This is a genomic window from Nocardia carnea (assembly GCF_029869215.1).
Classification (GTDB): Bacteria; Actinomycetota; Actinomycetes; order Mycobacteriales; family Mycobacteriaceae; genus Nocardia; species Nocardia carnea_B.
Genome location: NZ_JARWPM010000135.1, coordinates 1 through 45605 on the forward strand (window position 1 = coordinate 1; position 45605 = coordinate 45605).

37 protein-coding genes, 2 tRNA genes and 1 pseudogene are annotated in these 45605 nt (G+C 67.6%); 32 read left to right on the plus strand and 8 right to left on the minus strand.

The annotated features are described in order from the left end of the window. The 3 genes from QH276_RS08730 to QH276_RS08740 all read left to right on the plus strand — a co-directional run. Positions 1 to 1831, plus strand: a 1831-nt coding sequence (locus QH276_RS08730; protein WP_280406687.1) for an NAD-glutamate dehydrogenase domain-containing protein, incomplete at its 5' end; no start/stop codon positions are given. A gap of 20 nt (positions 1832 to 1851) precedes the next feature. Then, positions 1852 to 2298: an acyl-CoA thioesterase gene (locus tag QH276_RS08735; RefSeq protein ID WP_280396985.1), complete on the plus strand. Its 447-nt coding sequence runs from the start codon at positions 1852 to 1854 to the stop codon at positions 2296 to 2298. A gap of 61 nt (positions 2299 to 2359) precedes the next feature. After that, complete coding sequence (locus tag QH276_RS08740) at positions 2360 to 3028, plus strand: hypothetical protein (RefSeq protein WP_280396983.1); 669 nt, start codon at positions 2360 to 2362, stop codon at positions 3026 to 3028. Positions 3029 to 3042: 14 nt separating this feature from the next. On the opposite strand, the gene QH276_RS08745 is transcribed toward QH276_RS08740, so the two are convergent. Continuing rightward, positions 3043 to 3774 carry an HNH endonuclease gene (locus tag QH276_RS08745; RefSeq protein WP_280396982.1) on the minus strand — a complete coding sequence of 244 codons (732 nt, stop codon included), beginning with the start codon at positions 3772 to 3774 and terminating at the stop codon, positions 3043 to 3045. Between the two features lie 282 nt (positions 3775 to 4056). Between QH276_RS08745 and QH276_RS08750 the strand changes: the two genes are divergently transcribed. Genes QH276_RS08750 through QH276_RS08760 form a run of 3 tightly spaced genes read left to right on the plus strand, consistent with a single transcriptional unit; the run spans position 4057 to position 5291 of the window. Continuing rightward, positions 4057 to 4488: a globin gene (locus QH276_RS08750; protein WP_280396981.1), complete on the plus strand. Its 432-nt coding sequence runs from the start codon at positions 4057 to 4059 to the stop codon at positions 4486 to 4488. Between the two features lie 58 nt (positions 4489 to 4546). Then, on the plus strand, positions 4547 to 4840 hold the full coding sequence (ctaJ, locus tag QH276_RS08755; protein ID WP_280396980.1) for an aa3-type cytochrome oxidase subunit CtaJ: 294 nt from the start codon (positions 4547 to 4549) through the stop codon (positions 4838 to 4840). Positions 4841 to 4850: 10 nt separating this feature from the next. Next, positions 4851 to 5291, plus strand: a complete 441-nt coding sequence (locus QH276_RS08760) for a DUF5130 domain-containing protein (protein ID WP_280406688.1) — start codon at positions 4851 to 4853, stop codon at positions 5289 to 5291. A 169-nt stretch (positions 5292 to 5460) separates the two neighbouring features. Here QH276_RS08760 and pepN read toward each other — a convergent pair whose 3' ends face one another. Beyond that, complete coding sequence (gene pepN / locus QH276_RS08765) at positions 5461 to 8031, minus strand: aminopeptidase N (RefSeq protein ID WP_280401528.1); 2571 nt, start codon at positions 8029 to 8031, stop codon at positions 5461 to 5463. Positions 8032 to 8172: 141 nt separating this feature from the next. On the opposite strand from pepN, the gene QH276_RS08770 reads away from it, so the two are divergent. Further along, positions 8173 to 8997: a phosphoribosylaminoimidazolesuccinocarboxamide synthase gene (locus tag QH276_RS08770; RefSeq protein ID WP_280401527.1), complete on the plus strand. Its 825-nt coding sequence runs from the start codon at positions 8173 to 8175 to the stop codon at positions 8995 to 8997. Positions 8998 to 9021: 24 nt separating this feature from the next. Here QH276_RS08770 and QH276_RS08775 read toward each other — a convergent pair whose 3' ends face one another. Next, positions 9022 to 10242, minus strand: coding sequence for an NAD(P)/FAD-dependent oxidoreductase (locus tag QH276_RS08775; RefSeq protein WP_280401526.1), 1221 nt, complete (start codon positions 10240 to 10242; stop codon positions 9022 to 9024). 164 nt (positions 10243 to 10406) lie between these two features. On the opposite strand from QH276_RS08775, the gene QH276_RS08780 reads away from it, so the two are divergent. Further along, entirely contained in the window at positions 10407 to 11054 is a 648-nt protein-coding gene (locus QH276_RS08780; protein ID WP_280401525.1) for a DsbA family protein, read from the plus strand. Between the two features lie 44 nt (positions 11055 to 11098). Here QH276_RS08780 and QH276_RS08785 read toward each other — a convergent pair whose 3' ends face one another. Then, a complete protein-coding gene (locus QH276_RS08785) occupies positions 11099 to 12133 on the minus strand; it encodes a M48 family metallopeptidase (RefSeq protein WP_280398875.1) in 1035 nt (344 codons plus the stop codon). A 119-nt stretch (positions 12134 to 12252) separates the two neighbouring features. On the opposite strand from QH276_RS08785, the gene QH276_RS08790 reads away from it, so the two are divergent. Together QH276_RS08790 and QH276_RS08795 are read left to right on the plus strand one after the other, a co-directional pair. Further along, positions 12253 to 12726, plus strand: coding sequence for a ribose-5-phosphate isomerase (locus QH276_RS08790; RefSeq protein WP_280398876.1), 474 nt, complete (start codon positions 12253 to 12255; stop codon positions 12724 to 12726). Between the two features lie 5 nt (positions 12727 to 12731). Next, a complete protein-coding gene (locus QH276_RS08795; protein WP_280398877.1) occupies positions 12732 to 13544 on the plus strand; it encodes an Fpg/Nei family DNA glycosylase in 813 nt (270 codons plus the stop codon). Between the two features lie 273 nt (positions 13545 to 13817). On the opposite strand, the gene QH276_RS08800 is transcribed toward QH276_RS08795, so the two are convergent. Continuing rightward, a complete protein-coding gene (locus QH276_RS08800) occupies positions 13818 to 14762 on the minus strand; it encodes a diguanylate cyclase domain-containing protein (RefSeq protein WP_280398878.1) in 945 nt (314 codons plus the stop codon). 452 nt (positions 14763 to 15214) lie between these two features. On the opposite strand from QH276_RS08800, the gene QH276_RS08805 reads away from it, so the two are divergent. After that, a tRNA-Gly gene (locus QH276_RS08805) sits at positions 15215 to 15285 on the plus strand. 31 nt (positions 15286 to 15316) lie between these two features. Next, positions 15317 to 15390, plus strand: a tRNA-Pro gene (locus QH276_RS08810). A 38-nt stretch (positions 15391 to 15428) separates the two neighbouring features. Here QH276_RS08810 and QH276_RS08815 read toward each other — a convergent pair. Continuing rightward, positions 15429 to 16280: a MerR family transcriptional regulator gene (locus QH276_RS08815; RefSeq protein WP_280398879.1), complete on the minus strand. Its 852-nt coding sequence runs from the start codon at positions 16278 to 16280 to the stop codon at positions 15429 to 15431. A 392-nt stretch (positions 16281 to 16672) separates the two neighbouring features. Here QH276_RS08815 and QH276_RS08820 point away from each other — a divergent pair, with 392 nt between their 5' ends. The 9 genes from QH276_RS08820 (at position 16673) to QH276_RS08860 (ending at position 26172) form a co-directional block, all read left to right on the plus strand. Further along, positions 16673 to 17023, plus strand: a complete 351-nt coding sequence (locus tag QH276_RS08820; protein ID WP_280406689.1) for a hypothetical protein — start codon at positions 16673 to 16675, stop codon at positions 17021 to 17023. 45 nt (positions 17024 to 17068) lie between these two features. Next, entirely contained in the window at positions 17069 to 17962 is an 894-nt protein-coding gene (locus QH276_RS08825) for an ROK family protein (RefSeq protein ID WP_280398881.1), read from the plus strand. Positions 17963 to 18291: 329 nt separating this feature from the next. Continuing rightward, entirely contained in the window at positions 18292 to 19410 is a 1119-nt protein-coding gene (locus QH276_RS08830; protein ID WP_280398882.1) for a GAF domain-containing protein, read from the plus strand. 77 nt (positions 19411 to 19487) lie between these two features. Then, complete coding sequence (locus tag QH276_RS08835; protein ID WP_280398883.1) at positions 19488 to 20486, plus strand: conjugal transfer protein; 999 nt, start codon at positions 19488 to 19490, stop codon at positions 20484 to 20486. A 15-nt stretch (positions 20487 to 20501) separates the two neighbouring features. Next, positions 20502 to 20765, plus strand: a complete 264-nt coding sequence (locus tag QH276_RS08840) for a hypothetical protein (RefSeq protein ID WP_068050145.1) — start codon at positions 20502 to 20504, stop codon at positions 20763 to 20765. Beyond that, positions 20762 to 21352, plus strand: coding sequence for a hypothetical protein (locus tag QH276_RS08845; RefSeq protein ID WP_280398884.1), 591 nt, complete (start codon positions 20762 to 20764; stop codon positions 21350 to 21352). Before QH276_RS08840 ends, QH276_RS08845 begins: the two co-directional genes overlap by 4 nt. Beyond that, on the plus strand, positions 21352 to 23880 hold the full coding sequence (locus QH276_RS08850) for an ATP-binding protein (protein WP_280398885.1): 2529 nt from the start codon (positions 21352 to 21354) through the stop codon (positions 23878 to 23880). The genes QH276_RS08845 and QH276_RS08850 overlap by 1 nt, the downstream gene beginning before the upstream one ends. A 28-nt stretch (positions 23881 to 23908) precedes the next feature. Next, complete coding sequence (locus tag QH276_RS08855) at positions 23909 to 24736, plus strand: hypothetical protein (RefSeq protein ID WP_280398886.1); 828 nt, start codon at positions 23909 to 23911, stop codon at positions 24734 to 24736. Further along, positions 24733 to 26172, plus strand: a complete 1440-nt coding sequence (locus QH276_RS08860) for a C40 family peptidase (protein ID WP_280398887.1) — start codon at positions 24733 to 24735, stop codon at positions 26170 to 26172. The genes QH276_RS08855 and QH276_RS08860 overlap by 4 nt, the downstream gene beginning before the upstream one ends. Positions 26173 to 26223: 51 nt before the next feature. Here the strand turns inward: QH276_RS08860 and QH276_RS08865 are convergent, their stop codons facing one another. Next, positions 26224 to 28551: a hypothetical protein gene (locus tag QH276_RS08865; RefSeq protein WP_280398888.1), complete on the minus strand. Its 2328-nt coding sequence runs from the start codon at positions 28549 to 28551 to the stop codon at positions 26224 to 26226. A gap of 347 nt (positions 28552 to 28898) precedes the next feature. Here QH276_RS08865 and QH276_RS08870 point away from each other — a divergent pair, with 347 nt between their 5' ends. The 9 genes from QH276_RS08870 to QH276_RS08910 all read left to right on the plus strand — a co-directional run bounded on the left by QH276_RS08870 (position 28899) and on the right by QH276_RS08910 (position 41611). Beyond that, on the plus strand, positions 28899 to 31130 hold the full coding sequence (locus QH276_RS08870) for a hypothetical protein (protein ID WP_280398889.1): 2232 nt from the start codon (positions 28899 to 28901) through the stop codon (positions 31128 to 31130). An 8-nt stretch (positions 31131 to 31138) separates the two neighbouring features. Then, on the plus strand, positions 31139 to 33793 hold the full coding sequence (locus QH276_RS08875) for a hypothetical protein (protein WP_280398890.1): 2655 nt from the start codon (positions 31139 to 31141) through the stop codon (positions 33791 to 33793). A gap of 33 nt (positions 33794 to 33826) precedes the next feature. Further along, a complete protein-coding gene (locus QH276_RS08880; RefSeq protein ID WP_280406690.1) occupies positions 33827 to 35296 on the plus strand; it encodes a PPE domain-containing protein in 1470 nt (489 codons plus the stop codon). Next, entirely contained in the window at positions 35293 to 35655 is a 363-nt protein-coding gene (locus tag QH276_RS08885) for a YbaB/EbfC family nucleoid-associated protein (protein ID WP_280398892.1), read from the plus strand. The genes QH276_RS08880 and QH276_RS08885 overlap by 4 nt, the downstream gene beginning before the upstream one ends. Next, a complete protein-coding gene (locus QH276_RS08890; protein WP_280398893.1) occupies positions 35652 to 36332 on the plus strand; it encodes a hypothetical protein in 681 nt (226 codons plus the stop codon). The genes QH276_RS08885 and QH276_RS08890 overlap by 4 nt, the downstream gene beginning before the upstream one ends. A 17-nt stretch (positions 36333 to 36349) precedes the next feature. Continuing rightward, positions 36350 to 36724: a hypothetical protein gene (locus tag QH276_RS08895; RefSeq protein WP_280398894.1), complete on the plus strand. Its 375-nt coding sequence runs from the start codon at positions 36350 to 36352 to the stop codon at positions 36722 to 36724. A 43-nt stretch (positions 36725 to 36767) separates the two neighbouring features. Then, positions 36768 to 37073 carry a hypothetical protein gene (locus tag QH276_RS08900; protein ID WP_280398895.1) on the plus strand — a complete coding sequence of 102 codons (306 nt, stop codon included), beginning with the start codon at positions 36768 to 36770 and terminating at the stop codon, positions 37071 to 37073. Positions 37074 to 37082: 9 nt separating this feature from the next. Then, the gene (locus tag QH276_RS08905; RefSeq protein WP_280398896.1) at positions 37083 to 39593 is read left to right on the plus strand and encodes a hypothetical protein; all 2511 of its coding nucleotides are present in this window, start codon (positions 37083 to 37085) and stop codon (positions 39591 to 39593) included. A gap of 86 nt (positions 39594 to 39679) precedes the next feature. Further along, entirely contained in the window at positions 39680 to 41611 is a 1932-nt protein-coding gene (locus QH276_RS08910; RefSeq protein WP_280398897.1) for a type VII secretion target, read from the plus strand. A gap of 440 nt (positions 41612 to 42051) precedes the next feature. Here the strand turns inward: QH276_RS08910 and QH276_RS08915 are convergent, their stop codons facing one another. Continuing rightward, positions 42052 to 43182: a hypothetical protein gene (locus QH276_RS08915; RefSeq protein WP_280398898.1), complete on the minus strand. Its 1131-nt coding sequence runs from the start codon at positions 43180 to 43182 to the stop codon at positions 42052 to 42054. Between the two features lie 192 nt (positions 43183 to 43374). Between QH276_RS08915 and QH276_RS08920 the strand changes: the two genes are divergently transcribed. Next, complete coding sequence (locus tag QH276_RS08920) at positions 43375 to 44343, plus strand: C40 family peptidase (RefSeq protein WP_280398899.1); 969 nt, start codon at positions 43375 to 43377, stop codon at positions 44341 to 44343. Positions 44344 to 44357: 14 nt separating this feature from the next. Beyond that, positions 44358 to 45605 (plus strand): annotated as a pseudogene (locus QH276_RS08925) (hypothetical protein); the annotation flags it as partial.

Consider the following 45605-nt stretch of genomic DNA (forward strand, 5'->3'; position numbering starts at 1 on the left):
TCGTCATATTTTTTTGGATCCGGATCCGGATGCTGGGGTGTCGTTCGGGGAGCGGTCGCGGTTGTTCGGGTTGGCGCGGTCGAGTTGGGCTGATTACGATCGGTCGCTGATCAGTGCGGGCGGCGGCGTCTACGACCGCACAGTGAAAGCGGTTCCCATCTCTCCCCAGGCCAGGGCGGCGCTCGGCTTGGCCGACGACGTGGTCTCGTTGTCGCCGCCGGAACTGATCCGTGCCATTCTGCTGGCACCGGTGGACTTGTTGTGGAACGGCGGTATCGGCACCTATATCAAGGCGAGCGCCGAAACGAATGCCGATGCCGGCGACAAATCCAACGACGGTGTTCGGGTCGATGCGAACCGGCTGCGGGTGAAGGTTATCGGCGAGGGCGGAAATCTCGGTGTGACGGCGCTGGGGCGGATCGAGTTCTGCCGCAACGGCGGGAAGATGAATACCGACGCGCTGGACAATTCCGCCGGGGTGGATTGCTCCGATCACGAGGTGAACATCAAAGTCCTGCTCGACGGCGTGGTCTCCGCGGGTGAGCTGGATATTGCCGACCGTAATCCGCTGCTCGCGGAAATGACCGACGAAGTCGCGCAATTGGTGCTGCAGGACAACGTTTCCCAGAATTACCTGATGGGGATTTCCCGGGCCGAATCCGCGCGGATGCTCAATGTGCACCGGCGCCTGATCGAGGAGCTGGAAACCAGCCGGGGCCTGGACCGCGACCTCGAGGCGCTGCCGGCCGATACCGTGCTGAAGCGGCGGCTCGAGGAGGGCGCCGGGCTCACCTCGCCCGAACTCGCCAATCTGCTGGCCCATGTGAAACTCGCGCTCAAAGCCGATCTCTTGGCCGGTGACCTGCCCGACAGCGCGTATTTCGGCGCGCGGCTGCCCGACTACTTCCCGACCCCGCTACGGGAGCGGTTCGCCGCGGCCATCAAGAAACACCGGCTGCGCCGGGAGATCGTCACCACCATGATCGCCAACGAGGTGGTGGACTACGGCGGTCTCACCTACACCTTCCGGCTGCAGGAGGAGATCGGCGCCACCGCCACCGATACCGTGCGGGCATTCGCCGCGGTCACCGAGATCTTCGGGCTGCACGACATCTGGGCGCGGATCCGCGCCGCCGATGCCGGTGTGGGCGTACGCGATCAGCTCGAACTGGAAACCAAACGCACCCTCGACCGGGCGTCGCGATGGCTGCTCACCAACCGCCCCCAGCCCATCGCCGTGGGTGCGGAGATCAACCGGTACCGCGTGGGTATCCGGGAACTGGCACCGAAGGTGCCGGGCTGGTTGCGCGGCCACCACGTCACCACACTGACCGATCACGCTGCCGATCTGGTCGCCCACGGCGCGCCGCTCGACCTGGCCACCGAGGTCTTCGGGTTGCTCCATCTGTTCCCGCTGCTCGATATCGTGGATATCGCCGATATCACCGACCGGTCCGGTGACGAGGTGGGTGCGCTGTACTACGCGCTGAACGAACATCTCAAGATCGACTGGCTGCTCGAGGCGGTGAGTCATCTGGAACGCGGCGATCGCTGGCACGCGCTGGCCCGGCTCGCCCTGCGCGACGATATGTACAGTTCCTTGCGTTCGCTCACCCTGGACGTGCTCTCCGGCGGCGACCCGGAGGAGAGCGCGGACGAGAAGATTGCATACTGGGAGTCCAAGAACCAGTCCCGGCTCGGTCGCGCCCGTGCGGCATTGGCGGAGCTGTTCGAATCCGGAACCCACGATCTCGCCACCCTGTCGGTTGCGGCGCGGCAGGTGCGCAGCATGGTGAGCGGGGTGGGCGCCCAATCGGAGGTACCACGGTGACAAAGGCAATTCCGGGCGATGTGGCGGATGTCGAGGCGGCGGCCGCCCCGGCGCCCCGCTTTCACACCGCCGTGCATGTGCGCTGGTCCGATATGGATGTATTCCAGCACGTCAACCATGCCCGCATGGTGACGCTGCTGGAAGAAGCCCGGATCCCGTGGCTGTTCGAAGACGACCGGCCCACCGTGGCGCTGCGCAACGGCTGCGTCCTGGCGGATCTACACGTCAAATATCGCGGTCAGTTGCGGCACGAAGACACTCCGCTCGATATCGCCATGTGGATCGAGCAGTTGCGGGCCGTCGATTTCACCGTCGCCTACGAGGTACGCGCCGCCGGGGCCGCCCCCGGCTCGCCGGCGGCGGTCACCGCCACTACCCAGCTGGCCGCCTTCGATATCGAAACCCAGCGCCTGCGCAGGCTCACCGGACCGGAAAGGGAGTATCTCGCCCAGTGGATGCCCGCCTGAGCAGGCCGGGTCCGAAAGTGGACAGGCGACAGCTTCACCCGAGTACGGGGTTCGTGAATTCGTGATATCCGATCAGCGCACCCTCTCCGTGCCGGATCCGGCGGAGCGCGAGAACCTGGCGACCTTCCTCACCCGCGCCCAGCGGCTCGACCCGGCGACAGTGGTGCGGTTGCGGCGGCGCGGGCAAGGGCTGGTGGCCGCCTGGGTCGCCACCGGGTTCGAGGCGCTGGCCACCCGCACGATCGGCGCGGAACTCGTGGCCGACGATGTGACAGTGGGCGCCGAAACGATCCTGGCCGCCCTGAGCTCACCGGGCCCGATCGACCTCGGTTACTCCATGGATTCCGCGTGGCGCGGCGCCCTGCCCCCCGCCACCGGGTTCGGGCATATCGACGATTTACCCGCCCGGACGCTGGTCGAGCTGGCCGAACGCGGTGCCGATCTGGCGAAGGAGCACGGCTCCGGCCATGGTCCACCGGCCTCGCTGCTCGACCAGACGGTGATCACCGTATCGGCCGAGCACGACCGGGTACAGATCCCGATGCGGGTGGTGTTCGCCCTCACCTCCATGGACTTCATCCCGCATTCCGGCGACCGAGCCGAACCGAACCGGATCCCGCCCGGCGAACTGGTCCGGGTACGCGCGAGCCGGACCTGGCTGCGCCTCGACGCCCGCTACGGTTCCGTGGCCAGGCGCCGCGCGGGCAGCCTCTCGCTGACGCCTCGATAGGACCGCCGCGCCGGCTACGCAGCGCCCTCGCCGAGGTACTGCAACCAGGCCGGGTCGAGTTCGTTGACCGTGGACAGCAGGCGCCAGTGCGGGCCTTTCGGGGAGATCAGGGGGGCGCGCAGGGTCCAGCCGAGTTCGCTGAGCAGTTTGTCGGCTTTGCGGTGGTTACAGGGGGCGCAGCTCGCGACGCAGTTTTCCCAGCTGTGTTCGCCGCCGCGGCTGCGGGGGATCACGTGATCGATGGTTTCGGCCTTGCCGCCGCAGTAGCCGCAGCGGTAGCGGTCGCGTTGCATGAGGGCGGCGCGGGTCATCGGGACCCGGGCGCGGTAGGGGACACGCACGTAGGTACGTAGGCGGATGACCGAGGGAATGCTGACGGTGGCGCCGGCGGAATGCAGGACCGGGCCGGTGGGATCGTGGTGGACCGCGTCGGCCTTATCGCAGACCAGCAGGACGATCGCGCGGCGTGCGGTGAGCGCGGTGAGCGGCTCGTAGGTGGCGTTGAGCAGCAGGACGCGGCGTTTCAGCCAGCTGATCGACTGCGGGGGGTGGAGCTTGGCGGCGGATTCGCCGCGGGAATGAACAGAATCGGTATCGGTGGCGGTCTCGGAGTTGTGCCGAGTGACCGCATGATCGGACAACAATTGCAGCGGAGGAGCCCCCGACCCACGAGCGTGGACGTCGGCGGGCTTCAGTTGTCGGTGGCGTATCGCCTCCGGTGATCGGGCGCCGGTCCGTTGCTTCATGTCGACCCCAAATTCTGCGTTTCAAGATCATGTGGTATCTCGCCGGGAGACAAGACCCAGTTGACCATGGAAAGCCCCGCAGTGCACGGTTATTTTGCACAATGGCTGGTTAACTGTCGCTGAAGCGACGCCCGAGGTCAACGCCTCGGTGGGCCTTCCGGTCATATCCGCCGTCTACGGCCGGCCACGACACTGCCGGCGCCGGGATACGGATCACCGGATCTGCGAACCCACGGCGCGGCGGGCACAATGGACGGCGCATCCAGCGAAACGAGAGGGTTCATGAATTCGGGTATTCCGGCTGCCGGCGATCCGGCCGGCGAACAGGCCACGATCTCCTTCTACGACGCTGTCGGTGGGGAGGAGACCTTCCACCGGCTGGTGGCCACGTTCTACCGCGAGGTCGCCGCCGACGAGGTGCTGCGGCCGATGTACCCCGAACAGGATCTGGGCCCCGCCGAACGCCGGTTGCGGATGTTCCTGGAGCAGTACTGGGGCGGCCCCCGCACCTACTCCGACGAACGCGGCCATCCCCGGCTGCGCATGCGCCATATGCCCTTCGAGATCGGCCCCGTCCAGCGCGACGCCTGGCTGCGCTGTATGCGGATCGCGGTCGCCGAGATCGAACCGGAAGTCCTCGACGACGCCCACCGCCGCCAGCTGCTGGACTACCTGGAAATGGCCGCGAACTCCCTGATGAACGCCACCTGGTGAGGCACGAACACAACACCGGTGCACCATCTACTACAGAGGATCGTCTACCTTTATTGGCGTGAGCATTCTCGAGACAGTGGCGGTTTTCGCCGGTATCCCGCTGGGGATCTACCTCATAATCGCTGGTTTGTCGTATCTCGGTAAGCCGCTGCCCGGTGAGAAGCCGGTTCACTTCGATATGAGCAAGAAGTGGACCTCCGCGCCGGTGCTGTGGAGTGCTACCGACGAGGTCACCGGGCACGGTCATTCCTACGATGCCGGTGAGTCGCCGCATGGTTCGCATGTGGCGTTCGACGCCCTCGAATCCCCCAAGGAAGCGCTGATCGGAGGCCGGGCAAGTGGCAAGTACTAAATGGCCCGCGGTGGTCGAGTCCGAACTGCCGCACGGATACGCGATCACCAGCAGCGGCCGGGTTTCCGGGGTGCACGAGGCCGGTGACGTGTTCAAGGAGGCCCCGTTCGACAACAACGAGCGGCTGGCCATGGACAATGTGCTCACCGAGGCCACCCGCGCCACCAAGGTGCGGTTCAACGTCTTCATCGGCGACCTCGGCCCCGACGCCGGTGCCGCGGTGGACGCCCTGTTCCCCACCACTCCGGAGGCGGCGCGTTCGGTGCTCATCGCCGTCTCCCCGAACGATCATGCCGTCGAGGTGCGCTCCGGCCGCGAGGGGGCCGATCGCGCCAACGACCGGGTGTGCCAGCTCGGGGTTACCGCCGCGCTGAGTTCGCTGCGGCAGGGTGAACTGATCGACGGGCTGGTCTCGGCGATCCGGGTGATGGCGGCGGCCATCGGCCGCTGACCGGGCAGGAGCGAGCCAGGCCCGAGGGCGGCCGCGCAGCGTAACCACGCAGGGCTCTCGCTCATGCCCGATAGACACAGCGCCGTCCGCGGGCGGCGTTCCGGGAGCGCTCGCTACCGACGAGAAAGGGGCGTCCACCAGATGGTGGACGCCCCTGTCGTCGTTTCGGTCAGGAGATATCGAAGGCGCGGGCGCGCAGCGAGCGCTCGATACCCGCTTTCCCCTCGCTCACCAGGCGCCGCAGCGCGGGCGGATGGTCGGCGGCGAGGAATTCGTCGGCCCGGGCTACGGCTTCTTCGCTGATATCCCAGGCTGGATACAGCCCGATCACCACCGTCTGCGCGACCTCGCTGGACCGGCGTTCCCATACCGCGGGGATCTCCGCGAAATACCGCTCCACGAAGGGCTGCAGCAAAGCTTCTTGCCCGGCGGGGGCGAAGCCGTTGACGATCGACCGCGCGGTGATATTGGGCACCGAATCGTCTTCCAGCACGGTCGCCCAGGCCGATTGTTTGACCTCGGCGATCGGGCGGGCTGTGGCGGCGGTGGCGGCCTGCCGGCGCCCGGCGGCGGTTTCGTCGTTGCGCAACTCCGCGTCGATGACCGGGGTGGTGCCGGCGCTGTCCGCGTCGACCTCTCCGGCGGCGGCGAGTGCGGTGAGCAGCCGCCAGCGCAGGTCGGTATCGACGGTGAGTCCGGGCAGGCCCACCCCGGCGGGGTCGCCGTCGAGCAGTTCGCGCAGCACTTCGGTATGCCAGGGGGACAGCTTCGCACCGGTCAGGGCGTTGACGAACGCCAGCTGGTGGTCCGAGCCGGCTTCGGCTTCGCGGGCCAGCTCGAGCAGGCGGTTCGCGTAGTCCTGCCAGCCGGTGGTATCGGCCCATTCCGGGTCGGCGTAGCTGCGCAGGGCCGTATTGGCCTGCATGAGCAGCCGCTGCACCACACCGATCTCGGTTTCCGCGCCGATCCCGCGCTGTACCAGGGCCACGAAATCACGGGCCCGGAATTCGGCCTGCCGGGTCATTTCCCAGGCCGCCGACCAGGCCAGGGTGCGTGGCAGGGGTTCGGCGATATCGGCGATGTGGTTGATCAGGACGTCGAGCGAATCGGGGTCCAGCCGGACCGAACAGTAGGTGAGGTCGTCGTCGTTGATCAGCACGAATTTGCCGCGTGGTACGCCGACGAGTTCGCCGACCTCGGTGCGTTCGGCGGCGGCGAGGTCGAGTTCCACCCGTTTCGTGCGGACGAGCTTGCCCTCTCGATCGTCGTAGACGCCGATGGCCAGCCGATGTACGCGCTGTTCACCGGCTCCGGGCGCCGCGCCCTCCTGGATCACGGCGAACGAGGTGAAGGTACCGTCGGCGCCGACCTCGAAATCGGGCCGCAGAATATTGAGACCGGTGGTCTTGAGCCACTGCGCGCCCCAGTCCGAGAGATCCCGGCCGGAGGACTTCTCCAGGGCCGCCAGCAGGTCGTCGAAGGTGGCGTTGCCATAGGCGTGCTCGGCGAAGTAGGCGCGCAGCCCGGCCAGGAACGGTTCCAGCCCGACGTAGGCGACCAGCTGTTTGAGCACGCTCGCGCCCTTGGCATAGGTGATGCCGTCGAAATTGACCTCGACCGCGGCCAGATCGGGGATATCGGCGGCGATCGGATGGGTGGAGGGCAACTGGTCCTGCCGGTACGCCCAAGATTTCTCGACGTTGGCGAAGGTGGTCCAGGCGCTGGTGTATTCGGTGGCCTCGGCCTGGCACAGTACGGAGGCGAAGGTCGCGAACGATTCGTTCAGCCACAGATCGTCCCACCACTTCATGGTGACCAGATCGCCGAACCACATATGCGCCATCTCGTGCAGCACAGTTTCCGCGCGCCGCTCGTAGGAGGCCCGGGTGACCTTGGAACGGAAGACGTAGTCCTCCAGGAACGTCACCGCACCGGCGTTCTCCATGGCGCCGGCATTGAACTCCGGGACGAACAACTGGTCGTACTTGCCGAAGGCATAGGGGACGCCGAAGTTCTTGTGATAGAAACCGAAACCCTGTTTGGTCTCGGTGAACAGCCGGTCGGCGTCCATGAATTCGGCAAGCGAGGCGCGGCAGTAGATACCGAGCGGGATGGTGCCGTGCTCATCGGTGTACGTATCGGTCCATTCGGCGTACGGACCGGCGATCAGCGCCACCAGATAGGTGCTCATGAGCGGGGTGGTGGCGAACCGGTGCCGCCCGCCTTCGGAGCTGCCGGCGCCGTTGGAGACGACCTTCCAGTCGGCCGGTGCGGTGACCTCGATATCGAAGGTGGCCTTGAGATCGGGCTGGTCGAAGCAGGCGAACATCCGTTTGGCGTCGGCGGTCTCGAACTGGGAGTACAGGTAGACCGCGTCGTCGGCGGGGTCGACGAACCGGTGCAGGCCCTCGCCGGTATGCGAGTACTCGCAGTCGGCCTCCACCACGAGTTCGTTGCGTTCGGCCAGGTCGGGCAGGGTGATCCCGGTGGACTCGTCGTATTCGGCGATATCGAGGGGCTTTCCGTTGAGTACCGCCGAACGGATACCGCGGGCCACGATATCGATGAAGGTCTGCGAACCCGGTTTCGCGGTGAAGGTGACCGTACTGCGCGAGAAGAACGTCTGTTCGCCCGGTTTCCCCGCCCCGTCTGTGAGGTCGAGGTCGATGCGGTAGTTCTCGACCGAGACGACGCCGGCGCGTTCGATCGCCTGTTCGCGGGTGAGGTTCGGTGCGGACATCGGGCTCCTTCGTTGACACAGGTGTGAGGGCACAGAGGTACGGGCACGGGCGTTGTCCACAATGCCACGTCGGTAAGGTTTGCTTGCAGTGAAGTCGATCGGCTTCACTCCAGTCGAGGACCAGAGGATCGGAGCCGCCACGTGAAGCATGTGCACGCCGGAAAGGTGCGCGACCTGTACACCGACGGCGACACGCTGCTGCTGGTCGCCTCGGACCGGGTGTCGGTCTACGACGTCTCGCTGCCCACCCCGATCCCGGACAAGGGCACATTGCTGACGCAACTGTCCAACTGGTGGTTCGAGTTCTTCGCCGATATCCCCAACCACGTGCTGTCCACCACTGATGTACCGGCCGAGTTCGCCGGGCGGGCGGTACGGGTGAAGCCCTTGAAGATGGTGCTGGTGGAGTGCGTGGCCCGCGGGTACCTGGTGGGGTCGGGCTGGAAGGAATACCAGCGCAGCGGGTCGGTGTGCGGGGTGGAGCTGCCGGCCGGGCTGCAGGAGGGGGACCGGCTGCCCGAGCCGATCTTCACGCCGACCACGAAGGTGTCCGATACCGGCCACGACGAGCCCATGACGTTCGATCAGGTGGTCGAGCAGGAGGGGCGGGAGATCGCCGAGCGACTGCGCGACCGCACCCTCGACCTGTACACCCGCGGCGCGGCGCACGCCGCCGAACGGGGCGTGATCATCGCCGACACCAAGGTCGAATTCGGCTGGGACGGTGATGTTCTCACGCTCGGCGACGAGCTGCTGACCTCCGATTCGTCCCGGTTCTGGCCGGCCGCGGACTGGGCACCCGGCCGCCCGCAGCGCTCCTTCGACAAACAGTTCGTCCGGGATTGGGCTACCTCGACCGGCTGGGACAAGGAACCCCCCGGCCCGGAGATCCCGGCCGATATCGTCGCCGCCACCCGGGACAAATACATCGAAGCCTACGAATTGATCACCGGCCGCACCTGGTGAGCGTGCGACCGGCAGGGCTCGCCCTCAGAACGGGATCGAGGTGTCGGCCAGCCGGTCCGGATCGACCGGATCACCCGACAGGATCAGTTTCTTGATGCGGTCGCCCACGTCCCAGATGTTCACATTCATCCCGGCCAGGACCCGGTGCCGGTCGTCCAGCCAGAACGCGACGAATTCGCGGCCGGCGAGATCGCCGCGGACGACAACACGCTCATAGTCGCCGGGGGCGGCGTACCCGGTGAACTCCATGCCGAGGTCGTACTGGTCGGTGAAGAAGTAGGGGAGGCGGTCGTAGGCGGCGGCCATGCCGAGCATGGTCCGGGCGGCCGCGGCGGGCTGATTCAGGGCGTTGGCCCAGTGCTCCACCCGGATCCGGCGTTCCAGGACGGGATGAAGTTGTTCGGCGATATCACCGAGCGCGACGATATTCGGGTCGCTGCTGGTGAGCCCCGCATCCACCAGGACGCCGGTGCCGGTGAGCAGGCCGGCCGATTCCGCGAGTTCGAGCCGGGGTCGTGCGCCCACCGCGACCAGGACGGCGTCCCCTGCCACCGTGGTTCCGTCCGCCAGGCGAGCCCCGCGTGCCCGTCCGTCGGATACGGTGATCTGCTCGACCTGGGCACCGAACCGGAACTCGACCCCGTGCTCCCGGTGCAGGTCGGCGAAAACCTCGCCCATTTCCGGGCCCAGCGCGCCCAGCAGCGGCGCGGGCGCCGCCTCGAGCACCGTGACCGCCACGCCGGCCGCGCGAGCCGCCGCGGTGACCTCGAGACCGATCCAGCCCGCGCCGATCACCAGCAGTTGTTTCGCGGTGCCGAACAACTCGATCAGCGCATCGGACTCCTCGAGGGTGCGCAGGGTGTAGACGCCCGGCGCGTCGCCGCCCGGGACCGGCAGCGACCGCGACGCGGCGCCGGTGGCCAGGGCGAGTTTGTCGTAGGGCAGAGTCGAGCCGTCCGGCAGGGCGACCGTCCGCGCACCCCGGTCGATAGCGGTGACCTCGGTGCCGAGCAGCAACTCCACATTGTGGTCGCGGTACCAGGCGGCATCGGCCACGGTGAACTCGTCCAGGGTTTTCTTACCGGCCAGGTATTCCTTGGACAGCGGCGGGCGCTCGTAGGGCAGCCGTTCCTCGGCGCCGATCAGCGTGATATGCCCGTCGAAATCGTTGGCACGCAACTCCTGTGCCAGTTTCGCGCCGGCCAGTCCGGCGCCGGCGATCACGAAATGCTGTGCAGATGTCATGGATACCACTCCCTTGTCGTGCGGTGTTCCAGCGACGATCCGAGCCTCTGCGGGCCAGCCTACTGATCCGGTCCGGGTGGATCGGGAACGAAAACACCGCGCCCGGGGTTGCTCGGTGTGAGGCGGCGCCGCGCCCGTCGACAACCTAGGGAGAGGAATCCGACGTGTCCGAACCGGCCGAGAAGAAGAACCTTGCCGAATTCTGGTTCGACCCGCTGTGCCCGTGGTGCTGGATCACTTCGCGCTGGATCCTCGAGGTCGCGAAGGTGCGCGATATCGAGACCCGGTTCCATGTGATGAGCCTGGCGGTGCTGAACGAGGGACGTGATCTGCCGCCCGAATATCAGGAGCTGATGAAGTACGCGTGGGGCCCGGTACGGGTCGCGATCGCGGCCCAGCAGCAGCACGGCGACGAAATCCTGTCGCCGCTGTACACGGCCCTGGGCAGCCGGTTCCACGACCGGCGGGCCGAGTTCGAGAAGGAGGGTGATACCGCGGGTACTTTCGCCGCGATCGTCGCCGACGCGCTGGCCGAACTGGATTTGCCCGCGCAGTTGTCCGCGGCGGCGGACAGCGGCGACTACGACGAGGCGCTGCGGGCCAGCCACCACGCGGGTATGGACAAGGTCGGGCCGGATGTCGGCACGCCCACCATCCATGTCAACGGTGTGGCGTTCTTCGGCCCGGTGCTCTCCCGGATCCCGCGCGGCGAGGAGGCCGGCAAGCTCTGGGACGCTGTGGTGACCCTCGCCGCCTACCCGCACTTCTTCGAGCTCAAGCGCACGCGCGACGAGAATCCGCAGTTCGACTGAATGCCGAAGTGACCGATTCCGGCGCGGAATCGGTCACTACGCCGTCAGCGCGGGGTTTTCGACATGGTCACCGTGCCACCGCCGGGGGTTCCCGGCGGCGGGGTGAGCGGTCGCGGACCCGGGCTGGGCCGCCAGAACAGCGGGCCGTGCCGGCTGCGATCACGCAGCGCCCACATCCGCCAGGTGAGCACCGGATGCGTCGACACGGCGTTGACGATCCAGACGAAGAAGCCGCGTTCCTGCGCCGCGCGATCGGCCATCTCGTCGAAACCCACCACGGTGTTCAGGTACTTGCCCGCCGCCAGTGTGCCCATCGCGGCCGCCGCGCCCTGTGGGCGATGGCAATAACCGTGGTTGTCGGCGGTGTACTCCTGCGCGCGGATCAGCGAATTTCCCAGCACCGGCAATACCGGGACCAGGAACATACCCAGCATCCGCCAATAGGAGGTGTGCCCGGCCGCGATATGCCCGACCTCGTGACCGATGATGAACGCCAGCGCATCGGGTTCCCGGGCCTCCCCGCTGACCTCGAACAGGTCGCTGTAGACCACCACGTACCGGCGGAAACCGTGACCGGAGGCGAAGGCATTGATCCGGCCGTTGCCGAGCACCACATAGGCGTCGGGTGCCGAGGCCATCCCGAACCGGGCAGCGGCCTCCTGGACCATCCGGTACCCCTCGGGGAACTGGGTCGGTGACATCTTCACCCCGTTGACCCGTTGCCGCGAATAGTTGATACCGCGGCCGATCCAGAGCAGCAGCGGCGCCGCCACGAGGATGAGGACGTACTGGTTGGTCGAACCGAGTACGAGCAGCAGGAAGGCCAGCAGGTAGCCGACCGCGGTCACCAGCACCACCACGACCAGTAGCGGGATCTCCCAGCTGTGCCGTGCGGGCATCCCGAACGGCGAGAGCCCGCGCGGTTCGTGCGCCGGCCCCGCTGGTGGGGGAAAGCCGCCCGGTAGGGCGGCCGGAACGGCGGGACGGTCGGTGAGCCACGGGTAGGGCCCGGGCTCCGGCGGGTTCCCGGCCCACCCGGGGCCGGGTCCGGACGGTTGCTGAGGGTCGTGCGGCTGCATACCCCGACTCTAAGCGGACCTCCGCATTTGCTCCGGGTGTGCGGATGCCGCGCACGGCCACATGCGGTGGCCCTACGCCCGCCGTCACCGGCCGTTCCCGCGCCTGACACAATCGCGGCATGCGCGTATACCTGGGTGCCGATCACGCTGGTTTCGAATTGAAGAACGCCGTCAAGGACCATTTGGAGAAGGCGGGTCACGAGGTCGTCGATTGCGGCGCCCTCGTCTACGACGCTCTGGACGATTACCCCGCCTTCTGCATCGAGGCGGCCCGCCGCACCGTTGCCGATCCGGGCAGCCTCGGCCTGGTTTTCGGCGGGAGCGGAAACGGCGAGCAGATCGCCGCCAACAAGGTGCCGGGTGCGCGGTGTGCGCTCGCCTGGAGCGTCGAAACCGCCCGGCTGGCGCGGGAACACAACAACGCTCAGCTGATCGGTATCGGCGGCCGGATGCATTCGCAGGAAGAGGCACTGGCGATCGTGGACGCCTTCATCACGACCCCGTGGTCGGAGGAGGAGCGCCATCAGCGCCGGATCGATATCCTCGCCGCCTACGAGAAGACCGGCGAAGCGCCCGCGCTGCCCGCGCACTGACGCGAGTGCCGGAGGGACATACGCTGCACCGGCTCGCCCGGAGGCATGAGCGTCGATTGGCCGGCGCGGTGGTGCGGGTGTCGAGCCCGCAGGGCAAATTCGCCGCGGGCGCCGCACTGGTGGACGGCCGTATCTTGGTGCGGTCGCAGGCTTGGGGTAAACATCTGGTGCACGAGTACGAGGGCGACCTGTTCGTGCATGTGCACCTCGGCCTGTACGGGACATTCACCGAATCCGCGTTGCCGATGCCGGAACCGGTGGGGCAGGTGCGGATGCGGATATGGGGGCCGGGACGTGACGGGTCCGGGTTCGGTACCGATCTGCGCGGCCCGGCCGCCTGTGCGGTCCTGACACCGCCCGAGGTGGCGGCGCTCGTCGCCCGGCTCGGCCCCGACCCCTTGCGCCCCGACGCCGACCCGGACCGGGCATGGGAGAAGATCCGGCGCTCCCGGCGCGGTATCGGCTCGCTGCTGATGGATCAGAGCGTGATCGCCGGGGTCGGCAATGTGTACCGCGCGGAAGTGCTGTTCCGGCACGGTATCTCACCGGCGCGGCCGGGTAACCGGATCACCGCGGCGGAGTGGTCGGCGCTGTGGACCGATCTGGTCGAGTTGATGAAGGTCGGCGTGCGCCGCGGGAAGATGCACGTGGTGCGACCGGAGCACGATCACGGTGCACCGTCCTACGCTGCCGATCGTCCCCGCACCTATGTCTACCGCCGGGCAGGTGAGGCGTGCCGCTGCTGCGCCGCACCGGTACGGCACAGCGTGCTGGAAGGCCGCAACCTGTTCTGGTGCGATCACTGCCAGCCGCAGTGATCGCCCGACCACCCAGGCCCGCCTGGACGTGGTGGTCGCCGGACCTCCGGGGTTCGCATGGTGTGGGTGGTTGGCGGGCCGGGCCGCCTGGGCGTGGTGATCGCCCGGCCGCCCGGGTGTGCCCGGCCTGGGTGGTCGCCGGGTCGCCTCGGTCCGCCCGGTTGCGGTGATCGTCCGGCCACCCTGATGGCTCGGCCCCCATCCGTCCCGGGCGGCTCGGTCGCCATATCGCTCGCCGGCCTGGGATCGACCGGACCGGACCGGTGCGATCGTTCAGCCCGCGACGGCGGCACCGCCGGCTTCGGCGCCGACATACCGGCGCCCGCCCGCGGTTTTCGCCGAGTACATCGCCCGATCGGCGCGCCGGAGCAGTTCGGCGAGTTCGCTGCGATCCGCCGGCGGCGCATACGTGGTGCCGACACTGGCCGAAACCGGCACTCGCCCGGCCGACGACCACACCGAGTCATTGAGCGCGAGAACGATATCGGCGGCCAGTTCGCCGACCCGGTTCTCCGCCATACCGGCGGCGAGTACGAACTCGTCGCCGCCGTAGCGGCATACCACCGCCCCCGGCGGCGCCACTTCCCGGAGGCGCTGCGCCAATTCGACCAGTACCTCGTCGCCCACCGCGTGCCCGTAGTTGTCGTTGATCTGCTTGAACCGGTCGAGATCCACGACCAGCAGGCCGATCCCGCGCTCCGGATGTTCGGCCATCTTGCGGACCCGCCGGCGCAGCAGGGTGCGGTTGGCCAAGCCGGTCAGTGCGTCGTGGGTGGCTTCGTATTCCAGCCGCTGTTGCAGCGCGGCGAATTCGCGGACCCGCGCGGTCGCCTCGTCGGAGAAATTCTTCTTCTGTTGTGCCAGCGCCAGTTCCTGGAGTGCGTGGGCATAACTGTCGATGGCCTGGCTGGCGACCAGCGGCCACTGGGTCGCCTCCAGGGATCCGCGCGGACCGGCCGGGAACCCCAGCAGTGTCCGGGTCACGAGCGCGAGCATCCGGACTTTGTGCAGCGGCTCCGCGCACAGCCGGGCGCCGAGCCGGCGGGCCGCCCGGATCGGGAAGGGGTCGGACACGGTCAGCTCGAGGAGTTGCTCGAGTATTTCGACGAGCACCGGTTCGATCTCGGCCGCGGTGATATCGGCATCGGGCTGGGCGCCGGCGGCGCGGGCCCATTCGCGGGCGGTGGAACGGATGGGCGGCCGGTTCTCAGCTGTCATCGCGATCACCGGCGGCGGAGGTAATCGCGCCGCGGACCTGCGGCTTCGGTACCGGGTTGACCCGGTTCTGTCGTACTGCTGTGCGGATGGTCCACCTTGTCGGGTGCACGCCACCGCCCCCTTTCCAGATACCCCGTCCGGCAAGAAGATCGTAGCAAGATGGTGGGGTCTGCAGACCTGCGTTCTAGAACAGGTTCTTCAACCCCGGAACAACAGCAATCTCTGGCGTATCGCAGGGGATTCGCCGGTGTTACACACTTTCGCGGATTTTTTTTCCGGGTCCGGTGCAGGCGCTCGCGAGCCCTGCTGCCCGGCCGTCACCGGGGCGCGTGAGCCGGCCCATCGGCGACTCACCGGCGCGAGGGCGGGGCTGATTGGCGTAAGGAAAGTGGTATTCGGTACAGTGCGCTATGCACACGGCATTGTGGCGATCCCATGAGTGCCGTATGCACGCGGGTGTAGTTCAATGGTAGAACCTCAGCCTTCCAAGCTGATGGTGCGGGTTCGATTCCCGTCACCCGCTCCGACCGGTTACCGCCCCCACCTGGGGGATACGGGGTGTGGCGCAGCTTGGTAGCGCACCCGCTTTGGGAGCGGGTGGTCGCAGGTTCAAATCCTGTCACCCCGACAGTTCGTACCGATACAGCCGGCGCGAAGCCGGCCTTCTCAACTACGTGAGCGGGATGGCTGCTTGCCGTTGGGTGCCTGCCGCTGCGAGACCTGGGGTGCCGGGCGCTGTTGCGCCGTGGTCCCGGACCGCTGCTGGACGGACGGCGCCGGGCGCTGCCGTGCGGTGGTCGGGCGCGCGGGCTGCGGATCGGGGGTGGGAAGTTCGGCCCGGCGGCCGAATGCCTGGTCGATCAGTTCCGAGGCGGCGCGGGTGACGATCAGCCGCGCGATGGCCAGATCGGTTTCCAGTTTGGTGCGGTCCTTGGGGTTTCGTTCCGACTGTTCATAGGATCGGCCGGCCAGGACGTAGAAGATCTCGGCGGCGTAGCGATCGGCGATCCGGTCGCACTCCGCGCGCATACGTTCGACCAGATGAAAGGTCGCGGCCGCGGGCAGGCCGGCATCGGTGAGCCGGGTGGCCAGATCGCTGCAGCGGGGGTTGGTGACCCGGTAGACGTCGAACGGATCGTCGCTGGCCGCCAGCGCCTGCTGCACGTATTCGGGCAGTTCGTGGACCGGTTCGTCCGCTTCGGACGGCGGCGGGCCGGCGGGTTCGGACCGCCCGGGCGGTTCGGCGGAATTATCGGTGACGCCCAGCACGTCGGCCAGTCCGTCGCCGCGATCCCAGGCGGCCAGCAATTCGCGGATGCCGTTGAGTTTCATCCCGCGTCCCAGCAACCGGCTGATGGTCTGCAGCCGGTTGAGGTGGTCGGAGCCGTAGTAGCCGATCCGGCCGCGGACCTCGGGCGAGGGCAGCAGCCCGCGCTCGTGGTACACGCGGACACTGCGCACGGTGGTCTCGGCGGCCCGCGCCAGCTCGTCGATCGTGTACTCGGATTCGGCAGGCATACCTATAGGAAACCATATTTAGGCCCGTAGATAAACGGTCCATAACCAAACGAACCAATGGACGACGGCTAGAAGATGTGAAAAGAAGATCAACGTCCCGTTACTTAACGGTACGAGGCCTTGCTTCTGCGCCGGTCGGTGCTCTACCGTCGTGATACAGCTGACAGCAGCTGGTTTCCGGGGACTGTTGAGCAGCCCTGACGATCCGCCCGACCAACGGGACACGTATCGGTTCCCCCGGCGTGCCCTCGGCAGTTCCGGAGACGGTGATGAGCACAGTACGAGTACGGTCGTTGAGTGTTGTCCTACCTCGCGCAACGAACCAGGCGCGGGTTCCTTCCAAAGCTTCTTCCGCGTCGGTCAAGTCGACGCAACGTCCGCCGTGTGCGGAGGTGCCGGACAGCTGGGACCTGGATTCCGGCACCCCGGACGCCTGGCATTCTGCAGTACGCACTTGCTATGACTGCCCTCTGTTCGAACAGTGTGCGCGCCTGGCGCAGACCCTCATCGAGCGGGGCGATGGCCCGCGAGCCATGATCTGGGCGGGCATCGCCTACGACAACGCGGGCAATGTCATCGAGAACCTGGACCGGCATCGCACCGTGCCGATCGATCACAAACGACCGATGCGAATCATCCGCAACGGTCCGCGCCCGACGCACGGCGCGGTGGTCTCCGGTGCGCCCAAACGGCATATCGTCCTGGGCCGCCCGCTCCGCCCGACCGAAACCGCTGCTGTCTGACTATGCTGCGGGGGCAAGCGCGGAACTAGTTCTGGTGGTGCGTAGATGACAATCGTGGCGTTGGAGATCGGCACGACCCGGCTCGCTGCGATCGAGATCGCCGACGATGTGGGCCCCGAACAGGTCGAGCAGATACCGGTTCCGCGCCAGGGTGCCTGGGACAAGGTGCGCGCGCTCTTGCTGAAGATCGCCGCGGGGCGGGAGATCGCCGCAGTGGGGATCGCTTCGGGCGGGCCGATCGATATGGCCTCCGGGGTGGTGGCACCCGCGCAGATCCAGGAATGGCAGGCCGGCTTCCCGCTGGTCGAGTCGATCCAGAAGCTGTTTCCCGCCGCGTCCGTCGCGATGGCGCTGGACGGTGTGTGTCTGTCGCTGGCCGAGCGGCATTTCGGTGCGACCCGTGAGGTTATGGATTCGCTGTCGATTCACCTGTCGGAGACGGTGTTCGGGGGGGTGATGGTCGGTGGTTTCGTGGTGGTCGGCCGGACGGGAAACGCGGGGCAGATCGGTCATGTCCTCGTGCCCGGGCACAACGACCCCTGTACTTGCGGGGGGCGTGGCTGCCTGGAATCGGTTGCGGGGGCGCCGGCTTTGACGGCGTGGGCCCGGCAGCAGGGCTGGGGCGGAACTTCCGCGGCCGCGCTCGCGGCGGACGCGCAGGCCGGGGATCGGATAGCCGTGGCGGCGCTGGAACGAGCCGGGACGGCGGTGGGCCGCGCCATCGCCTCGGTGGCCGCGCTGCTGGATATCGATCGGGTCGTCGTCGGGGGGCCCATCGCCACAGCCGGCTCCGCACTCTGGAAACCCCTGCAGAGCGCGGTCGCGATGCATGCGCGGTTGCCCTTTCTGCCCGGCCTGCGGGTGGTTCCCTCCGAGCTGGCGGACCTGGGTCTGCTGGCGGGCGCCGGAGTTATCGCGCTGACCTCGCAGAACGCGTGATCCACGCAGCGCGCGGATCATTCTGATCGGACTCCGGCCCGATCGTTTCCGCCTTTCGGCGTGTTATTCCCGGCACGCGGGAATGCTCGGGCGATTGCCCGGCGTTGACGCTTGCGCCGGTTGCGTTCGTGGCAAACTGGCCGCGGTCCGTTCTCGGCGGTCCATACCCAGGACCGGATATCTGTGCCGGGTGGCATATCGCCGGCGAGTTCACTGTTGAGTGTGCCGCTGTGCAACGGTACATTATCTTCTGCGGACGTTGTCCAGATAGCGACATACGCCGCGAAACGGTTGGACGTACGCGATGAGAGGGCGCAGTGATCCCCTGGGTGACGGTCGAAACTTTGGCGCCGGAAGGGTTCTCCGTCGCGTCGGTCGGGGATACCGCACGGGACTTCGCCGACTGGCGCCGCGTCCTGCAGCGACAGCTCGCACGGACCCCGGCTCTCTACGACGGATTGACCACCCGCGACATCACCGAAGCTTTGCGCACCGCCATCGAGGGCGCCATCGACCTGGATCGCACATTCACGACCCGATCCGGGCCGCACCGGCTGCTGGTCCGCCCGGTATTCGGGCCCGCCGGGGAAGTGCATGCGGTCCGTTGGTGGGCCGGGCCCGTGGCGGGCCCGGTCCCGCCGTTACCCGCGGCGGTGGGTGCGATCTGGGATCTGAACAATCAGACCCTCGCGCAGCCGAGCGGAATCACCGCGCTGTCGGGTATCGCGCCCGAAGAATATGTACCGCGTATGTCGATCGCCGAATTCTTCCATCGGGTAACAGCATTCGACCGGCACGCCGAAGTCCTCGACCTCCTGTACGGTCCCGAGGCCGGCGGCAAGATGCAATTCGAGGTCACGGTGCTGCGCACCGCCGGACGGGCGACTCGCTGGCGGATCTCTATGCGGGCCCGCAACGACGAGCACACCCGTGGTGCCTGGTGGCTTATCGAGGACATCACCTCCGAGTCCATTCCGGCCATCTGGCCGACTCTGGAAAGTGTCGGCCTGCGGGAGGCGCACCGCCGCGCAGGCAACCATCTCGCGGTCGTGCAACTGGGATATACCAGTATCTCCCATTGGCTCACCGATCCGGCGCCATGGATACGCTGGGACTATCTCTTCCGCCCGGTCGATGTCTTCCACCCCGACGATCGCGTCCGGCTGGTAGAGCTCGGTTCCCGGGTCCGCGGCGGGGACAGTGCCGGCGTCACGGTACGAACGTTGAACTACAGCGGCGGCTACACCCCGACCTCTCTGCTGCTCTACCCGTACCCGGGCTTCTCCAACCGGGAGTTGGCCATTGCCCAACTCGTGCGGGTGGCCGACGATATCCCCATGGTCGAACCGGACCCGACGGTTGCGGGCACCCCGCAGAGCCCGATCGGTTACGACGATCAGCTCCGGTTCCGGCTGGCCGGACTGTTACGGCACAGTTCGGTGTCCTGATCCGGACGGCGTCCGAGTCCCCATGCCTGGGAAGATTCTTTCTGTCGGCAGACAGGCCGCTCTCTACCATTCCGAGAGTGAGGACTGGGGCGGCTGGACGCACGGATTCGGGCGAGGCACTGCTTCGCCAGATGGCCGCACGGCGCCGTCGCGACAATATCGTTGTCGTCGTCTTGGCAGTGCTCGCAGTTCTCGGCGGTGGCCATGCTGTCTACAGTTTCTTCGCCCCCGATCCCGCCCCACCGGGAGACGAAGAGATGGTCCGGGTTACGGGGCACGCGAGTTTGGCCGCGTCGTTCGCCCAGGATTTCGTCGTCGCCTACCTGAGTGCCGACGCGAGCGATCAGGATGCGCTGGCCCGCTATGTCGACGGAACACAGCGGATCTCGCTACCGAAAACAGGTGCGCAGGTCAGTGCGCCGCTGGTGGTCTACGTGTCCCGCACCCTCGATGCCGGTACGGTCGAGGTGTGGTCGGTCACGGTATCGGTACAGCTGGGCCGGGCCGCCTCGGGCACCGCCCGGCATTACTACCGGGTTCCGGTCTCGGTGTCCGAGGGCAGTTTGCGCGCACTCACCCTGCCCACCGCGGTGGAACCGCCCGCGGTGGGATCGGATCTGGCGCAGGCGTATTCGGCACCGTGTGGTGAAGAGACGGCATTCGCGCAGGTCGCCACCGGTTTCCTGAGTGCCTATCTCACCGGCGCGGGCGATGTGGCGCGATATGTCACCGTCGATTCCGGAATTTCGGCACTGCGCCCGGCGCCGTTCACCGAGCTCGCCACAGTGACCGTCACCGCCGAGGATTCCGCATGCGGCACCGCGGGTTCCAGTGCACAGGTATTGGCTACGGTCACCCCGAAAGGCGCGTCCGGGACCGCGCCCGCGCTGGCCTACCCGCTCACCATGGTCCGCGGTGAGGGCCAGTGGCAGGTGCGGGCCATCGAGACACTGCCGGCGCTGAAGGAGCCGTTGACCCTCGTCGTACCACCGGAGGAGAACACCGGCCCGGCCACCGGCGGCACAACGGGAGCCCCGACCACCACCGCGGAGATCCCCCCGGCGACCCAGAACTGATACGAGGCGGCAACCATGAGCAATCTCAGCAATATCCTCTACGGCATCCTGGTTTTCGTACGCTGGGCCGGCCTGATCCTCATCACCATCGTCTCGATGGCCGTGCTGATCTCCGAGGCCGCGAAATCCAAACTGTCCCCGGCCAAAATCCTCGGCGTCGCGGGCTCGGCGATTCTGGCCGCCGTACTGTTCTGGATGCTGCCGACGCTGGTGAACTTCGCCCGCGCCGACGCCAACATGATCGTTCCGGACCACCCCGTCGGGGGCGGATATCGGTGACCACGCAGGTGATCAAGGTTTTCACGCCGGTCAAACGCGTCCCCACCATGATCGGCAAGGCCCAAAACGGGCAGAAGCTGCCGTTCGGTCCTTATACCCTGCCCCAAGTGGCGGGTGTCGCCATCGGGCTGATCATCACGGGCGCCGGTGCGATGACCTTGCCGGCGAATCCGGCGATCACCTTCCTGGCCGGGCTGGCGGTCACGGCCGTACTCGGTTTCGCACTCGGTCTCGTGCCGTATACGGGCGTGCGGTTGTTCTCGCGGGTCATCTGGTTCGCCCGACTGATCTTCTACCCCAAACCGGTACTCGCCTCGGGGATGCCGGTGACGCCCGAATCGGCCCGGATCACCATGTTCGTCGAGGAGACCGTGGTGGCGATCCTGCCGCACGAACCCCCGCCGGGGATTTCCCGGAAAAGCCGTAGCCGGCAGGTATCCGCCAGAGGTGGGCAACTGCTCGACCTGATCAACACAACCAGGCGCGTGCGCCCCGTGGAGGTGGTGGACGCACCCGGACCGGTATCCAGCTGGCGGTCGATGATCAGCAACAACGGGGGGCGGTCGGCGAGCGGAGAGGGACGCTGATGGGTTTCAACCGGGATCTACAACCCACCGCCGCGATCCGCGGACATCTGCAGTTCACCCATGCCGGCCTGGTCACGGCCACCTACTTCATCACGCCGCTCGGATACGGGTTACGCAAGGCCGGCGACAAGTTCGATGTCAAACTCGCCCATCACGCTCTGATCAACAACCTGCCCAACGGGTCGTTGCTGCTCGGGATCCAGGCGCGGCAGAACACTCTCGACGTATTGAGCAAAATGGTCGAGGGCGTGGATCTGGACGAATGCGCCGACTACGCCGACGAGGTGTTCGCCTCCTACGAACGGGTCCGCGCCATCGCCCCGCAGACCCGGATCTATCTGCTCTCCATCCCGGTGGGCACCGCGAACACCGGGGGGATCTCCGCGCTTTCCCGGATGTGGCGGGGTAGTACGACGACCATCGATGCGACCGCCATCTCGCGGGCCGAACTGGACGCCTACGAGGAGGAAGCCGGCGAGATCCTGTCCCGGATCGGCGGGGATTTCGATCCGGTGCCGGTCCCCGCCGCGATGTTCCAGTGGCTGTGGGAGCACTATCTGGCGCGCGGTGCGGTCGGTGATCCGGTGGCGCCGACGCGGGCCGGTGCACTCGACGATGCGACCGCGGCCGTTTTCAAATCCGCGGCGCTGGACGAAGGCGCCCGGGCCGATTCCCAGCGTCGGCTGCGCCCTTCGTTCGTTCCGGTGATCAAAGTGGTGCAACCCGATACCGGTTACCGCCCGTCGTACCAGGCGATGCTGACGCCACGGTCGTTCCCCTATTCGGGAATGGTCTTTCCGGGTGGTAGCGAGTTCTTGAACGTGATCGACGGTCTCGGCGGCGCCGTCACCGTCGACTGGGGAATGCGGATCTCCACCAAACCCGCCGATCAGGTGCTCAAGAGCAACGAGGTGAATCTGCGCCGCCTAGGCGAACAGATGGACCAGCGCGACCAGGAGATATCGTTCGCGCAGAACACCCTCATGTCCAAGGCGCAGATGCTGGGCGAATACAACCAGCATTTCGAGGTCAACGGCGGGGAATCGGAGGTGTCCTTCACCACCGTGATCGCGGTGGGCGGACCCTCCCGGGACGAAACCATGGACGCGGTGAATACTCTGCGCCGCCGCTACAAGCGTTTCCAGGTGGAGATGGCTACCCCGGTCGGTGCACAGGTCGATCTGTGGTCGATGCTGGTTCCCGGGAGCCCGCCGCGGCGGGCGTTCGACGATTTCGCCCATATCGTGCCCTCCGATATGTGGGCCGGTTTCGTTCCGTTCACGACCAGCCAGATCGGTGACGACAGCGGTCCGGTGATCGGACTCAACCTGCTGTCCGGGCATTTCGAGCCCATCCATTTCGGGATCATGGAGGCCGCCCTGCACGACCTTTCCGCTTCCTTCGCGGTCACGGGCGAACTCGGCTCGGGTAAATCGTATTTCCTGAAACTCATGGCCGTGCTCGTCCACGATATGGGCGGTCAGTTCCTGGCGATCGACCGAAGCCAGGTGGGCGAGTGGGAGCATTTCGCCTCCGCCATCGACGATGCCGTGGTCATCGATTTGGCGAACCCGTCGGTCTCGCTGGATCCGCTGCGCCTGTTCGATCCGCGGGTCGCCGGGGAGCGGGCACTGGATTCCGTTCTGCCGCTGCTCGATCTGTCGCCCACATCCGGGACGGGCGCGGTGATCAGTAATCTGCTCTCGCCCAAAGGGATCGCCGAGCACCGGATCACCAGCCTGCTGGACCTCTACCGCGTTGTGTGCCGGTTACGGGACGAGCCCGGCGCGCTCGACGAGTACGCGGACTTGGCGTCCCGGCTGGGCACCATCGTCGAACGAGTGCCGGTGCTGTTCGACCCGAATCTGGCACCGATCCGGCTGGATGCCGCCGCCACGGTGGTCCGTAGCCACAAGCTGGCGCTCCCGACCGCCGAGGAACTGACCACCCCGCACCTCTACAATCGGCTGCCGCTGACCAAACGACTGGGCACCGCGCTCTATGAATTGGTGGGTGTGACAGCGCGGGAAGCGTTCCTCTCCGACAACGGGCGTTTCGGGCTGCTCGTCGGCGACGAGGCCCACCATTTCACGCAGACACAGGTCGGTGCTTCGGTGACCTCGGACTTCAGCCGTGACGGCCGGAAACACCTCGCAGCGATCGGCCTGGCCTCCCACGACCCGGCCACCGACTTCCAGGGCGCGGCACACAATCTCATTCCGAATCGGTTCGTCTTCCGGCAGCGGGACGAGACGCTGGCCCGCAACAGCCTGGAGTGGCTGGGCGTGGATCTCGAAGAAGCGCCCTACCTGCTGCAGGCCTTGCGTGAGGAGACTTCACCGCCGGTGGGGGCCGGTCGGCAGGTACCGGAAGAACGCCGCGGTGAGATGTTCATGCGGGACGCATTGAGCCGGATCGGGCGCGGTAAGGTGCTCGGACCGGCACGGGCGGACCGCGCGGAGGCCATCACCAGTACGCCGACCGTGGCGCCCCGGGGCGAGCGACGGGAGCCGGAGACGGTCCGGTGACCGGGTCGCGCCGGCGGGTGGATCGGTTGTGGATGTGTCGAAAAACGAGCTGACGAAGGACAAGAGTAAGAAGAAGCTGTTCCTGCTTCTGCTTGTGGGATTCTTCTGCTGTTGCGGCGGACCCGCGTTCGGGTTGACCGGACTGTCCGGAACATTCGGGGAGATGGGCTCGATGGCGCGTCAGGACTTCGGCATGCAGTGTGATATCGCGCTGGGGCCGGTCTCCGGCAGCAGTACACCGCCGCCGACCGCCACCACAGCCCCGCGTACTACCGCGCCTGCTTCGCTTTCGCCCACCCCTACCGAGAACCCGTACGCGTCGTTGACCTTCGCGGCCGATGATCCGCATGCGACTCCGCGCGATCGGGCGTGCGCGTCGGCGATGCGCGTGGCTCCCCGGCAAGGCGTGGCCCTGAAGCACAGCAGCAGCGGTCCCGCCGCGATGTGTGCCGCGGATCTCGCCCTGCGGTATCCCGAAGCGGGCGGTGCCGCCCTGCCGGCCGACTATCTCCGGGACGTGATCTACAGCGCGTCGGTGGCCGCTTCGTCGGGCCGTTGCGTACCGGGCCGGGCGCCCCGTGCGGTGGCGACGGCGAACTGCGGTGCCGTCCACGGAGCCGTGATCCTGCCGGAAACGATTCGAGAACAGGCATTTTGCGGCCATATCGTGGATCCGGCCGCGATCTCGGCGGGTGACCTGGTGTTCTGGGACTACCGGGACAACGCCGCGACGCGGGCCGGGATAGCGCTGGGCGGCCGTGAGCTGGTGACGGTCGAGGACGGCAAGTTCGTCCGGTCGGCCCTTCCCGGTGCCGGGCACGTACAGATCAAGCGGGTATTGCGGGAGGTGTCGTGACCAGCGCGGAAATCGGGCCGTTCGCATTCGAAACCGAGTTCGACGAGGCGGATGCGGAGGTTGCGCCCGGTTCCGGGTCTGCGCCGCCCGGTGAGCGCAGGCGATGGGGTACCGGTGGCGGGAATGCGAACGCGCCCGGCGCACCGGTAACGCCATCCGGGCCGGGCCCGGCGTCCGGCCCCACCGCGACACCGGTCGCACAGGCCGCGCCCGCCCCGGCTGCTGTCGCGCCGCCGCCCGGTCTCGCGTTACCCGGGCTGCCGACTTTCCCGCTGCCGGGCCTGCCCGGACCGGCGGCCGGTGCTCAGCCGGCACCACCACCACCGGCCGCACCTGCGCCCGCGCCTGCCGCCACCCCGGTGGCCGACAGCCGCGCGGATGCCGAACCCGAGCCGCTGGTGGACCCCGAAATGCTGGCGCGGATGGCGCCCATGGCGATGATGGCGGGCGCGACCCTGTTACCCATGATCGGCTCGGCGCTGTCGGGCCTGACAGGCGGTGGCGGCGCGGCGACCGGTGCCGATACCGGCGCGACGGGAATGTCCCCGGAGGCCGAACGCGCCATGAAGGTGCTGAAACTGCTCGAGGATATGTACGGCGAGGGCGAGCCGAAGGATCCCGAGGTGAAGAAACTGAAGGAGGAGACCGGCGGCGCGGAGGGCGCGAGCGGTGCCGGGCCGGCCATGCTGAAGGCCAGGATGTTGTACAAGGACAACGCCGCGAAAGCCTTCAACAACCTCGATACCCAACTGCTGAAATACATTTCCGGTCTGGCGGGATCGAACAAGGTCGACAAGAACGCGGTGCGCTCGCTGTTGAATCAGGTCAACGCGGCGCTGGCCGAGCTCGGACCGATGGCGTACACGAAGGAAGGTCAGCAGAAGGTTCGTCAGATCCTGACCGTAGCCCTGCAAGCGGCGCACAAGATCGTAGCCGCGGGATCCGCGAACGCCGGTGACGCCGCCTCGGCCATCAACCAGCTGACCAATCAGTACCTGTACAACCTCCTCGGCAAGGAACTGCCCGGCGGAGTGAAGTTCGCGTCCGGTACCGAGAAGGGGGCCGAGGGTGGCTCTCCCCGCGCGCAGTTTGCCGTGAAGACCGCCCTGAACCAGGTCGGCGACCCCTACGTCTGGGGTGCCGAAGGGCCGAACAGTTTCGACTGTTCGGGTCTCATGCAGTACGCGGCGAAGAAGGCGGGGGTGAACATTCCCCGGGTCGCCGACGATCAGTTCAAATCGTTACCGGCGGTGGCGAACAAAGACATCCAGCCGGGTGACCTGATCTTCCCCGAGAGCAGCTACAAGAACGGGGAGATGGGCCACGTGATGATGTATATCGGTGACGGCAAATGTGTGGAGGCTCCGAGCCGGGGCAAGGATGTCCGGGTCACCTCGTTGCCGAGCAGTTTCGCGGCGCGCCGGTGGGCGACCTGACCGGTCGCTGAGCCGGTCGGTATCGGCGGCGGGGCGCCACCGATACCGGACTCACGAATCCCAGGGGTCGAGACCCGCCGTCGGATCGAGATGGTCGAGGTTGGCCAGCCGCATCTGCCACCGGGAGAGGTCGCGCAACGCCGCCTGGTCGTTCGGGTTCCGGCCGAAAGCCTGCGCTGCCCGGTCGAAACCGTTGGCCGCCTCGGTGGCGATCGTCCAGCGGGTATCGCGGCCGACCGCGTTCCACTCGTCGGGGGTGATGGCATTGCGCAGCGCGATATCGGAATCCCAGTGCTGTCGCACCCGATTGACGAATCCCTGGTCGACCACCGCTCCGGCGCGCGGCGCCGGGGTGTGCCGGAGGAAGTTCGACGAGGCCATCGCGGCCTGTGCCGCGAATGCCTGGCGCACCTCGAGCGGATCAGAGGGGCGCATATGGTTCTCGACCGCCCGGGCGGCGGCGACTGCTTTCTGCAGTGGTCCCCAGCCGTACGGGTTGCTCGACATACTCGACTGCATGGCCGCCAGCGCACGCATGCCCTGGTGTGCCCGCGGATGGTCGGCGCCGCCCGCAAGGAGTACGGCGTTCATCCAGGAGCCGGGAACCTTCAGGTCGCCGAGGCCGTCGATCGCGTGCGCGATACCCATGGCGGTGTTCATACCGCCATACGGGGCGGCGCGGGCCTCCGCTCGCATCAGCCAGTTCGCCCGGCCCTGGTGCGACCAGTCGTACATTTCCTCGCGCGCGGCCGCGGTGCGGATATTCGCGAGGTCCGAGCGCTTCTTCCCGAACGCCAAGGGAGCCAGCGGGCCCGGGGTGGCCATCATGAGCCACCCGGTCAGCGGGGAGTTGTTGATCGTACTGAGGGCGGCGAGCATACCCAGGCCGCTCAGCGAACCGCCACCGCCGGATCCGCCGGCGCCGACTCCCATACCCAGCGCTGTGCCGCCTCCCCCGCCACCGCCACCACCGCGGCCACCATTGCCTTGGATGGCCATGGCGAACCGATTGGCCACCCAGTTGTTGCCGCGGTCCAGGCTTTTGCTCAGCCGCCGGATCTGGGCGATGGCCACGATTTCCACCACACAGGCGATGACGATCACCGAGATCACCTGGCCCGGCGCCTGGTCGAACAGATTGCTCATGAACAGGATGTAGATCCCGAGGAAGCAGGTGAAGGCCGTCATCCGGGCCGCGGAGATGAATCCGTCCACGACATTACGAACGAGATAGGTCTGGGTGGGGCCGTAGACGAAGCCGCCCGCGGCGAATCCGAGAATCGCCATGAAGCCGTGATAGATGGTGTCCAGCGCCGCTTTGGTGACCTTCAACGCCAGATAGATCGCGAAGAGCAGCAGCAGCGTGGCGCAGACCAACAGGATCAAACCGGTGCCCACCTGACCCATGGTCGGATTGGCGGCCTTGGCGACCGCGGCCCGGTTGTTGCAGTCCTCCATGGCCTGCCGGACATTCGCGTCGTCTCCCGAGAGCGTGCCCGAAGTCCAGGCGGATTCACAGGAGTAGTAATTGTCCACCACGTGCCCGAAGTTCCACACCTGCACCGGTTTCCGGGCGAAGTTATCGGCCAGATCGTGCTGCATATCGGTGACCAGTGTGATCGGGTTCGGATTTCCGTCGCCGGTGAGGCCGGCGGCCACCGATATGCCGACATTACGTCCCTGGCTCAGCAGACCGTCCGAAGAAAGCACATCGTGCAACGGTTCGGCGAGGAAGATCGGTCCCAGGACCGCCACTCCGAACATGGTGACCACCTGCATGGTCGCCTTGCCCGGAAACCCGCGCACAATGAACCAGGCGACGAAGAACGCGCCGATGGTAACCGCGGTGATCAGCACCATGGGCGTGGCGATCTGCGCGACGAAGGCGTCGGCGACGCCGGTGAGCGCGTCGGCGAACATATCGAGCCAGGTGAAACTCAGGGTGAATCCGATGATCCAGATCGCGGTGGTCACGATGGACATGTAACCCACGAATTCCAGGCTGAGAATTGTCCACAAGATGGTGTTACCGGGATTCAGCAGACTGCCCCGGTCGCTGGCGAAAGTGTAGGTGGCCAGTGGAACACCCTGCGAATCCCGGACATTCATCCAGCTGAGGCCGTCCACCTGGGAAACCCCACTCCCCACCTGGGCGGTGGCGACGACGCCGATAATTCCCGGGAAGACGATCAGAACGAAAAGGATCGCCAGAATCCACAGCAGCCGCCGCCGCCATGCGCGTTCGCGGACCCAGGTCTTGCACCGGGCGACGACCGTGTCCGGATACCACCGCAGGGGATCCCATTCGCGCGGTTCCGTACCGTTCGCTTCGATGCCGTCGGCTTTCGCCGAAGTATTCGCCGGTGTTCGTATGGCCACTGCGCACTCACCGCCGCGCCCGGACGGCCACGACTGTCGGTGTGGACCGATATGACTCCGTGTTCGCGGGCAATCGCAGTGGATAGGGGCTCATACCAGTGCGCGGCCTCCGGAAATGCAGGTTCATCGAATACTTCCTCCTGCATCGTTCGGCCCTCGCGCGAGCAAGGGGTCGTCCGCAGCGAGTCCAGGGCTGCACGGTCGATAATGCCCTGTACCCGCAGGTCAGTGCTTCCCTGTGGTGGGAATCCACCACAATGGGGGCGTCACGAAGGGAGACGCGCACATGGTCGGCTGCCCGTGCTCGAATTCCTCCGCGAGCCGGGCCGTGCTCGACAGCCGCGGGCGTGAGCGAACGAGTCTCGGTCCGCATCGCGCTCGCCGAGGCAGGTGAGATCGTGGGTCTCGGCGATTTCTTCGCGGACAATTGGGATGAAATCCTCACCGGCGGGGCGAGTGTGGCGGGGTTCGCGCTGCGGGGGACGCCGTGGGGCATCGCGGTGGGTGCCGCGGTGGGCGGGATCACGGCCGCGGTACAAGGCGAGGATTTCGAGGGCATCCTGCTCGGAACCGCCTACGGCGCAGTCGGTGGTGTGTTCGGGGCGGCGGGATTCGGTGTCCGAGGGGCCACCCGGGCGGCTCAGTCGATGGACATGGCGCGCACCCTCACCGGAACGGCCGCGCAGAAGGCCGCGATAAACAAAGGACTACTCGGGGTCCTGCCCACCAGACTGGGTGGGGCGCATGTGGCTCCGTGGCGGACGTACCTGGGTCTGGCCGGCGCGTTCACCACCGGGTGGACCGCCGACGGTATCCGCAACACAGTGGGCGAACATCTCGGCTACCCTGCCATCCCGCTGATCGATATCAGCGAGCAGGAGCTTTCCGATATTCCCGAGGACATGCCGCATATCTATATGCCCGATCCGCACAATTTGCCCGAGGGTCTCGAATTCACCACGCCGATGCAGCGTAATTTCCGCACGCTTCCCCCCTTCGGCTCCGACAGCTGGACCAGCTTCGGTACGAAACCCCGGGAGTCGGACGACCTACCGAAGGAAATCGACGTCACCGAGATCTTCGGAGCCGAGCACGCCGGGATTCCGGACTACGCGCACCATGTCGAAGCGTTGCGGGATCGGTACACCAGGATCAGGTCGCGGGTCGAAATCGTGGCGGAGGCCGTGGAGCGATCCGCGGCGCTGTGCGAGGGCGGTCGATACGATTTGGCGTCCTCCATCATCACCCAGAACAAATACGCGGGAACCGATCCACGTGATCTGAAGAATCTCACCGCGTTGCTCGCCGAGCACAACGAGAAGCTCAGCGAGGTCAGCGGCATGCCTGTCTTCTACGTCGACCCGAAACGGCTGGGCGAAGGACTGCAGAGCGAGGACGCGTACACATTCGTCCTGATCGAGTCGGGCTACGCGAATGCCGAGACGATCATGTCGTACTACGCCGGCCGGTTCGAGGAGGTCGCGGCGGAGGTACGGTCGGAGGCAGCCGATGACGAGGATTCCGGCTCGAAGCAAGAGGACCGGTCCGCTGACAACAGTGGCGATCCCGGGTTCGATCCCGCCGCCGCTGGCGACGCGGCTGCGGCTGCGGCTGAACAGTCGGCAGACACCGGCCCCAGCCGGGTACCGGCACCCGAGCCGTGGGATCTCGGCACCGATGCCGGTTCGAGCGGTACCGATGACCCCGGCGCTCGTGCAGCGACCGATTCCGGCCCGGCGGCCGATACGCCCGGTGCGCGCGGGACCGAACCCGCGGGCTCGCCGATCGCGACACAGCCGGGGCAGACGCCGGCGCCCAGTCAGGATGCCATGGGCTCGGCGCTGCAGGCAATGCTGTTGCCGCAGTTGATGCGCGGTGCGATGGGCAACCAGCAGGACGGCTCGGGCGACAGGCACCGCACGGCGGGCCAGGAACCGGAAGACGGCAGCTCGGCCACCGCGCTGCGGCCCGGAGTGGTCGCGGCGCCGAGTCCCGGACAGCCCTCTCAGGGGCAGAACACCGGATCACCAGCGGCACCGGCCGTCCCGGCGAAGACGGTCTCGCCCCCACCCGACAGTTCCCCACCGCCGGGAAGAACGACCGGGCAAGCCGAGTCCGGGCGGGTGGTGTACACATTCCCGGATGGACGTACCCAGGAGGTATCCGTTGTGGTGGCACATGGACTCGACCTGGCATTCGGCAATGCGGCAGGTACCGATGCCCAGGCCGCCTATGCCGGGACAGCGGCCGGGTGGACGGATCCGAAGCGCATCGGAGCGCGTGTCGATCCCGCTCAGCTGACCACCGGCGACGTAGGGCTCTGGGAGAACCGGACCGCGCTGCTGGTGGTATTTCCGGAAGAATCCGCCGCGGAGGCGACAGTGGAAGCGGTGGTCGACGGAGCTCTGCAGCGGGTGACCTCACTTGCGGAAATGCGCGATGGGGCCGGCGAATTCGGTGCGTTCGGCGGATTCTTCCATCCACCCGGTACCGAAGCGGCGGCAGCGGCCGGAGCTGCGGAACGCACGGGTGAAGCAGCCGCCAGTCCTGCTGCGGCCGACGTCGTGGTACCGGCGTAGGAGGCACGGTGGTCGAATTCCGGGATGTCGCCGCGCTGGGTTTCGATCTCGGCGTCACGTTCTTTGCCAGCAAAGCAACCAATAACATGCCCTGGTTCAAACAGGGTGCCGCGGACGTCCTCAGCGGTTATGTGGGAGGCGTCGGGGCCGACATGATCGCGAACGGGCCCGGGTTGGACAGTTTCGGCGCTCCCGGTATGGCGGGTGCCGGAGGAGCGTTGCTCGGGACGGCAGCGGGACAACTCGCTCGAACGGGTCTCCGGGCCGGAGGCAGAAGCGCCGATGACGCGCTGACCCAGGCGCAGAATGTGCACAGTACAGCCGCGGACCAGGCCAGGCGCCTAGAGAACGCGGAGAACGCCGTAACCGGCGCAGAGGACAAACTCCGTGACGCGAACAGGAATTTTCAAAGGCTGGATGACGAGTTCCAGGACGCGCAGCGAAGGTTCGACGCTGCCGAGGCAAGGCTCAACGGCATGGATCCCAGAGATCCGGGGTATGCCGCGGCCCAGCGGTCGTTCGACAACGCCGAGCAGGCCTTGACTGCCGCGACCAACGCCCGACGGGCCGCCCGGCAGACGCTCGACGATGCCGAGGACGCCGTTCAAACGGCGCGCCGGGATCTCACCGACGCGCGGAACGCACACGGCGGGTTGCAGTCCGCGGCCGATGACGCCGAAAAGGCAATGAAGGCGGCGGAACGCCGGAAGAATATGTGGGGAACCGACGGGCACGCGGTCAAATGGGTGAAGCCGACTCTGGTCGCGATCGGATCCGGTGCCTTTGTCGCGGGGGGAGTAATCGATTGGGGATCGGGTACGAACCCGGCGGGCGCCGGGTCGGTCGACCTCATGTGGGACGGGTACGCCCCCGCGGCGTCCGAGGGCCTGGCCGGGCAGGCGCCGTTCGCGGAATCCCAGGTGAATCCAGGGGTGCGGGTGGTCGGCGGGCGAGGGTTCTTGCTTCGTCCCGAGGACAGTTTGCTGAATCCCCAGCTGATCTCCGCCTATGGCGGCGCGACGGGCTCGTTTGCCGCCACGGTGGTGGACGTCTATCAGATGAGTGGCGACCTCGAGAAGAAGATCGAACTGCGCCTCGATCCGGCCCCCCGGATGCCACAGGGGATCACCGTCGGTAGCAGTAGCGGGGGTACCAGCTACGAACAAGTGACAGCCAAGGTCGAGTCTGCGCTGGACGACCTCTACAAGTCGGAGCTGAGCAATAAGGATACAGCTGCGAAGGTCGAGGAGATCTCGGCAACGGTGAAGGAGAGCGTGGGCTTTCTGATCAACGGTGTGAACACCCAGGTGCAGCAACTCACCGCTTCGCCCGAACTCGAGATCAATTTCATGAGCATCGTGTCGCAGGGTTTCGACGAACTGATCGGGATCCTGGAGAACGCGGCGAACGCGATGGACCGCGCGGCATCGGGGATCGAGGACCCCAGCGCCGGCGACGAGGAGGCATCCCAGGAGCTGGGCGACCGGGTGGGTGCGCTGGAAGACAGCCTGAACGATCGCTCGCTGTGGCCGGACGGTTCGGAAATCGGCACGCCCGACCCCACCCAGCAGGAGGGGCTCGGTGTGGGGACCCCGGAGGTCCCGGGGACGGCCAGTGCCGACCTGGCCGATGCGGCGAAAGAGATGGAGGACCGGGCGAACGAGGCATTGCAGGCGTCGACGCCGTCGACGCCGGCCGGTTCGCTCGGTAGCATCCCCGATCCGTCTGCGGCGGCCAACGGGATGATGGGGAACAGCCTGCTGAGCTCGCTGTTGCCTACCTTGTTATCGCAAGCCGCTATGCGCAACGGGGCCGACAGCGATCTGGCCCGCCGGATCGACGATATCGATCCGTCGCGGTACGACGCGGCCGCGGCCCCCACCATGCCCGCGGCCCGGCCCGCCGCGACCACGCCGTGGTCGACCCCACCGGCCACCACACCGGCCCCCGCTCAGCCCGCGCAGCACCAGAGCGGGCCGCCACCCGGTGCGACCTCGAACCAGCCGGGCGCCGGGCTGCCGAAACGGGTACCGGGCGCGGACGGTCTGGTGGTCTACCCGTTCCCGGACGGCCGGACCCAGAAGGTGCCGCTCACCGTGGCACTGGGCCTCGACAAAGCGTTCGCGAACAAGACCGGGACCGACGCCCAGGCCGCCTACGCCGGTACTCCCGCCGCGTGGACCGACCCGAAGGACATCGGTCCGGCCGTCGACCCGTTCCAGCTGGCCACCGGTGATGTGGTCACCTGGCTGGTGGCGGCGAAGGACGAGGGCCGCGTTCCCGCCGGAGCCTCCGCGGTGGTCGGGACACCCGCCGGTGGTCCGTCGGCGGGGGAGCAGACACCGCCGGAAGGAGAGAAGGAGACCGGCGATCAGCCCGCCGCCGGCGGCTCGCCGGGCAAACCCGAGTCCCGGTCTGCGCTGCTGGTTGTCTTTGGAGAGGGCGAGTCCGGCACCGTGGAAGCGATCGTGCACGGCGAATTGCAGCAGTACGCACCGGATATGACCGATCCGGACGGCCGCGCTTTCGGTGAGTTCGCCGGATTCAAACATCCGAAGGGCATCGAGGCCGCCGGCGATACGGGCCAGGACGGCGATGCGGCGGCCACCACAGGCACCGATCAGCCTGTGGCCGATATGCCGGCATTGGCCGCCCCGGCCTGACGGTGCGAGAGTGACAGGCGAGAGGAGACCGGTATGGCGTTGAATGTCGATCTCGATGAGCTGGTGGCCGTAGCCGGGCAGTCCGCGGATATGGCGCGGATCACCGGCGCGGCGATGCCGCGGGAATGGGTCCTGCCCGCCGGGGCCGACCCTATTTCCGCGCAAGCGGTTCCGCAGTTGAACGCCGATGCCGCGGCGTTGTTCAATGCGACCGTCGGTGTGCTGAACAAGATTCAGCGCGATGCGCACCATATCGGGCAGGCTGCGGTCGAATACGCCGCGGCCGACGACGAAGGCGCCCGGCTGCTCAACGCCTCCGGCGGCAATCTGGTGGCCAACCCGGTTCCGGCCGTGGAGCCGGTGGGCTTCCGCCGGGTACCGCCCGGACTGCGTGAGATGCCGGTGGTGACCGGGGATCCGCTGACCTTCGCGCAACAGTTGCACAGCGGTCCCGGCCCGGAACCGGCGCATCGATTCGCCGATTCGGTCCGGCTGTTCAACACCAGCTCCCGGGCCCGAGCGGCCGATGACATGGACCGTGCGGGTTCGGTATTGCAGCACTGGACCCCGGTGGGTTCGGAGGTGGCCGAACGGTTCGCGACCTACCGCGGCTGGATGGACGTACTGGGCGACGCGATGGAGAAACTGGCCCAGGGGGCGGACACCTACGGCAACGCGTTCGCCCGGGCCAAGGAGAAACATCCGACACCGGAGGAGATTCTGGCTGCTCGGAAAAAAATGCTGGCAGCGGCGCGGGCCAAGAACGAGGCCGCGCTGGCGGCGGCGACCGCGGAATACAACGACCTGAACCTCCGGGCGGGTGAAGCGGCGGGTTCGTACGTATCCGAAACGGGTACCGGAGTCGCGGATTCATCGCAGAGTTCCGGCTCGGCGGCGGCACAAACCGGCTCCGGATCCAGCGACCAGATGCTGTCGCAGATGCTGCCCATGTTGATGAGCATGATGGAACTGGGCCAGAACGGGCTGTCGGAGACCGAGGAGATCTCCGACGACTACTACGACGACTACTACGACGATTACGGACTCGGCGACTACGCCGTCCCGTCCTACGGCAGCCCGACCGGCGGCGCTCCGTCGGTGCCCGGCGGCGGGATACCGAGCGCTTCGGAGGTGCAGACGATTTCGGCATCGACGGTCATGCCGCTGACACGGGCCGTCGGCAGCGGTCTCGGTGCCCCGCCGCGGGTGCCCGCGGCGGAGAACGTGGCCGGGGGCAGCGCCTACGGGCGCGGCGCGGGGGGAATGCCGATGATGCCGATGATGCCGATGGGGGGAATGGGCGGTGCGGGGGCCGGGGCGGGCGGTGGCGGCGAGGAGCGCAACCGCATTGTGGCCTGGCACCCTGATCGCCTGATGTATGTCGACGACACTCCGCATACCGAACCCGTTATCGGGGAACGGCCCACCATCGCGCCGACGGTCACGCAACCGACCCCGGCCCCGGCCAATCAGGCCCCGACCCGCACCGGAGGCAACGCATGAGTATTCATCCCGATGTGCAGGCCGCGCTCGACGCGGCGCGAGAACTGCGGCACCGCATCGCCGATATGCGCGAGCGTATCGACGAGGTCCGTGCCCGTCGCCCGTCCCCGAGCGGCACCGTGATCCCGGAGGTCGACGCCATGGGCCGGCTGACCAGTTTGTATCTCGCGCCCGGAACAGCGGACCGGTTCAGTTGCGAGGAACTGGTGGCCGAGATCATGGCCGCGATCCGGGAGAGTACACAGGACGCCGCCCGCCAGTACCAGGTGATCATGGAAACGGTGATCACCGACGACGCCGCGGAAATCGCCGGCGGCGACGACCGGGAACCGGCCGGGGTGGGAGACCCGGCACGATGACCGCCCCGGAACAGATGGAACCCGAGGAGCCGGTATCCGCGGCCGACGCCATCAGCTGGCTGCACGAGGAAGGGCTGGCGCGGCTGGCGGCGTTGGGCGGAGATTCGGCCCTCCCGACGGTCGCCTACACCGTGGATGTCGCGACCGGTGTCATCACGAAGTTCCCGGCCGCCAACGGTGGGATCGGTGCGGACTCGAGCACCGTCGGCGCCGACGATCTTCCGGGTCCGCTGGAAACCGCGCGCCGGCTCGTGATCGTGGGAATCACCGGTAACGACCAGTTGCTGGTGGTGGACCTTGCGGGATCGTTGGTGATCGGGATCAACGGTGACCGGCCGGAATTGGCCGCGCGGTCGTGGGTGAGTCAATTGCTGCTCAATCCCGAGGTCACGATCACGACCAACAGCGCGGAGGTCGCGCTCGGCGCGGGGCCGCGCTGCCGCAAGAGTTTCATCCCCGGCGGCGGAGGATCGATCATCAGTGTGGACGACGGAAGTCCACCGGTGACGACCGTGTCGATGAATTCCGATGTGGAAGGCAGCGATTATCTCGAGTTACTGGGGGATGGCACCGGAGAGATGTATCTGGGCGCCCGGGTCTGGCAGTTGCGCCTGGTGCTGACCATTGCCGACGCGCCCTGGTCGGTGCTGTCGGAAACCCTGGCCCAATCCGCATAGTAAACGAGGAGATGGCGATGGCCGACGACTACGACGACTACGACGAATATCCCGCCGACGGTTTCGACGATACGGCGGACGCGAAACCCGCGGCGGCACCGCAGATCCACGAGGTCTTCAACCCCGACCATACGGTCGGTGTCGCCTGCGGCCGGGACGGCGAGGTGGTGGGTATGCACATCACCGACGAAGCCAAGGAGAACGGCGAGGCCTGGCTGAGCGCCGAGATCCTGAAGGTCGCCGGGCTCGCGCACGCGAAATCGCGGCTCGGCTTGCGCCGTGAGATGGAGGCCAACGGGGCGCGCGCCTATACCGTTGATTCGTTCGGGTTGCCCACCGAAGCCGCGTACCGGGCGTTGGAAGACGAAGCATTCGGCCTACGACCCGCGTGAACCGTACCGGTAGGACCGGCACGGCCGAGAGAGGGACACGACCATGGTGAAAATCCTTTCCCTGGACGATCTGACGGCGATCGTGGGTGATGCCGCGGGCGCGTTATCGGTGATGACCGACTGCGTCGGCACGACCGTGGATTCCTGGGCGACCAGGTCCCACTCCGAATGTGAGCTGGACCAGGCCACGCTCGAAACGCTGGATGTGATTCGTGACCTCTTCGGCGCAGGATTGACAAGCGTGCTCGAACAGTCGGGTATCACAGTCGAAGCCACCGGCCTCGGTGCAGCCGTACTGCGCAATTCCGATATCGACGCCGGCGATGCCGTGCGGTCTGCCGAGGCCTGACCGGCCCCGATGGCACCGGAGCAAACAAGCCCGTACTGGGATCGGATCGTCGGGAACAACTGGCCACAGATCCCGCCGTCGGCCTGGCACGGTCTGGAGAGCGCCGCACGGGACGGCGCGGCGGCGCTGAACCTATCCGATGTCGAACAGGCACGGCGGGCCTTCGAGGAAACGGTTCAGCAGTCGGCCGGTCTGGAGTACATCCGGCAGGCGCTGGTCGCGCTGGAGAACAATCCGCGGGCCTTCGCGGCGGCATTGACGGCCGCGGCCGATACCTTCGGCACACTCGGCGATATCGTCCGGCGCACCCGGAACCAGATCCTCGATGTGGTCGATGACGCGGGCGACCGGATCGAAGCCGCCACCCGCGGCGACAACAACGACGACGGGGTAGAAGACGACGAAGCCGAGGCCGCGACCGACCGGCAGACCACCGATGCGATACTCGCCGAGGCACGCGGCGATGTGGAAGACATTGTTGCCGCGGCACTGCGTTCGTTGGGGCCGCAGGGGCTGCCGCGACTGGACGATATCGCCGAGGCATTGGGCCGGCCCGGCCCGTGGCGCAGTGGCTCGGCGCCCGGTACGGCGCCCGGGCCGCCCGGCAGGCACGTACCCCGCAACCGCGGTGATCGGTGGGAGCCGGGGTCCGGTTTCGAGCCGGGACCGTGGAACGGAAACCCCGGCCGGTCCGCGCTGGTGCCACCCGACACCGTATTCGGCCAGGTGCTGATCGATATCATCGACGATCTGCTGGCACCGGATGCGGTGCCGCAGGCCCCGGTCCAGCCGCCGGTGGTCGCTGACGTGTCGGCGGGCGCACCGGACGCATCGGCAGGCGGGCCCCCACCGGCCGCCGGGCAGGGTGCCGAAGGACAAGAGCCGGCTCTCGGTGGCGCGCCCCCGCCCGGACAGCGCGCAACCGTGCCGGACCACCAGGCTCCGGAAACCGGTAACAGCGAAGCGGCCGTACCCGTGGACGAGCAGCCCGCTGCCGATCGGGGCGAAACGGACGGGCACACAGCGCAATCGCCTGCCGGTACCGAAACCGCCGAAACCACGGCGGATCCCGGCACGCGGCCGGTCCTGGAGGATTCGGGCATATCCCCGGCCGGTCCGCGGATCGGCGGAGCCGCGGACGAAACCGTGGTCGCCGCGCCCGGCATACTCGGGGCCGCGCCCCTGATGGGCTCGGCGGGTGCGGCGAGTCCGGAACCACCGGCCAGGAGCGCCGCCGCATCCGGTGGTGCGAGCGCAACGGGTTCGGCGGCCGGTTCGGCGGCCGCCTCCGCCACCGTGTCCGGTACGCAGGCGTCCCGCGGCGTCGCCGGACCGGTAGAGGCGCATCGGGGTCCCGGCGCAACCGGGAAAGCGCTCAGCACGGCCAATACACCCGGTGTGGTGGCGCCCGGCGGAAAAGGTCCGGGTGTGCTGCCGGACAGCCTTCCGGGCGAGGACAAGCGGCGCGGTGCGGGGGAGGCCGTCCAGGACGCGGTCGGTGCGGCCATGGCTGCCTCGGCCGCGCCCGCCTTCGTCGTCGGCGAGCGGGTCGACGGCGATCTCGTGCTCGCCCGCACCCTGCTCGGTGGAATCCGGGCCGCCGCCGACCAATGGGTGGTGGGTGTGGACTGGGCGGTGGCCGTGCTGCGGCATCCGGGCGGGGTGAGCGCGTTCGTCACCTCGAACGAGGGCCGTGGGTGGCTACCGGCGCGGTTGTATCTGCCGGCCGAGCTGTCGTTGCCCTGGCTGTGGACGGTGGCCGAGAATTCCGGCTGGGAAGGTATTGCCGATCCCGCGCGCATCTTGGTGGAGTTCGCGATCGCCTGGGGCGCGAAATCGGGTTCGAAGCTGTCGGCATTGGCCTCCTCCCAGCCGATCGACCCGCTGCTCGGCGGGCAACTGAGAACGGTCGCGCTGGCCGGCTCGGTAGGTCCCTCGGATGCCATGGATCTGCGGAAACCCACGGCCGGCATGCTGGATCGCCTGGGTCTCACGGCAACGCCGCGGCTGCTCGATCGTGCGGTATCCGTGCCGGACCACGGTGTGGCGCTGCGGTGTCTGGAGCTGGCGGTCGACGCGCATATCCGGGTCGAGCGGGCGGGTATTCGTACTGTGGACGCGATGGGAGCCCCCGAGCTCAGGCTGCGGATTCTGCGGGCTCTGCGGGACGGCCGGCAATTCGCGGGGGGCTGGTGGGAGGAGATGCAGGACGCAGATGATCTGATCGCGGCGACCGCGCTCGGGCATCGCGCCGCGACCGGCCGCATCGCGCTGGGTGAGTTGCGTCCCGATGCCGCCGATCTGGAACCCGATTCGGAGTTGTCGGTGCTGCGTGCGCTGACTTTCCAGCGCCGGTGCAACGAGCTGGTACTGCTGCTGGCCGAAGAGCCGACACGGCAGACCCTGCGCGACGCCGTCTACGCACATTCGCAGATCCTGGCGCACCCGCATTTCGCGCGGCCACCGGCGGGCGCACCGGTGCCGCGGTTGAGCGCGGTGTCCACCGGCACTACCCGGTGATCGGAAACGTCCACCATCGCTACCGCTCCCAGTGTTGGGAAGAATCGACAATGAGGGGGTCGGTGGTGGGAAAGGATTGATCGAGCATGCCGGAACGGCTGGATATCGACCCTGATTTACTACGCCAGCTGGCTCTGCAACACGATCAGGTCGCGGCGGAGACGCGGGAATGGGCGCAGCCGCCCACTGAGTGGCTCGCCAATTTCGAACCCACCTACGGCAAGATCGCCAACCCGGTGAAAGAAGCGCTGGAACGCTATTACACGGCTCGCCTGCGGGCGGGTGAAGCGCTCGCCAGGGAGCACGAGGAAACCGCTCGATCACTGCGTGAATCCGCGGACACCTATGAGCGGACCGATGCCGCGGGCGCGATCACGGTCGCCGGTCCGGACGCAGACAACCCCCGCGCGGACACCGTATTCGGCAGCCCGGCTCCGCTGATGAACGGCGGCACCGCCGGCAATACTGCCGCCGGCCCCGTACCGGTCGGCGCGACCACCCCCAACGGCTCCGGTATGACGCCCGCGGGAACCACCCCGCCCACCGGGCCCGACCAGCAAGGCACCGGCACGCCGACGGTCGGCGCAGGTGGTGCGACCCCAGGTGTCACGGCCGCCCCGGGAAGCGTGTCCGCCGGCGAGAACCCGGCGGCGGCCGGTGCGACTTCCGCTGCGGCTGCCAATGCCGGTACGGGGACGGGAGCGTCCCCGGCGGGGACCGCCGGGGCGGTTCCGCCGGGTGGCATGGTGGGCGCCGGTATGCCGGTGGGCGCCGGCGCCGGTGGCGACGACCGCGGTTCCACGGCGCCGCCGGCCAGAGCGACAGCGGACGGGAGCGGAGTCCCCCCGGTACTGGCGAGCCCGTTCAATTCGGCGGTATCGGCAGCCAAGGACAGGGAGGCCGAGCCCAACTACATCGTCGGCGATGCGGTGAACGAAGACCTGGTCCTCGCCCGGACACTGCTCGGTGCGGTGCTGGCGGCGACCGATTCCGAGGTCGGGATGACGTGGGCGGTGGCCGTGCTCCGCGGTCCGGCGGGTGCCGGGATGTTCATCACCTCGAACGAGGGCCGTGGCTGGCTGCCGGCCGGGCTGTACCTTCCGCGCCAGGTCTCCACCCCGTGGTTGTGGGACGAAATGCTCGGTGCCGACGGGGACGAAGCCGCGCCGTGGGAGGGTGTCGCCGACCCCGCCCGGGTCCTGGCCGAATTCGGCCGGGCCTGGGGTGCAAAGGCCAATGCCGCACTGTCCGCGCTCGTTTCGTCGGGACCGATCGATCCGGCCCTGCGCGGACGGCTCGGTGAGGTGGCCATGGAAGGAATGGTCGGGCCTTCCGAAGACGTGAACCTGCGGGTGCTCACCCCTGATACCGCCGATCGGCTCGGGATCACCGGGTCGGTTCCGGCACTGGAATCGGTATCGGCCGTGGCGGACGCCGACGTGCGGGCCCGCTGTATCGGGCTCGCCGCAGAGGCACACGCTCAGCTCGGCCGGGTCGCGATACCGGGGTATCGGGACACCTTCGGCACCCGCGCGCTCCGGGACCGGATCCTGGCCAAGGTGGAACGCGGCGAGGATATTCCGGAATCCTGGTGGGACGAACTCCGGGATGCCGACGATCTGCTGGCGGCAACCATGGTCTCGCAGCGCATCGATGTGGGTCGAGTCGATCTCGGCTCCATCCGGGTGGGCGACGAAGTCGATCTGTTGCGGGCGCTGGTCTGGGAACGGCGCTGCAACGAACTGGTGTCCTTGCTGAACCGGGAATCGGATCGCCAGGTACTCCGCGACGCTGTGTACGCGCACTGCCAGATCCTGGAGCATCCGGCATTCGCGACGCTCCCGGCAGCCGTGGCGGCCGGCGTGGAGACTGCTGCGGAGCGGCCTGCCGATACCGCGGGCCGGTCGGTCACCGCGCCCACCGGTGCGGTGAGTGCTCCGGCCACCGATTCCGGTCCGCCGGCGGGTGTCGTGCCACCACCGGTTGCGCCGCCGCCGGGCACCGGGCAAACCCACTGAGGCCCGGCCACAGCGGTAGCCGATCTCCGAAAGCGGCCGCCTGGTCGCGGGATCGCGGGAAGCCGCTGCCCGGGCCGGCTATCGTGGCGGGTTTCCGGCCGGATCGCCGGCCACCCGGTCGGGCGGAACTCTCCTGCGGTTACTTCGCTCCGCGGGTGTGTTCCCGGCGGTGAACCGCAATGTGAGCCGAATAGCCGGCGAATCACCGAGAAACGGTGAATGGCCGTGGGATATGTTGTCCCGGTTTCGTACCCGACCGTAGGGTCCGTCCGCGGCCGACGGCTGCGGCCACTACCCGAGCGTGCACACCAGTCGTCGTCCGGATCGGTCGGTACGACAGCCCGATAGCCTTCGTGCGAGACCTCGCGGGGAGTGAGAGAGGCTTTCGATTCCGTTCGGATTCGGTCGCGCGAAATCGCGCGCCGGGGTGCTCGGGGAAGTCAGACCTGTTTGCTGGGAGGTGTCGGGCCGTAAGGAACTTCGGTCTGAGGTGTCCCCGGCGGCGTGTTCCCGTTCGGTGGTGCGGTCTCGCCCGGGGTGGGCGCTGCAGCCTGTGGTGCCGGGGCGGTGGGGTCGATCGGTGTGACGGTGCCGGGTGCCGGCTCGCTGGGCGCAGCCTCGCCCTCTTCCCCCTCTTCGTCGTCCTTGTCCTTTTGTCCCAGTAGTTCGGGCAGCATAGGCATCAGGGCCATCGGCAGCATGGCGAGCATCGGCAACATCGACGCGATACCGCCCATCGCATTACCCATGGCCGCACCGGCCGCGCCACCTCCGCCGGATCCGCCACCGCCCGAACCGCCACCCGCCGCATCGACGTTGGTGTCCTGCGCGGCCTGGACCTTATCGTGTACGGCGGTTACCGCCGCCGCGATGTGGTCGAAAATCGCAGCTTCCTGGGCGGCGCTGAGCTCCTTGCCGATCACCGACCGCAACGCGGCGTTGAGGTCGGCCTCGATGTGCTGGATGGCGAAAAGTGTCTGCGCCTGCTCGGCTGCCACCCGCTGCGATGTGCCGCCCACCTGTGCGTCCATATCGACCAGCGAATCCTGCCGGGCGCCGGCGGACAGCACCTGTTGTTGATACTGTTCGACACCTTTTCCGGATCCCGGCAGGTAGGCCGCCTGGACCTTGTCCGGGGTCTTTCCGTTCCGGGGCGGTGGCGGCGGATCGGTGCGTCCGAAGCCGAGGATGTCCACCGACTTCTGCATCGCCAGCTCCGCGTCGCCGATGAACGCATTGACCGCTGGTTCCTTGGGGAGCCGCACCAGCTTTATCCGATAGAGCGGCTTCGAGCCACCCGGTGCGGAGATGACCTGCAGTCCGCCGGACGTGCCCGCGGCAGTGCCCGATCCGGAGAGTATTTCGTTCGATGCCCCGGTGGTTTCCCCGGTGGTCTCACGCTCAGCGGCCAGCACTCGGTTACCGTCGAGGCCGGTTGCCGCCGGACCGGTTTCCGCCGGGCTGTATCTGCTCGACAACAACCGCTGCCCCGGGAGACCCGTGTTTCCGGGCGCAGGCTCGGTGGTCGTATCGGGGGTGTCGAGCTCCGCGTCCGTCGTGGCTGTATCCATCCGCTGTCGTCGCCCTCCCGTGCTGTCCCCTTCATTGTCTTGTCTTCCTGGGGATGGGAATAGGACCGGCGCCGTTCATGCGGGTGTTGTCGCATAGTCGGAACGAATACAAGGGGCGTAATTGCCGAGAAGTTGCCCGGGGTGCCGGGGCAGGGAGGTTGTCGGTGCGATGGGCGAGGGCGAGCTGATCGTATGCCGGCACTGACCGACGACGTGAACGGCGTATTGCAGGAATTACTCGGGCTGTATGGAGCGGGACAGCCTGCCGACCGTGCGGCGGCGGCGCTGCTCCAGAGTAAGGCTGCCGATCTGGGCCGGCTCGCCGGAATCGGTGCCCAGGGGTACGGGGACAAACTGGGTGTCCATCGAACCGTCCTGGAAACACAGCACGGGCGGGACGGCGTCGTGGGCAAGACGGTTGCCGAGTCGGGTGCCGGGACGCTGAACGGCCGCGGGGTACTCACCACCCAGATCTCGGATCTGCAGGCACGCCTGCAGGCCATCACCGCCGTCGCCGATACGAGGTTCAGCGGTCCGGCGCTGCTCGATTCGGCCCAGCAGACCATCGCCAACGCAACCAGGCAGGTGAATGCGGATATCGACGCGGCACGAAGACAGGCGGCACAGATTATGCCGCCGGTGGCTCTCGCCGCCGGACACGGGCGTACCGCGTCCCCGGCGCCCCGGCGAAGGCGGCGCCGGCGACGGCCCCGCATGGTGTCGGCCCAGCAGGTCACGACCCAGCCCGTTCGCCGGCGAACTCGCCGGAACTGGGACAAGACGAGGGGCGGTCGCGCCGCGCAGGCCGCGGACGGTGCCCTGGGCCTGCCATATATCTGGGGCGGCGGAGGTGCGGGCGGCCCCAGCGGCGGTGGATTCGACTGTTCCGGGTTGACCCAGTACGCCATCGCGCAGGCAACCGACGGTGAAGTGGTGTTACCGCGCACCACCTATGAGCAGATCTACGCGGGTGAACGGATCGATCCGCGGGACGTGAAGGAAGGCGATCTGGTGTTCCCCGCCGGATCGTTCAGCGCCCGCGGACCCGAACATGTGCAGTTGGCCGCCGGTAACGGAATGGTGATCGAGGCGCCGTATTCGGGTGCCACGGTAACCTATTCGCCCATGCCCCCTGATGCTGTGGTGATCCGGGTTCTCTGAGCAGGGTTTCGAACTTGGCCCTGGACCTTCCCCATGAAGTCGTGGTGTTCCTGAACTTCATCGGTGTGCCCTATCCGGACATCGATGAGGACCAGGTGCGCGCACTGGCCGGACATGTCCGCACCTTCGCGGACGAAGTATCGGGAACCCACGAATCGGCCACGGGGACGATTTCCGATATGAGCGCGGTCTATCAGGGACAGTCCTATCGCGCGTTGGTGGCTTCCTGGGCGCAACTGAGTTCCACCCATATGGAGCGGCTCGACCAGCTGTGCCGAGGAGTTGCCACCGCACTGGAAATCGCCGCGGATGTGATCACCGCGGTGAAGGTAGCAGTGCTGGCCGAGCTGGCGCTGCTCGCCTCTGCGTACACCGCCGCGATGGCCGCCACCGTGGTCACCTCGGGCGCCTCCGCCGCGTTGAGTCAGGGCCTGGCGCTGGCGGCCCGGCGGCTGGTCCGGGCGATGGAGGAGATGCTGGTCGCCTACATCCTGGCGGAAGTGCTGAGCAAGGCGATCGAACCGCTGGAAGAGGCGGTGTCGGAGATGATTTCGGGCGCGGTGTACGGGGCGACCGCGGATATGCTGGGGGTCGATCCCGGCGGCGCCGATATCGTGCTGGTCGACCCGGACGAGTTGCGGCGGTACGCCCAGGTGCTCGACAACCACGCCGACGACATCATGAAACATGCGGCCGATTTCGGCGCGAAGGTCGCGGCGCTGGATTTCAGTACGCCGGTCGCACCGGTCGCCCCACCGCTCGACGCCGGACGGACCGGAACGACCGGTTCGGCAGCGACGAGTACCGGGACCGGTTCGCCGGACGCCTCGTCTGCGACGAGCGACCCGGGGCAGCGGAACTGGATACCCGGGCCCGCCCGTGGCGCAGACCTCCCGGCGGACGGTGCCGGGGGACCCTCCGGGAGCCTGCCGGCGCAGACGGCCCCGGGCGGAACGGGGCCGGGGGTGCCCGCCGCCGCAACGGCGCTGGGGACTGGATCGGCTCCGTCATCCGCCGCGCCGATCGCCGGTTCGACTTTCGATCCCGCTGCGGGGGGGGGGGGGGGGGGGGGGGGGGGGGGGGGGGGGCCCGCCGGGGGGCGCGCCGCGCGGGGGGGGGGCGCGGCCGGGCGGGTTCGCTGGGTGGGATTCCCAGTCGCGGAGCGGTTTCGCGGGGGCGGCGGCCGGGGACACGTAAGATCGTGTCTCAATAACTTTCCGCTGTTTGCTGTTCGAATGCTGAATGCCGATGTCATGACCGGG

Bases quoted from the DNA above. Each gene is read 5' to 3' on its own strand.
- QH276_RS08745 (WP_280396982.1), bottom strand. From the start codon at position 3,774: ATGAAGCAACGGACCGGCGCCCGATCACCGGAGGCGATACGCCACCGA.
- QH276_RS08750 (WP_280396981.1), top strand. From the start codon at position 4,057: ATGAATTCGGGTATTCCGGCTGCCGGCGATCCGGCCGGCGAACAGGCC.
- pepN (WP_280401528.1), bottom strand. From the start codon at position 8,031: ATGTCCGCACCGAACCTCACCCGCGAACAGGCGATCGAACGCGCCGGC.
- QH276_RS08775 (WP_280401526.1), bottom strand. From the start codon at position 10,242: ATGACATCTGCACAGCATTTCGTGATCGCCGGCGCCGGACTGGCCGGC.
- QH276_RS08785 (WP_280398875.1), bottom strand. From the start codon at position 12,133: ATGCAGCCGCACGACCCTCAGCAACCGTCCGGACCCGGCCCCGGGTGG.
- QH276_RS08790 (WP_280398876.1), top strand. From the start codon at position 12,253: ATGCGCGTATACCTGGGTGCCGATCACGCTGGTTTCGAATTGAAGAAC.
- QH276_RS08800 (WP_280398878.1), bottom strand. From the start codon at position 14,762: ATGACAGCTGAGAACCGGCCGCCCATCCGTTCCACCGCCCGCGAATGG.
- QH276_RS08815 (WP_280398879.1), bottom strand. From the start codon at position 16,280: ATGCCTGCCGAATCCGAGTACACGATCGACGAGCTGGCGCGGGCCGCC.
- QH276_RS08825 (WP_280398881.1), top strand. From the start codon at position 17,069: ATGACAATCGTGGCGTTGGAGATCGGCACGACCCGGCTCGCTGCGATC.
- QH276_RS08840 (WP_068050145.1), top strand. From the start codon at position 20,502: ATGAGCAATCTCAGCAATATCCTCTACGGCATCCTGGTTTTCGTACGC.
- QH276_RS08850 (WP_280398885.1), top strand. From the start codon at position 21,352: ATGGGTTTCAACCGGGATCTACAACCCACCGCCGCGATCCGCGGACAT.
- QH276_RS08880 (WP_280406690.1), top strand. From the start codon at position 33,827: ATGGCGTTGAATGTCGATCTCGATGAGCTGGTGGCCGTAGCCGGGCAG.
- QH276_RS08885 (WP_280398892.1), top strand. From the start codon at position 35,293: ATGAGTATTCATCCCGATGTGCAGGCCGCGCTCGACGCGGCGCGAGAA.
- QH276_RS08890 (WP_280398893.1), top strand. From the start codon at position 35,652: ATGACCGCCCCGGAACAGATGGAACCCGAGGAGCCGGTATCCGCGGCC.
- QH276_RS08895 (WP_280398894.1), top strand. From the start codon at position 36,350: ATGGCCGACGACTACGACGACTACGACGAATATCCCGCCGACGGTTTC.
- QH276_RS08900 (WP_280398895.1), top strand. From the start codon at position 36,768: ATGGTGAAAATCCTTTCCCTGGACGATCTGACGGCGATCGTGGGTGAT.
- QH276_RS08905 (WP_280398896.1), top strand. From the start codon at position 37,083: ATGGCACCGGAGCAAACAAGCCCGTACTGGGATCGGATCGTCGGGAAC.
- QH276_RS08910 (WP_280398897.1), top strand. From the start codon at position 39,680: ATGCCGGAACGGCTGGATATCGACCCTGATTTACTACGCCAGCTGGCT.
- QH276_RS08915 (WP_280398898.1), bottom strand. From the start codon at position 43,182: ATGGATACAGCCACGACGGACGCGGAGCTCGACACCCCCGATACGACC.
- QH276_RS08920 (WP_280398899.1), top strand. From the start codon at position 43,375: ATGCCGGCACTGACCGACGACGTGAACGGCGTATTGCAGGAATTACTC.